The sequence below is a fragment of the Hansschlegelia quercus genome (assembly GCF_004310425.1).
GTDB lineage: Bacteria > Pseudomonadota > Alphaproteobacteria > Rhizobiales > Methylopilaceae > Methylopila > Methylopila quercus.
On the sequence record NZ_SIUB01000006.1, the window covers coordinates 171591 to 226027 of the forward strand.

The 54437-nt window shown below is 67.3% G+C and carries 53 protein-coding genes and 1 pseudogene (1 of these 54 only partly in view); 28 read left to right on the plus strand and 26 right to left on the minus strand.

Annotation, left to right across the window (positions count from 1 at the left end; genetic code table 11):
- Nucleotides 1-643, plus strand: partial view of a heat-inducible transcriptional repressor HrcA gene (hrcA, locus tag EYR15_RS13100; protein WP_131003997.1) — the 3' portion only. The gene continues 443 nt to the left of window position 1, outside the view; only the last 643 of its 1086 coding nucleotides appear in the window; its start codon lies beyond the left edge, outside the window; the stop codon is at nt 641-643.
- Nucleotides 644-665: 22 nt separating this feature from the next.
- On the opposite strand, the gene EYR15_RS13105 is transcribed toward hrcA, so the two are convergent.
- Together EYR15_RS13105 and argE are read right to left on the minus strand one after the other, a co-directional pair.
- The gene (locus EYR15_RS13105) at nt 666-2000 is read right to left on the minus strand and encodes a PQQ-dependent sugar dehydrogenase (protein ID WP_131003998.1); all 1335 of its coding nucleotides are present in this window, start codon (nt 1998-2000) and stop codon (nt 666-668) included.
- Nucleotides 2001-2118: 118 nt separating this feature from the next.
- The gene (gene argE, locus EYR15_RS13110) at nt 2119-3276 is read right to left on the minus strand and encodes an acetylornithine deacetylase (protein WP_131003999.1); all 1158 of its coding nucleotides are present in this window, start codon (nt 3274-3276) and stop codon (nt 2119-2121) included.
- 143 nt (nt 3277-3419) lie between these two features.
- Between argE and EYR15_RS13115 the strand changes: the two genes are divergently transcribed.
- The 6 genes from EYR15_RS13115 to ribB all read left to right on the plus strand — a co-directional run bounded on the left by EYR15_RS13115 (nt 3420) and on the right by ribB (nt 10198).
- Complete coding sequence (locus tag EYR15_RS13115; protein WP_131004000.1) at nt 3420-3638, plus strand: hypervirulence associated TUDOR domain-containing protein; 219 nt, start codon at nt 3420-3422, stop codon at nt 3636-3638.
- Nucleotides 3638-3961, plus strand: coding sequence for a hypothetical protein (locus tag EYR15_RS13120; protein ID WP_131004001.1), 324 nt, complete (start codon nt 3638-3640; stop codon nt 3959-3961). Before EYR15_RS13115 ends, EYR15_RS13120 begins: the two co-directional genes overlap by 1 nt.
- Nucleotides 3962-4052: 91 nt before the next feature.
- On the plus strand, nt 4053-6194 hold the full coding sequence (locus EYR15_RS13125) for a mechanosensitive ion channel domain-containing protein (protein WP_245498308.1): 2142 nt from the start codon (nt 4053-4055) through the stop codon (nt 6192-6194).
- Between the two features lie 7 nt (nt 6195-6201).
- Complete coding sequence (locus EYR15_RS17200) at nt 6202-6435, plus strand: hypothetical protein (RefSeq protein ID WP_245498309.1); 234 nt, start codon at nt 6202-6204, stop codon at nt 6433-6435.
- 109 nt (nt 6436-6544) lie between these two features.
- Nucleotides 6545-9007, plus strand: a complete 2463-nt coding sequence (locus EYR15_RS13130; protein WP_131004002.1) for a response regulator — start codon at nt 6545-6547, stop codon at nt 9005-9007.
- Nucleotides 9008-9085: 78 nt separating this feature from the next.
- A complete protein-coding gene (gene ribB / locus EYR15_RS13135; protein ID WP_131004003.1) occupies nt 9086-10198 on the plus strand; it encodes a 3,4-dihydroxy-2-butanone-4-phosphate synthase in 1113 nt (370 codons plus the stop codon).
- Nucleotides 10199-10238: 40 nt separating this feature from the next.
- Here ribB and EYR15_RS13140 read toward each other — a convergent pair whose 3' ends face one another.
- The 3 genes from EYR15_RS13140 to EYR15_RS13150 are packed head-to-tail and all read right to left on the minus strand — an operon-like array spanning nt 10239 to nt 11760.
- Nucleotides 10239-10844 carry a DsbE family thiol:disulfide interchange protein gene (locus EYR15_RS13140; protein WP_131004004.1) on the minus strand — a complete coding sequence of 202 codons (606 nt, stop codon included), beginning with the start codon at nt 10842-10844 and terminating at the stop codon, nt 10239-10241.
- Nucleotides 10841-10999, minus strand: coding sequence for a heme exporter protein CcmD (gene ccmD, locus EYR15_RS13145; RefSeq protein WP_131004005.1), 159 nt, complete (start codon nt 10997-10999; stop codon nt 10841-10843). The genes EYR15_RS13140 and ccmD overlap by 4 nt, the downstream gene beginning before the upstream one ends.
- Nucleotides 10996-11760 carry a heme ABC transporter permease gene (locus EYR15_RS13150; RefSeq protein ID WP_131004006.1) on the minus strand — a complete coding sequence of 255 codons (765 nt, stop codon included), beginning with the start codon at nt 11758-11760 and terminating at the stop codon, nt 10996-10998. Before EYR15_RS13150 ends, ccmD begins: the two co-directional genes overlap by 4 nt.
- A 293-nt stretch (nt 11761-12053) precedes the next feature.
- Between EYR15_RS13150 and EYR15_RS13155 the strand changes: the two genes are divergently transcribed.
- A complete protein-coding gene (locus tag EYR15_RS13155) occupies nt 12054-12362 on the plus strand; it encodes a hypothetical protein (RefSeq protein ID WP_131004007.1) in 309 nt (102 codons plus the stop codon).
- A 43-nt stretch (nt 12363-12405) separates the two neighbouring features.
- Here EYR15_RS13155 and ccmB read toward each other — a convergent pair whose 3' ends face one another.
- On the minus strand, nt 12406-13059 hold the full coding sequence (ccmB, locus tag EYR15_RS13160) for a heme exporter protein CcmB (protein ID WP_131004008.1): 654 nt from the start codon (nt 13057-13059) through the stop codon (nt 12406-12408).
- Between the two features lie 114 nt (nt 13060-13173).
- On the opposite strand from ccmB, the gene EYR15_RS13165 reads away from it, so the two are divergent.
- Complete coding sequence (locus tag EYR15_RS13165) at nt 13174-13584, plus strand: PepSY domain-containing protein (RefSeq protein ID WP_131004009.1); 411 nt, start codon at nt 13174-13176, stop codon at nt 13582-13584.
- On the opposite strand, the gene ccmA is transcribed toward EYR15_RS13165, so the two are convergent.
- Nucleotides 13581-14216 (minus strand): heme ABC exporter ATP-binding protein CcmA, encoded by a 636-nt coding sequence (ccmA, locus tag EYR15_RS13170; protein ID WP_131004010.1) that lies wholly within the window; start codon nt 14214-14216, stop codon nt 13581-13583. The genes EYR15_RS13165 and ccmA overlap by 4 nt on opposite strands.
- Nucleotides 14217-14401: 185 nt before the next feature.
- Here ccmA and acnA point away from each other — a divergent pair, with 185 nt between their 5' ends.
- From acnA to EYR15_RS13200, 6 genes are all read left to right on the plus strand, one after another.
- A complete protein-coding gene (gene acnA, locus EYR15_RS13175; RefSeq protein ID WP_131004011.1) occupies nt 14402-17083 on the plus strand; it encodes an aconitate hydratase AcnA in 2682 nt (893 codons plus the stop codon).
- A gap of 220 nt (nt 17084-17303) precedes the next feature.
- A complete protein-coding gene (locus EYR15_RS13180) occupies nt 17304-18092 on the plus strand; it encodes a DUF1223 domain-containing protein (protein WP_165455499.1) in 789 nt (262 codons plus the stop codon).
- A 2-nt stretch (nt 18093-18094) separates the two neighbouring features.
- Complete coding sequence (locus tag EYR15_RS13185) at nt 18095-19087, plus strand: alpha/beta fold hydrolase (RefSeq protein WP_205741651.1); 993 nt, start codon at nt 18095-18097, stop codon at nt 19085-19087.
- 62 nt (nt 19088-19149) lie between these two features.
- Nucleotides 19150-19521: a DUF2794 domain-containing protein gene (locus EYR15_RS13190; protein ID WP_131004012.1), complete on the plus strand. Its 372-nt coding sequence runs from the start codon at nt 19150-19152 to the stop codon at nt 19519-19521.
- 199 nt (nt 19522-19720) lie between these two features.
- Entirely contained in the window at nt 19721-20803 is a 1083-nt protein-coding gene (locus tag EYR15_RS13195; RefSeq protein WP_131004013.1) for a fatty acid desaturase family protein, read from the plus strand.
- A gap of 104 nt (nt 20804-20907) precedes the next feature.
- Nucleotides 20908-22359: an acetamidase/formamidase family protein gene (locus tag EYR15_RS13200; RefSeq protein ID WP_131004014.1), complete on the plus strand. Its 1452-nt coding sequence runs from the start codon at nt 20908-20910 to the stop codon at nt 22357-22359.
- A gap of 127 nt (nt 22360-22486) precedes the next feature.
- Here EYR15_RS13200 and EYR15_RS13205 read toward each other — a convergent pair whose 3' ends face one another.
- The 3 genes from EYR15_RS13205 to EYR15_RS13215 form a co-directional block, all read right to left on the minus strand.
- Complete coding sequence (locus EYR15_RS13205; RefSeq protein WP_131004015.1) at nt 22487-23236, minus strand: glucose 1-dehydrogenase; 750 nt, start codon at nt 23234-23236, stop codon at nt 22487-22489.
- A gap of 199 nt (nt 23237-23435) precedes the next feature.
- Nucleotides 23436-23729, minus strand: a complete 294-nt coding sequence (locus tag EYR15_RS13210) for an ArsR/SmtB family transcription factor (RefSeq protein WP_131004016.1) — start codon at nt 23727-23729, stop codon at nt 23436-23438.
- 159 nt (nt 23730-23888) lie between these two features.
- Nucleotides 23889-24926, minus strand: a complete 1038-nt coding sequence (locus EYR15_RS13215; protein WP_131004017.1) for a glutamine synthetase beta-grasp domain-containing protein — start codon at nt 24924-24926, stop codon at nt 23889-23891.
- A gap of 454 nt (nt 24927-25380) precedes the next feature.
- Between EYR15_RS13215 and EYR15_RS13220 the strand changes: the two genes are divergently transcribed.
- Nucleotides 25381-25578 (plus strand): DUF2735 domain-containing protein, encoded by a 198-nt coding sequence (locus EYR15_RS13220; RefSeq protein WP_131004018.1) that lies wholly within the window; start codon nt 25381-25383, stop codon nt 25576-25578.
- 93 nt (nt 25579-25671) lie between these two features.
- On the opposite strand, the gene EYR15_RS13225 is transcribed toward EYR15_RS13220, so the two are convergent.
- Nucleotides 25672-26601 (minus strand): glutaminase, encoded by a 930-nt coding sequence (locus tag EYR15_RS13225; protein WP_131004019.1) that lies wholly within the window; start codon nt 26599-26601, stop codon nt 25672-25674.
- A 181-nt stretch (nt 26602-26782) separates the two neighbouring features.
- Between EYR15_RS13225 and lepA the strand changes: the two genes are divergently transcribed.
- A complete protein-coding gene (gene lepA / locus EYR15_RS13230) occupies nt 26783-28588 on the plus strand; it encodes a translation elongation factor 4 (RefSeq protein WP_131004020.1) in 1806 nt (601 codons plus the stop codon).
- Between the two features lie 7 nt (nt 28589-28595).
- On the opposite strand, the gene EYR15_RS13235 is transcribed toward lepA, so the two are convergent.
- The 10 genes from EYR15_RS13235 to EYR15_RS13280 form a co-directional block, all read right to left on the minus strand.
- Nucleotides 28596-29822 carry a GGDEF domain-containing protein gene (locus EYR15_RS13235; protein ID WP_131004021.1) on the minus strand — a complete coding sequence of 409 codons (1227 nt, stop codon included), beginning with the start codon at nt 29820-29822 and terminating at the stop codon, nt 28596-28598.
- Nucleotides 29823-29938: 116 nt separating this feature from the next.
- Nucleotides 29939-30358, minus strand: a complete 420-nt coding sequence (locus tag EYR15_RS13240; RefSeq protein WP_131004022.1) for a very short patch repair endonuclease — start codon at nt 30356-30358, stop codon at nt 29939-29941.
- The gene (locus EYR15_RS13245) at nt 30355-31500 is read right to left on the minus strand and encodes a DNA cytosine methyltransferase (protein ID WP_280987319.1); all 1146 of its coding nucleotides are present in this window, start codon (nt 31498-31500) and stop codon (nt 30355-30357) included. The genes EYR15_RS13240 and EYR15_RS13245 overlap by 4 nt, the downstream gene beginning before the upstream one ends.
- A 43-nt stretch (nt 31501-31543) precedes the next feature.
- Nucleotides 31544-31732 (minus strand): YegP family protein, encoded by a 189-nt coding sequence (locus tag EYR15_RS13250; RefSeq protein WP_131004024.1) that lies wholly within the window; start codon nt 31730-31732, stop codon nt 31544-31546.
- Between the two features lie 104 nt (nt 31733-31836).
- Entirely contained in the window at nt 31837-35166 is a 3330-nt protein-coding gene (locus EYR15_RS13255) for an error-prone DNA polymerase (protein ID WP_131004025.1), read from the minus strand.
- The gene (locus EYR15_RS13260; protein WP_417448557.1) at nt 35163-36728 is read right to left on the minus strand and encodes a Y-family DNA polymerase; all 1566 of its coding nucleotides are present in this window, start codon (nt 36726-36728) and stop codon (nt 35163-35165) included. Before EYR15_RS13260 ends, EYR15_RS13255 begins: the two co-directional genes overlap by 4 nt.
- A complete protein-coding gene (locus EYR15_RS13265; RefSeq protein WP_131004026.1) occupies nt 36619-37482 on the minus strand; it encodes an ImuA family protein in 864 nt (287 codons plus the stop codon). Before EYR15_RS13265 ends, EYR15_RS13260 begins: the two co-directional genes overlap by 110 nt.
- 161 nt (nt 37483-37643) lie before the next feature.
- Nucleotides 37644-37883, minus strand: a complete 240-nt coding sequence (locus EYR15_RS13270; protein WP_131004027.1) for a hypothetical protein — start codon at nt 37881-37883, stop codon at nt 37644-37646.
- A 96-nt stretch (nt 37884-37979) separates the two neighbouring features.
- Entirely contained in the window at nt 37980-38243 is a 264-nt protein-coding gene (locus EYR15_RS13275; protein WP_131004028.1) for a hypothetical protein, read from the minus strand.
- Nucleotides 38244-38412: 169 nt separating this feature from the next.
- On the minus strand, nt 38413-38622 hold the full coding sequence (locus tag EYR15_RS13280) for a cold-shock protein (RefSeq protein WP_131004029.1): 210 nt from the start codon (nt 38620-38622) through the stop codon (nt 38413-38415).
- 410 nt (nt 38623-39032) lie between these two features.
- On the opposite strand from EYR15_RS13280, the gene ykgO reads away from it, so the two are divergent.
- From ykgO to EYR15_RS13295, 3 genes are all read left to right on the plus strand, one after another.
- Nucleotides 39033-39158, plus strand: a complete 126-nt coding sequence (ykgO, locus tag EYR15_RS13285; protein WP_020186918.1) for a type B 50S ribosomal protein L36 — start codon at nt 39033-39035, stop codon at nt 39156-39158.
- Between the two features lie 173 nt (nt 39159-39331).
- Nucleotides 39332-39865 (plus strand): tetratricopeptide repeat protein, encoded by a 534-nt coding sequence (locus EYR15_RS13290; protein ID WP_245498311.1) that lies wholly within the window; start codon nt 39332-39334, stop codon nt 39863-39865.
- Nucleotides 39865-40824, plus strand: coding sequence for an alpha/beta fold hydrolase (locus EYR15_RS13295; RefSeq protein WP_131004030.1), 960 nt, complete (start codon nt 39865-39867; stop codon nt 40822-40824). Before EYR15_RS13290 ends, EYR15_RS13295 begins: the two co-directional genes overlap by 1 nt.
- Before the next feature lie 209 nt (nt 40825-41033).
- On the opposite strand, the pseudogene EYR15_RS13300 reads toward EYR15_RS13295, so the two are convergent.
- A pseudogene (locus EYR15_RS13300) lies at nt 41034-41658 on the minus strand (YqgE/AlgH family protein).
- A 125-nt stretch (nt 41659-41783) separates the two neighbouring features.
- On the opposite strand from EYR15_RS13300, the gene EYR15_RS13305 reads away from it, so the two are divergent.
- From EYR15_RS13305 to EYR15_RS13320, 4 genes are all read left to right on the plus strand, one after another.
- Complete coding sequence (locus tag EYR15_RS13305) at nt 41784-42617, plus strand: protein-disulfide reductase DsbD domain-containing protein (RefSeq protein ID WP_131004031.1); 834 nt, start codon at nt 41784-41786, stop codon at nt 42615-42617.
- Nucleotides 42618-42668: 51 nt separating this feature from the next.
- Nucleotides 42669-43154, plus strand: coding sequence for a peroxiredoxin (locus tag EYR15_RS13310; protein WP_131004032.1), 486 nt, complete (start codon nt 42669-42671; stop codon nt 43152-43154).
- Between the two features lie 194 nt (nt 43155-43348).
- Nucleotides 43349-44572 carry a putative DNA modification/repair radical SAM protein gene (locus EYR15_RS13315; RefSeq protein WP_131004033.1) on the plus strand — a complete coding sequence of 408 codons (1224 nt, stop codon included), beginning with the start codon at nt 43349-43351 and terminating at the stop codon, nt 44570-44572.
- Nucleotides 44573-44574: 2 nt separating this feature from the next.
- Nucleotides 44575-46014: a UdgX family uracil-DNA binding protein gene (locus tag EYR15_RS13320; RefSeq protein ID WP_131004063.1), complete on the plus strand. Its 1440-nt coding sequence runs from the start codon at nt 44575-44577 to the stop codon at nt 46012-46014.
- Here EYR15_RS13320 and EYR15_RS13325 read toward each other — a convergent pair.
- The 3 genes from EYR15_RS13325 to EYR15_RS13335 are packed head-to-tail and all read right to left on the minus strand — an operon-like array spanning nt 46011 to nt 49626.
- Nucleotides 46011-47042: an ABC transporter ATP-binding protein gene (locus tag EYR15_RS13325; protein WP_131004034.1), complete on the minus strand. Its 1032-nt coding sequence runs from the start codon at nt 47040-47042 to the stop codon at nt 46011-46013. The two genes, EYR15_RS13320 and EYR15_RS13325, sit on opposite strands and share 4 nt — an antisense overlap.
- Nucleotides 47039-48607, minus strand: coding sequence for an ABC transporter permease (locus EYR15_RS13330; protein ID WP_131004035.1), 1569 nt, complete (start codon nt 48605-48607; stop codon nt 47039-47041). Before EYR15_RS13330 ends, EYR15_RS13325 begins: the two co-directional genes overlap by 4 nt.
- Nucleotides 48604-49626: an extracellular solute-binding protein gene (locus EYR15_RS13335; RefSeq protein ID WP_131004036.1), complete on the minus strand. Its 1023-nt coding sequence runs from the start codon at nt 49624-49626 to the stop codon at nt 48604-48606. Before EYR15_RS13335 ends, EYR15_RS13330 begins: the two co-directional genes overlap by 4 nt.
- 160 nt (nt 49627-49786) lie before the next feature.
- On the opposite strand from EYR15_RS13335, the gene EYR15_RS13340 reads away from it, so the two are divergent.
- The 4 genes from EYR15_RS13340 to EYR15_RS13355 are packed head-to-tail and all read left to right on the plus strand — an operon-like array spanning nt 49787 to nt 53332.
- Nucleotides 49787-50239 (plus strand): MarR family winged helix-turn-helix transcriptional regulator, encoded by a 453-nt coding sequence (locus EYR15_RS13340; protein ID WP_131004037.1) that lies wholly within the window; start codon nt 49787-49789, stop codon nt 50237-50239.
- Nucleotides 50236-52254, plus strand: coding sequence for an FUSC family protein (locus EYR15_RS13345; RefSeq protein ID WP_131004038.1), 2019 nt, complete (start codon nt 50236-50238; stop codon nt 52252-52254). The genes EYR15_RS13340 and EYR15_RS13345 overlap by 4 nt, the downstream gene beginning before the upstream one ends.
- Entirely contained in the window at nt 52251-52448 is a 198-nt protein-coding gene (locus EYR15_RS13350; RefSeq protein ID WP_131004039.1) for a DUF1656 domain-containing protein, read from the plus strand. The genes EYR15_RS13345 and EYR15_RS13350 overlap by 4 nt, the downstream gene beginning before the upstream one ends.
- An 8-nt stretch (nt 52449-52456) precedes the next feature.
- Nucleotides 52457-53332: an efflux RND transporter periplasmic adaptor subunit gene (locus EYR15_RS13355; RefSeq protein ID WP_131004040.1), complete on the plus strand. Its 876-nt coding sequence runs from the start codon at nt 52457-52459 to the stop codon at nt 53330-53332.
- Nucleotides 53333-53377: 45 nt separating this feature from the next.
- Here the strand turns inward: EYR15_RS13355 and EYR15_RS17005 are convergent, their stop codons facing one another.
- Nucleotides 53378-53533 (minus strand): hypothetical protein, encoded by a 156-nt coding sequence (locus EYR15_RS17005; RefSeq protein ID WP_165455500.1) that lies wholly within the window; start codon nt 53531-53533, stop codon nt 53378-53380.
- Nucleotides 53534-54437: the final 904 nt, after the last annotated feature.

The following is a 54437-nucleotide window of genomic DNA, read 5'->3' on the forward strand; positions in this document are numbered from 1 at the left end:
CGCGATCAAGCACATCGAATTCGTCCCGCTCGATCCCGACCGCGCGCTCGTCGTGCTGGTCGGTGAGGACGGCTCGGTCGAGAACCGCATTCTGGCGCTGCCGCGGGGCCTGCCGTCTTCGGCGCTTGTCGAGGCCGCAAACTTCCTGAACGCCCGGATGCGCGGCCGGACCCTCGGCGAAGCGCGTTCCGCCATCGAGGAGGCGCTCACCGGGGCGCAAAGCGAGCTGGACGCGCTCTCAACGCGGGTCGTCGAAGCGGGGCTTGCAAGTTGGGCGGGCCCAAACGCCGACCAGCCGCGCCAGCTCATCGTACGCGGTCAGGCGAACCTGCTCGACGACCTGAAGGCGCTCGACGACCTCGAGCGCATTCGCCTGCTGCTCGAAGACCTCGAAGGCAAGAAGGAGGTCATCGAACTGCTTGGCCGCGCCGAGATCGGCGACGGGGTGCGCATCTTCATCGGCTCGGAGAACAAGTTGTTCTCGCTCTCGGGTTCATCGATGGTCGCGGCGCCGTTCCGCGACGAGGAGCGCAAGATCGTCGGCGTGCTCGGCGTCATCGGCCCGACGCGGCTGAACTACGCCCGCATCGTGCCGATGGTGGATTACACCGCCAAGGTCGTGGGCAGCATGCTGCGCCGGTAAGCCTCCGCATGCCGCACGATCATCACCGCGACGCCTGCGCCTGCGCCGGCGTTACCCGCCACACCTTGTTGCCGACGTCATCGGCGACCAGCAGGCCGCCCGCCTTGTCGATCGCCACGCCCACGGGACGCCCTTGCGCTTCGCCATTGTCATTGAGGAAGCCGGTAAGGACGTCCTCGGGCTGACCGGCCGGCTTGCCGTCCTTGAATGGCACGAAGATCACCTTGTAGCCGCTCTGCGGCTTGCGGTTCCACGAGCCGTGCTGGCCGACGAAGGCGCCGTTCTTGTACTTGTCCTGGAACAGGCCGCCGGTGTTGAAGGTCAGGCCGAGCGACGCGGTGTGCGGCCCGAGCGCGTAATCCGGGACGATCGCCTTCTCGACGAGGTCTGGGCGCTGCGGCTTCACCCGGTCGTCGACGTGGCGGCCGTAATAGCTGTAGGGCCAGCCGTAGAATCCGCCGTCCTTCACCGAGGTCATGTAGTCCGGCACGAGGTCCGAGCCGATCTCGTCGCGCTCGTTGACCGTCACCCAGAGCTGCTTGCTGTCGGGCTGAAAAGACGGGCCATTCGGATTGCGGAGGCCTGACGCGTACAACCGCATCGTCTTCGCGGCGATGTCGATCTCTTGGACCGCCGCACGGTCCTTTTCGGCGTCGATGCCGTTTTCGGCGGCGTTCGAATTCGAGCCGACGGTCGCGTAGAGCTTGGTCCCGTCAGCCGAGGCGACGAGGTCCTTGGTCCAGTGGTGGTTGAGCGTGCCGCCCGGGAGGTCGACCAGCTTCTCGGCCGGGCCGGTAGCGGTCGTGTCGCCGTCCTTATAGGGCAGGCTGACCACGGCGTCGGTGTCGGCGACGTAGAGCCGGCCGCCGGCGAGCGCCATGCCGAAGGGCGAGTTGAGATCCTTCGCGAAAACCGTCTTCAACTCCGCCTTGCCGTCGCCGTCGGCGTCACGCAACAGCGTGATGCGGTTCGCGCTCTGCACCTTGGCGCCGGCGCGAGCCATGAAGAAAGACTGGACCCAGGCCTTGATCCCCTTGCCATCGTCGGGCTTCGGAGGCTCGGCCGTCTCGGCCACCAGGACGTCGCCGTTCGGCAGGGTGAAGACCCGCCGGGGATGGTCGAGCCCTTCGGCGAAGGCCATTACCGCCATGCCGTTCCCGGCCTTCGGCTTGCCGCCCTCCGGCCAGCCGACCGCTTTGGAGACCACGACGGTCGGAATCCAGCTCTTGACGGGGTCGGGAAGGGTCGGTTTTTCCCCGTAGCCTTCCGCGACTGGCTTGGTCGCCTCCTGTCCGCAGGCGGCAAGGCCGACGCCTACCGCCGCGACGGCGAGAACTTTGACTGGCAGACGATTCATGGGACGAATCCTCGTAACGTTTTCTCTCGAAATGGAGGAGACGGCCCACATCGCCACCCCCTTCGGCCCGCCGTTCACGCAAACGCGTCGAGCCGCTCGTGCAAGCCGAGCGCGCGCCTCAGGCCGAGCAGTGCGCGATGAGCCTCCGCACGAAGGCCTCGCACGCCGCGAGTTGATCCTCGCTCACGAACTCATCCGGCTTGTGTGCCTGTGCGATAGAACCCGGGCCGCAGACGATGGTCGGGATGTTCGCCATGTCGACGAACAGCCCCGCCTCAGTGCCGTAGGCGACCTTGGCGTGGTCGTTGCGCCCGGCGAGCCGCTTGGCGAGCGTCACGATTTCATCCTCGGGGGCGGTCGCGAGGCCGGGGATCTCCGATTTCAGCGCGACCTCGACCGAAGCGCCGTCGAAGCGCTCCCGCATCTCGCGCTCGATCTCGGCTGCCAATGCCTTGAGCTCCGCCACCGGCGCGTCGGAATCGTCTTCCGGGAGGACGCGGAATTCGAGCTCCATATGCGCCTCGTCGGGCACGATGTTGAGCGCCGTCCCTCCATGAAACAGCCCGACGTGAGCGGTCGAATGCGGCACGTCGAACAGCGCGTCGCGGGCGCCCTCCCGTTCCCAGCGGCGGCCGATCTCCGCGACCCCGGCGACAATCCGCGCGCCGTGCTCGACCGCGTTGACGGCTGACATGTTTCTCGCCGAATGACCGCCAAGCCCTCGCAGGGTCACGGTGAAGGCGCGCTTGGATTTGTGGGCGATCACGACCTGCATGTCGGTGGGCTCCCCCACGATGCAGCCGAGCGGCCTTACCGGGCGCGCCGTAAGCATGACGAGAAGCTCGCGCACGCCGAGGCAGCCCACCTCCTCGTCATAGGAAAGCGCGAGATGGATCGGGATCTTCAGCTCCGCCGCCTGCATCTCCGGGACAAGCGCGAGGCAGACCGCGACGAAGCCCTTCATATCCGTCGATCCGCGGCCGTAGAGCCTGCCCCCTCGTTTGACGAGCGTAAACGGGTCGCTCGACCAGTCCTGGCCATCAACCGGAACGACGTCGGTATGGCCGGAGAGCACGATTCCAGGCCTGTCGGCCGGCCCGATCGTCACGAACAGGTTCTTCTTGTCCGCGTGCCGCTCGCCGATCCGCTCGTAGGCGATGCCGAGGTCCTCGAAATAGGCCTCGACATGCTCGATCAGCGGAAGGTTCGCATGACGGCTCGTCGTATCGAAGCCGACGAGCCGCGCGAGCATATCGATGGTTCGGTCCGAAGCCATGGGCTCGCTTCAAGGCGGTGGGCGCGGGTTCGCGCGGGACCATAAGGGGCTTTGGGCCCCGCGATCCAGAGGCAGATCCCGATGCGGAACGACGCGCCCGAACGCGACGTTGCCGACCGAAGACGGCGACATGGGAGAAAGCAATGACGAAGGCTTACGCCACAGGCTCGAAAGTGTCCTGGTCCTGGGGAAAGGGCGAGGCGACCGGCACGGTCGCGCAGACCTTCACCAAACGCGTCCAGCGCACGATCAAGGGCGCGAAGATCACGCGGCGCGCGACCGAGGACAACCCGGCCTACCTCGTCGAGCAGGAGGACGGGGCCAAGGCGCTGAAGTCCCATTCCGAGCTGGAGAAGGCGTGATGGCCGAGATCGACCTGACGCCGACAAAGGCCGTGGTGGACGCTGCAAAGCGGGGGCTGAAGCTCCGTGAGGAATTCGGCCGCGGCGGGACCGAAGTCGGCCTCGCGCGCGGCCGGGAGCTCGCCGAGCGCCGCAAGCTGACCCCTGAGACCGTCAAGAAGATGCGCGCTTATTTCGCCCGCCACGAGGTGGACAAGAAGGCCGAGAACTTTGGCGACGACGAGAAGCCCTCGGCCGGCTACATCGCCTGGCTGCTCTGGGGCGGGGAGCCCGGCCGGACCTGGGCGGAGCGTCAGATGGAGAGGCTCGAGGCATCCGACTGAACGGCGGTCGGGCTGGCGGCGGGGCTTGAGCGGCCTAGTTCAGGCCGCCCCAAACCGGGAGTTCCAGCCTGTCCATGTTTGCCGCTGCTCGATGACTGCGTTGCGTCGCCTGTTCGTTCTGCTGCTGTTCATGACGCTCGCCCTCGGCGTCAGGCCAGCTTTAGCGCAGGAGGCGGCGCTGCACGCTGCCCAGGCCCAGCCGGCCGACGTCGACGCGCTGATCCGCATCCTGCAGGATGACAAGGCCCGCGCCGCATTGATCGAGCGGCTGAAGGGCGTGGCCGCGCCGACGCAGGCTCCCGAAGCCCACGGGCCGGATGAGGCGACGAAAGCCAAGGCCGGCGACGGTCCGGTGGCGGCGCCCGATCCGGACGCTGCGGCGCAGGCCGCGAAGAAAGCCGAAGGCGCGACCGAGCCGACTTTCGCGCGCCGCATCGCCGAATATACGCGGGGCGCGGCGGAGCGAACGGCCGCTCTCGCGGTCGCAACCGCCTCCTTCGCCGGGGATCTCGGCTCCATCGCTTCGAAGATTCTCAGCGGCGACGCCTTTGATGTCCCGCAACTGCTCGCGGTCGTCTTCACGATCGCGGTGACCTTCGGCGTGTTCTCCGGCCTCCGCGCCCTCGGCATCCCGTTCTATCGCTGGATCGGCCGCCGCGCCGGGACCGCAGGCTTCTTCGCCCGGTCCGGGCTGCTGGTCGCGAGCTTCCTCGTCGATGGGTTGATGGTCGCGCTCGCGTGGGCCAGCGGGTACGTCTTCGCGCTTCAGTTCGGCTCTTTCGGCGTGATGAACATCCACCAGACGCTTTATCTCAACGCGTTTTTCGCGGTGGAGATGGGGAGGGTGTTCTTGCGCGCCGCCACCTCTCCGAGACACGCGTCCCTCCGCGTCCTGCCGATCGAGGACGAGGCTGCGAACTACTGGTATTTCTGGGCGGGCCGGATCGTCTCGACGCTTGGCTACACCTTCCTGTTCGTGGCCCCAGTGCTCGCCGCGGCCGTCTCGCCAAGCGCCGCACAGGCCGTGCGGGTGGTCGTCGCCTTCGCGACGCTGATGATGGCCGTCGCGATCGTGCTTCAGAACCGCGAGCGGGTGCGCGAACGGCTGGCCGGCGACGCGGAGCACGCGAACAGCGACGTGCTTACGGCGTTTTACGCCTTCCTCGCGCGCTTCTGGCACTGGGTCGCACTCACCTGGCTCGCCGCTTTGTTCGTGACCTGGCTCGCGAACCCGCAGGAGGCGCTGCCCTTCATGGCGCGGGCGACCGTGCAGACGCTCGCCGCCATCGCGATCGGTGGGCTTGCGACCGCCCTCATCTCGCGCCTGATCGCCGGCGGCATGCGGCTGCCGGAGGACGTTCGACTGCGCCTGCCTGCGCTCGAAAAACGGCTCAACGCCTTCATCCCTGCGATCCTGAAGGTCGTGCGGGTGGTGGTGCTGATCTTCGTGCTGCTGGTCATCGCGCAAAGTTGGGCGTTGCTCGATCTCGTCGGCTGGCTGTCGAGCGAAGCCGGGGCGCGCGTAGCGACCTCGACACTGACCGCCGTGATCATCGTGCTCGTCGGCGCCGCGCTGTATCTCGCGACATCGTCATGGATCGAGTACCGGCTGAACCCGGAGTTCGGCCACGTGCCGAACGCGCGCGAGAAGACGCTGCTGACGCTCTTCCGCAACGCCTTCACGATCGCGCTCGTAGTGCTAGTCGCGATGCTGGCGCTCTCGGAGATCGGCGTCGACATCGCCCCGCTGTTGGCCGGCGCCGGCGTGCTCGGCCTCGCCATCGGCTTCGGCGCGCAGAAGCTCGTCCAGGACATCATCACCGGCGCGTTTATCCAGCTCGAGAACGCGATGAACACCGGCGACAACGTCAAGGTCGGCGGCGTCCAGGGCACGGTCGAGCACCTGACGATCCGCTCGGTCGGCATTCGCTCGATCGACGGCGTCTACCACCTGATCCCGTTCTCGTCGGTCGACGCCGTCTCGAACGCGACGAAGATCTTCAGCTATCACATGGCCGAGATCGGGGTCGCCTATCGCGAAAGCATCCCCGAGGTGAAGGAGGCGATGCAGGAGGCTTTTGATCGCCTGGCCGCCACAGAGGCGCATGGCCCCAGCATCATCGGGCCGTTTGAACTTCACGGCCTCACCAAATTCGGCGACAGCGCGATCACGGTTCGCGGGCGCAATCAAGACCGAGCCTGGAAAGCAATGGCCGCTCGGTCGGGCGTATAACGAGATCTTGAAGGAAATCTTCGACGAACGCGGCATCGAAATGCCGTACCCGCACCTCACGCTCTACATGGGCGAGGACCGCCAGGGCAAAGCGCCGCCGCTGCGGGTCGAGGGACGGATCGCGGCCGAGACCGGTGATCGCCGGCCCGCTCCGCCCCCGCCGCGTCAGCAGGCGGCCGCGAACATCGTCACCGGCCACGACGGCCCGGCGGATGAGGGCGGCTTCGCGCCGAATGGCTGAGAGCCCTTTTTTTCTGCCGGCTTGAGGCGGCCCGCCGCAACGGTCTATCCTAGGGGCGTTCGAGCAGCGCCGGGTCGCAGTCCGTGCGAGGGGAGCGCGAGCCCACGCGATGACCAGTCCGGCCAGACAAGCAGCGACGGCGACGGAGGCCGCGGTCAATGACCGCCAACGTCTGCTGGAAAGCGAGAGCTGGTTCGACGCCCTTGCGGAAAGCTCGCCGCAGATCGTGTGGTCGGCGACTCCGGACGGTCAGATCGATTATGTGAACCCGCGCTGGTTCGCCTATACGGGCGCCGAACCCGTGGCGCCAAGCCTCGAAGATTGGATGGAGCGGCTTCATCCCGACGATCGGAGCGAGGCGCTCGAGCGTTGGCGCGCGAGCCTGGCGGCCGGCGACGCCTACCAGACCGAATACCGCCTTCGTTCGCGCGACGGGACATGGCGCTGGTTCCTCGCGAAGGCTTGGCCTCGCCGCGACGCGGCCGGCGAGATCAAGCGCTGGTTCGGCGTCGCGACCGACATCCAGGATGTCGCGAAAGGCCGCGAAGAGGCCGCGGCGCAGGGCGTCGCACTCGAGCGGTTGGTCGCGCAGCAAACCGCCGATCTGGCGATGGCGAATCAGCGCGCCGCTTCGGAGGCCGCCGGCCGGCGGGTCGAGCGCAGCGAACGGCGCAACGTCGACGCGCTCTACGCCGCCTATATCGACAACACGCCGGACGGCGTCTTCGTGATGTCGGTCTCGAGCGGCGGCGAAATTCGCGCCGAGACCTTGAACCGGATGCTGGAGAAGGCCTTCGACGTCCGCCGCGAAGCGGTTCAGGGCCGCCCGCTCGCGGATTTCATGCCGGACGATATGGCCGCGCGCCTGGTCGCAAAGATCGGCGAAAGCGTACGGACCCGGGCGCCGGCGCGCTATGAGGAGATCGTCGAGATCCAGGGCGTGCAGCGGGTTTTTGAGGTTTCGCTCGCCCCGGTCTTCGGGACGGCCGGCGCGCCGTTCCACGTCGTAGGATCGGCGCGCGATCTGACCGAACGGCGCGAGGCCGAGCAGCAGCTCCGTCAAGCGCAGAAGATGGAGGCGGTCGGCCAGCTCACCGGCGGCATCGCCCACGATTTCAACAATCTGCTGCAGGTCGTGAAAGGCAATCTCGATCTGCTCGCCCACGAGCTTGAAGGCGCCGCCACGCCGGCGATGGAGAGGCGCCTGAAGGATGCGATGGCGGGCGCCGCCCGCGGCGCAAAACTCACGCGCCAGCTCCTCGCTTTTTCCCGTCGCCAGCCGCTGACGCCCCGCCCGACGGACGTCGGCGCCTTGGTGCAGTCGATGACCGAACTGCTCGACCGTTCGCTCGGCGAGACGATTGAGGTTTCGATGTCGGTCCCGTCCGAAAGCTGGACCGCGCTCGTCGACCCGGCCCAGCTCGAGAACGCCGTGCTGAACCTCGCCATCAACGCCCGCGACGCGATGGAGAACGGCGGCGCGCTCACCATCGCCGTCGCCAATCGGCCGGGCCTTACGACCGAGCAGGACGCGATCGAGATCGCGGTCTCCGACACCGGCTCCGGCATGCCGCCGTCGGTCCTGGCGCGCGTCTTCGAACCGTTCTTCTCGACCAAGCCCGAGGGACGCGGCACGGGGTTGGGTCTCCCGCAGGTACAGGGCTTTATCGAGCAATCCCATGGACGCATCGCAATCGACAGCGCGCCCGGCCAGGGCACGACCGTCAGGCTCAGCCTGCCGCGCAGCCAAATGGTGATCGCCGAGGAGGAGGAGGAGCTACCGCCGCTCGGCGAGACCCGCGGGCGCGGCGAGCGCATCCTCGTGCTGGAGGACGACGACGCGGTCCGCGCGGCGGTCGCCGATCTGCTCGTCATGATCGGCTACTCCGTGCGCCAGGCCGTGACGACGCGCGAGGCCGCGGCGCTGCTCGACGGCCAAGAGCCTTTCGACCTGCTGCTTTCCGACGTGGTGATGCCAGGCACGCCGACGCCCCCCGACCTCGCGCGGCTCGCCCGTCTCGCCCGGCCGTCGCTCAAGGTGCTGTTCATGTCGGGCTACGCCGAGGACGCCATCGTCCATCAGGGGCGGGTCGACCCTGACGTCCATCTCATCGAGAAGCCGTATCGCAAGGAAGCTTTGGCGCTGAGGCTGCGCCAGCTCCTCGACGCGAGGCCCCGGCCGCCGGCCGCAGCCTCCGACGGTCCGCCGCGCGTCCTGATGGTGGAGGACGAGCCGATGATCGCGCTCGCGATGGCCGATCTAGTCGGGAGCTTCGGCTATGAGGTGGTCGAAGCGCACAATGGGACGATGGCGAAGGCGGCTTTCGACAAATACGACCGGATCGACGTGATGCTCACCGATCTCGGCCTGCCCGACATCGACGGCCATGCGCTGGCGGAATGGGCGCGCGCGCGCCGGCCCGGACTGCCGATCGTGTTTTCGACCGGCCGCGACGAGTTCGAGGTCCCGCCCCTTCTCGCCGAAGGCGGACGCGTGCACGTGGTGCAGAAACCGTTCGACAGCGAGACCCTGCGCCGGACGCTGGAGTCCTGTGCGCCTCTGCCTGCTTGACCCGCCGCCGCCCACGGGTGCATTTCCGCGACCCACGGGGCCGCCGGCCTCGAGCGCAAGCGCCTGAGCGGACCTTCCATGGAACTCGACAGCATTGATGACGCGATCGCCGCGATCGCAGCCGGCGAACTCGTCGTCGTGGTCGACGACACCGACCGCGAGAACGAGGGCGACCTCATCATGGCGGCCTCAAAGGCGACGCAGGAAAAGCTCGCCTTCATGATCCGCCACACCAGCGGCATCATCTGCGCCCCGATGACGGCGGACCGCGCCGACGCGCTGAACCTCGCTCCAATGGTCGCGAACAACCGGGACCCGATGCGGACCGCGTTCACAGTTTCCGTCGACTATCGGAACGGGCTCACGACCGGCATTTCCGCCGAGGAGCGCGCCAACACCACCCGCGCGCTCGCTTCCGACAATGCGATCGCGAGCGACTTCCTGCGGCCCGGCCACGTCTTCCCGCTGATCTCCCGCGAGGGCGGCGTGCTGACCCGCTCCGGCCACACCGAGGCCGCGACCGACCTCGCCAACCTCGCGGGCCTGCCCGCCGTCGGCGTGCTGGCCGAGATCGTCAACGACGACGGCACGGTGAAGCGCATGGCGGAACTGCTGCCGTTTGCGCGCGAGCACGGGCTGAAGATCGTCTCGATCGAGGATCTGATCGACCACCGCTCGCGCCGCGAGACCTTCGTGCGCCGCATAGACCGTTTCGAGCGCCGCATCGGCGGGCTCGACGCAACCATCACGATCTACGAGACGCCCTTCGAGCAGACCCAGCATGTCGCGATCTCCGTCGGCGACATCGGCGCTCCGGGCGCCGTGCCCTGCCGCATCCATCGCGAGCACCTGCTGACCGACCTGCTCCGCGGCGCGGCGACTTCGAAGGGCTGGCTCGACAATGCGCTCGCCCGTTTCGGCGACCATGGCCGCGGCGTTTTCGTGCTGATCCGCGATCTGTCGGTGCTCCGCGACGCGGCCGACGCCCATGAGCAGGACGATCCCTCCGGCGAAAAGCACATGTCCGCCCGCCAACGCCGCGAGCGGTGGCGCGAGATCGGCGTCGGCGCGCAGATCCTGCGCGATCTCGGCGCCCGCAAGATCTCGCTGCTGGCTGGCCACGCCCGCCAGTTTGTCGGCCTCGCGGGGTTCGGTATCGCGATCGAAAGCACGGAGATCATGGAGGAGTAGGCTTCTTCATTCTCCTGTCCTGGGAGGGTGAAGCGCAGCGCTACTTCGCCGCCAGCGCCTTTGCCTTCTCGATCTGCGGCATGAGCTGGCTCTCCGCGGTGTCATCGCCCAGCGGTCCGACGAATTTGTACGCGACGCGCCCGTCGCCGGTGATCACGAAGGTCTCCGGGACGCCGTAGACCCCCCATTCGACGCCTGCCCGGCCGCTTGGGTCGGCGCCGACGCGCTCATAGGGCAAGCCAAGGCCGCCAAGGAAGCGGCGGGCGTTTTCCGCGTCGTCCTTGTAATTCAGCCCGATAATCCGGACGCCGCTCTCCTTGAGCTTCATCAGCGTTGGATGCTCGTCGCGACAAGGCGCGCACCAGGAGGCGAAGACGTTGACGACGGTCACGCCGCCGCCCGACAGGTCGGCGCGGGAAAAGCCCGGGATCGGCCCGGAATCGCCGCGAAGGCCCTCAAGGGCGGGCAGCGTCGTGTCCGGCGCCGGACGGCCGATCAGGGCGGAAGGCAGCGCCGCGGGATCGCGTCCTGAGAGCAGGCCGGTCGGGCCGCCCACGAAAAACACGACGCCGGCGAGCACGACCGCGAGCGGGACCAAGAAGATCGCGCGCCGCGCAAGGCTCGGGGCGTTGGTCGAGTCGGTCATCGGGCTGAGCGCCTGCGGCCGCTCTCGGCCTCGACGCGGGCGAGCGCGCGCTTCGTGAGGCGGTGGTCGATCGCCGTCCAGAGGACGAGCCCGCCGATGACGACGAAGCCGATGGCGTAGGACGCGACGATGAAGCCGACATGGGGGTCGTTCATTCCGCAGGCTCCGGCGCAAGGCGCGGCGCGCGCGCGGCAGTGAGCCGCATCGTGCGCAGGCGCCGGCGGGCGAGTTCGGTGCGCATCCCGGCGAGGTGCAGCGTCACGAACAGCAGCGTGAAGCCGATCGCGTTGACGAGCAGCGGAGTCAGGATCGAGGGGTCCATCGCCGGGCCGCCCATCTTCATGACCGACGCCGGCTGGTGGAGCGTGTTCCACCAGTCGACCGAGAACTTGATGATCGGGATGTTGATCGAGCCGACCAGCGTGAGGATCGCGCAAGCCTTGGCGGCGCGCGAAGGCTCGTCGATCGCCGAGCGCAGCGCCATCAGGCCGAGATACATTAGGAACAGGATGAGGAACGAGGTCAGCCGCGCGTCCCAGACCCAGTAGGTCCCCCACATCGGCTTGCCCCAGAGCGAGCCGGTGGCGAGCGCGAGGAAGGTGAAGGCGGCGCCGAGCGGGGTCGCCACCTTGGCGGCGACGTCGGCGAGGGGATGGCGCCAGATGAGCACGCCGAGGCTGGCGACGGCCATGATCGAATAGCCCATCATGGCGAGCCAGGCGGCCGGCACGTGCAGGAACATGATCCGCACCGTCTCGCCCTGCTGGTAATCCGCAGGCGCGACCGCGAGGCCGAGATAGAGCCCATAGCCGATGGCGAGCGCCGTCGCGCCGGCGAGCCACGGCAGGATCCGGACGGCGAATGCCGAGAACCGTGCGGGGTTCGCGAGCGCGGCGACTGGGGAGAGGATGCCCATGAGGTCCGTCTTTACGCAGAAACCGTCATCCCGGACGGCGGCAAACCTGCCGAGCAGGATCATCAGCTGAGAATTGCGCCCTTCCTGAGGGCGATCCCGGCTCTCCGCCTGTCAGCTCCGGACGGAACAGCGCTTTGTCTACTACGGCGCCTTCGACTCTTTCGAAACAGGCCATCGGTCGCAAGCGCGTCATCTGCGTTCTGCCGCCGCGATCATGGTCCGAATGGCCGGGGCGGCCTTCTCCCGCCAGCCATGTATGGTCCTTCGGGGCGAACAAGGAGCATCGAGACCACATGAAAGCCATCCCATTCCTCGCCATCTCGGCGTTGGCGCTCGGCCTCGCGGCCTGCGAGCACGATCGTCCGCATGGCTATGGCGGCGGCTACGGCTACAACGACCGCGTGTTCATCGACAGCGACCGCGGCTATCGCGATCATCGCCGCGACGGCCGCTACGAACGCAGCCGCTACGACGATCGGCGTCGCGACGACGACCGGCGCCGCGACACGCGTCGGGGCGACGGCGACCGGGGCCATGATCGTGACGGCGATCGGCGCGCGGACGGCGACCGCCGAGGGAACGGACCCCGCTACGACAGATAAGGAAACCAGACAGGGAGCCGTCGGCAGACGGCTTCCTGGCCTCCTATTCCCGGAGCAGCCTGAGGGTCGCGCCCGCAGCGATAGGCCCGAGCACGCCATAGACGAGCGCGAGCCCGACTAGCGCGCTCATCGGGCCTGTCACGTCGCGGCCGGGATCGCAGGCTGCGACGCCGAAGATCAGGACCGGCACGGAGAGCGGGAGGATCAGCACAGGCGCGAGCAGCCCGCCTCGCCTCAAACCGACGGTGAGCGCCGCGCCGACCGTGCCGAGGCAGGCGAGCGCCGGCGTGCCGACGAGCAGCGCCAGAGCGACGCGGAGCGTCGTCTCCGGCCCGACGTCCAGCATCATCCCGAACAGCGGCGCCGCGATCACCAGCGGCAGGCAGGTCGTCGTCCAGTGCGCCAGGATCTTGGCGCCGATCATCAGCTCGAAGGGCGCGGGCGCTAGGAAGATCAGGTCGAGCCCGCCATCCTCATGGTCGGCCTGCAGCAGCCGGTCGAGGCCGAGCAGCGTCGCGAGCAGCGCCCCAAGCCACAGGATCGCCGGACCGATTCGGCCGAGCAGCGCGAGGTCCGGACCGACAGCAAACGGCGTCAGCGTCACGACCAGCAGGAAGAACACGACGCCGAGCCCGGCGCCGCCGCTGCGGGCGAGCGCGAGGTCGCGCAGGAAGAGAGCGGCTGGGGGACATGTCACTTGGCTGTGATCACGAACGCGGCGCCGGCGGGGAGAACCTGAAACATACCACCTGCATACGCGTTGGGCTCGGGTAAGCGGCCGCACTATCGGCCGAACACGGAGGATACAAGAATGACCCGCTTTTCCGCCATCGCCGCCTCGCTCGCCCTGGGCGCCGCCACCCTCGCGCTGCCGACGGCTGGCTACGCCGCCGACGAAACCGAGATGGCGATGAACGCCAAGGTCACGATCTCGCAGGCCGTCGAAGCCGCAGAAGCGAAGGGCGGCAAGGCGACCGAAGTCGAATTCGACGACGATTACGGCGGGCGCTGGGAGGTGAAGGTGCTCGCCGATGGCGGCAACAAGCTCACCACCTATTTCGTTGATCCGAGTTCAGGTCAGGTCACCGGCGAAGAGCCGCAGACATTCGAGAAGTATTTCACCATGCTGAAGCCTGAGGCCTTCCAGAAGGCCCCGACGCAGCTGAAGGCCGCCATCGCCTCAGCTGAAGCTGCGGGCTCCGGCAAGGCGATCATCGACTAAGCGTCGATATCGACCTCAGCAGGAACCGAGCGCGACGCGAGGCCGAGGTCGAGCGTCGCGCCTCTCCCGAAAGCGAGGTCGGCATGGGTGGCCGCGATCACCATCCCGCCGGCCTTGCGGTGCTCTTCGACAAGCTCAGAAAGCAACGCTTGTCCGCGTATGTCGAGCGCCGCCGTCGGTTCATCCAGTAGCCAGATCGGCCGCGGCGCGCAGAGCAGCCGCGCCAGAGCGAGCCTGCGCTTCTGCCCGGCCGAAAGCGCCGAGCCCGGCAGTTCCTCAAGAGACCCGAGCCCGACCCGGTCGAGCGCGCTGGACACGCCGCCTTCGCCCCCGAGCGCGTCGCGGGCGAAGATCAGGTTCCGCCGCACCGACAGACCGCTTTTCACCGCGTCGAGATGCCCCAGCAAGTGCATGGACTCGCGCGGGGGCGCATCGTTGTCCGCGCCTTCGAGCCGCACCTCGCCCGAAAGCGGCGGCAGCAGGCCGGCGATCGACCGCAATAGCGTCGACTTGCCGGCCCCGTTCGGCCCGATGACGGACAGCGCTCCGCCGCTTTCGACGGCGAAAACGACGTTCTCGAGGATCACGGTTCCGCCGCGCGCGACGGTGAGCGCCTCCGCGACGAGCCTCATCGCAGCCGTTCCGGAGATGCTGGAACGGTTTCAAGCATGCGTGTTTTCGTCAGGAGCCGGTGGGCGGAAGCGGCTTCAATGGACGCTTGATTTCCCATATAAGACCCGAGCAATCTTGTGCGGCGCACATCTGGCCTCAAGCGAACCCGCGGGGCGGCGCGCCTTCGAAAAGGAGCGACCAGTCCGTGTCCCATCCCGACAGCTTCCGCTCGGCGAAAACCCTGTCGGCGGGGGCTAAGTCCTACCGCTACTACAGCATCCCCGACGCCGAGGCGAACGGTCTGGAGGGCGTGTCCCGCCTCCCCTTCTCCATGAAGGTGCTGCTCGAGAACCTGCTCAGGTTCGAGGACGGGCGGACGGTCAAGAAGGAGGACATCGCGGCGATCCAGGACTGGCTCGATAACCGCGGCAAGGGCGAATACGAAATCGCCTACCGCCCGAGCCGCGTGCTGATGCAGGACTTTACGGGCGTTCCGGCGGTGGTCGATCTGGCGGCGATGCGCGACGCGATGGTGCATCTCGGCGGCGATCCGAAGCGGATCAACCCGCTGGTGCCGGTCGATCTCGTCATCGACCATTCCGTCATCGTCAATTTCTTCGGCGACAACGCCGCCTTCGGCAAGAACGTCGATGAAGAGTACCGCCAGAACCAGGAGCGCTACCGCTTCCTGAAGTGGGGCCAAACGGCCTTCGACAATTTCCGCGTCGTGCCGCCCGGCACCGGCATCTGTCACCAGGTGAACCTGGAATATCTCGCCCAGACCGTCTGGACGAAGGACGAGAACGGCGAGACCGTCGCCTTTCCCGACACCTGCGTCGGCACCGACAGCCACACGACGATGGTAAACGGCCTCGGCGTGCTCGGCTGGGGCGTGGGCGGCATCGAGGCGGAGGCCGCCATGCTCGGGCAGCCGGTCTCCATGCTGATCCCCGAAGTCATCGGGTTCAAACTGACCGGCAGGCTGCAGGAAGGCATCACCGCGACCGATCTGGTGCTGACCGTCACGCAGATGCTGCGCAAGAAGGGCGTGGTGGGCAAGTTCGTCGAATTCTTCGGCGACGGCCTCGACCACCTCTCGCTCGCCGACCGGGCGACGATCGGCAACATGGCGCCGGAATACGGCGCGACCTGCGGCTTCTTCCCCGTCGATTCCGAGACGCTCGCTTATCTCGAGGAGACCGGCCGCGATCCCGACCGCCTCGCCCTCGTCGAGGCTTACGCCAAGGCGCAAGGCATGTGGCGCGAGGCCGGCACGCCGGACCCGGTGTTCACCGACGTTCTCGAGCTCGACATCGGCTCGGTCGAGCCCTCGCTTGCGGGCCCGAAGCGCCCGCAGGACCGCGTGCTGCTGAAGGACACCAAGGCCGGCTTCCTCGCGGCGCTCGAAGGCGAGTTCAAGAAGCCGGGCGAGGCTTCGAGGCGCGTGCCCGTGGCCGGAACGGACTACGACCTCGGCCATGGCGACGTGACGATCGCCGCCATCACGTCCTGCACCAACACCTCGAACCCGAGCGTGCTGATCGCGGCGGGCCTGCTCGCCCGCAACGCGGTTGCGAAGGGCCTCAAGACCAAGCCGTGGGTGAAGACATCGCTCGCGCCGGGGTCCCAGGTGGTCGAGGGCTATCTCGCCTCCGCCGATCTCCAGAAGGACCTCGACGCCTTAGGGTTCAACCTCGTCGGCTTCGGCTGCACGACCTGCATCGGCAATTCCGGGCCGCTACCGGAGCCAATCTCAGAGGCGATCAACTCCGCGGATCTCGTGGCCGGCGCCGTGATCTCCGGCAACCGCAATTTCGAGGGCCGCGTGAACCCGGACGTGAAGGCGAACTACCTCGCCTCCCCGCCGCTCGTCGTCGCCTACGCGCTCGCCGGCTCGCTCCAGATCGACCTCGCGACCGAGCCACTGGGCGAAGGGACGGACGGCCCGGTCTACCTCAGGGACATCTGGCCTTCGAACGCGGAGGTGCAGACCTTCATTCGCGAGAACGTCACCCGCGCGATGTTTCGCGAAAAATACGCCGACGTCTTCAAGGGCGACGAGAACTGGCAGAAGATCGCGGCGCCCGAAGGCGAGACCTACGCGTGGGAAGGCGGCTCCACCTACGTGCAGAACCCGCCTTACTTCGAGGGCATGCGGCACGAGCCCGAGCCGATCACCGACATCGAGGACGCCCGCATCCTCGGCCTGTTTCTGGATTCGATCACGACCGACCACATCTCGCCGGCCGGCTCCATCAAGCAGGCTTCGCCCGCCGGCGAATACTTACGCGACCATCAGGTCCGCCCGGCGGACTTCAATCAGTACGGCACGCGGCGCGGCAACCATCAGGTCATGATGCGCGGCACCTTCGCCAACATCCGCATCAAGAACCAGATGCTGGAGGGCGTGGAAGGCGGCATGACCAAGCACTTCCCTGACGGGGAGCAGATGCCGATCTACGACGCCGCGATGAAGTACAAGTCGGAAGGCGTGCCGCTGATCGTGTTCGCCGGCAAGGAATACGGCACCGGCTCGTCGCGCGACTGGGCGGCCAAGGGCACCAATCTGCTCGGCGTCCGCGCGGTGGTCGCGCAGTCCTTCGAGCGCATCCACCGCTCCAACCTCGTCGGCATGGGCGTGGTCCCGCTCACCTTCCAGGAAGGCGACAGCTGGCAGACGCTCGGTCTCAAAGGCGACGAGACCGTCACGCTAAACGGCCTCGCAGAAGGCCTGCGGCCTCGCGTGAGGCTTGAGGCGGAGATCACGTCGCCGGACGGCTCGGTCCGCAAGGTTCCGCTCCTTTGCCGCATCGATACGCTCGACGAGCTCGACTACTTCAAGAACGGCGGCATCCTGCACTACGTGCTGCGCAGCCTCGCGGCCTGAAAAGACCGACTGTTGCGCTGATTGCAAGCGTCATCCCGGACGGCGGCTCCAAGCCGCTGATCCGGGATATCCTCCGAACTGGGCTCGATCCTTCGCACGATCCGGCTCTCGCTCCGCTCGGCGGGATGACGCTTCGGTGGCGTCACCCCGTTGTGAGTGGCGCCGGCGGTCCCCGCTACCCACAATGAGGGTCCAGCGCCCTCGCGGACTCCAAAAGCCGATGCGCCTCGCTTGTCTCCTGTCAGCCGTTTTCGCTCTCGCCGCCAGCGGCTTCGCCAGCGCCCAACAGGCCGAAGCGCCGCGCGCGGTGATGGAGCTGTTCACGAGCCAGGGCTCCTCGGCCTGCCCTCCGGCCGACAGGATCGCGACGGAGCTCGCCCGCGGCGACCGCACCCTCGTGCTTACGCTGCCCGTGGATTACTGGGACTATCTCGGCTGGAAGGACACGCTTGCGACTCCCGCGAACGCCGCACGCCAGAAGGCCTATGCCCGTGCCCGCGGCGACCGTAAGGTCTTCACGCCGCAGGTGGTCGTGAACGGGCGAGAGGCGATCGTCGGCGGCGCCGGCCCGGCTGTGATCGGCGCGCTCGGCCGCGCGGGAGACGTCGGGCTGCCGCTGCCGGTGGCGGTCTCCGCCGCCGATGGGATCATCGAAGTCTCGGTCTCCACCGCGCGCGCGCCGATCGCTAAGAGCCGCGCGGAGGTGTGGCTGTTCGCCGTCGAGCGCTCGCGCTCCGTGCATATCGATGGCGGAGAGAACGCAGGCGCGACGGTCGATTACGTTAACGTCGTGCGGCATATGACGAGGCTCGGCGCCTGGGACGGCGCGCCGGCTCGCTTCGACATCGCGGCCGACGAGGCGATGCGCCCCGGCGCAGACGGCGTCGCCGTGCTCGTTCAGGCCGGCACGGGCGGCCAGCCTGGGCCGATCCTCGGCGCGGCGCAGACCGACGTCATCCGCCCCGGCGCGGCGACCACGGCCTCACGCATGGTTCGGGAGCAGTTTTGAGAATTTTGTTCGCCATTGCGGCCCTGCTGCTGACCACGCTTTCGCCGGCCGCCGCGCAGGAGCGCCCCTCCTATGGGCCTGAGCTCGAGGGCTTCGACTACCCCTATCCCGTCGAGCGCCGCGACTTCGTCTCGCAAGGCGAGAAGCTGTCGATGGCCTATCTCGACGTCGCACCCGAAAAGCCGAACGGCCGGACTGTCGTCCTGCTCCACGGCAAGAATTTCTGCGCCGCGACCTTCGAGGACCAGATCCACGTTCTGACCGCCGCGGGTTTCCGCGTCGTCGCGGTGGATCAGATCGGATTCTGCAAATCGTCCAAGCCCGCGGGCTACCAGTTCAGCTTTCTTCAGCTCGCCGCGAACACGCATGCGCTGCTGGAGAGCCTCGGGATCGAGAAGGCCACGATCCTCGGCCATTCCATGGGCGGCATGCTGGCCGCGCGCTACGCGCTGACCTATCCGGAAGCGACCGAGCGGCTGATCATGGTCAACCCGCTCGGCCTCGAGGACTGGAAGGCCAAGGGCGTGCCCTACGCGACCGTCGACAAACTGCATGAGGAAGAGCTGAAGACCACCTTCGACACGGTGAAGGCCTACCAGCTCAAGTTCTATTACGACGGCAAGTGGAAGCCGGAATACGACCGCTGGGCCGCGATGAACGCCGGGCTCTATGCAGGCGCGGGCCGCGAGGACGTGGCGTGGACCGGCGCGCGCACGCACGAGATGATCTACGCGCAGCCTGTGCTCTACGAGTTCCCGCAAATCAAGGTTCCGACCACGCTGATCATCGGCCAGACCGACCGAACCGCGCCGGGCGCCAACCGCGCCGCCCCGGAAATCGCGAAGACGCTCGGCGACTATCCCGCGCTCGGGCGCAAGGCCGCGGCGGCGATCCCCAGCGCGACGCTCGTGGAGCTTCCGGGCCTCGGCCATGCGCCGCAGGTCGAGGATCCCGCGACCTTCGACGCAGCCATGCTGAAGGCGCTGGACCGCTAGCGCGGCTTGCGCGCATCCGCCTGCGGCGCGATCATGCCCGGGCGACCCATTCGGAAGACGCGATGATCGACGAAGAGCCCATACGTCTCTTCCCTCCGGCTGCGACCTCTCCCGCCGCCCCTGCCCCACCGGCCGAGGTCTCCTTCGACCGCCGCGAGCTGAACGCCATCCTCACCGTCTACGGCCGGATGGTCGCGGCCGGCGAATGGCGCGACTACGCCATCGACTTCCTCAAGGAGAAGGCGGTGTTTTCGGTGTTCCGCCGCGCAAGCGAGGCGCCGCTCTACCGGATCGAGAAGACGCCGAAGCTCGCCCGCAAGCAGGGGGCCTATGCGGTCGTCACGACCACCGGCCTGATCCTGAAGCGTGGCCACGATCTGGCGCGTGTGCTGGCGGTGGTGGACAAGGCGACGCTCCGCGTGGTGAGCGGCTGAGAACGCTTCGATCCGATCGATCTTGCGACATCGCGGGAATGGATCCCGGCAGTCCGCTGCGCTGCAGCCGGGAATGACAGGTCGACCCGTCACCCTCCGCAATGCTCCGTTGCGCATCGTGAAGACGGTCCGCGCTGTCATTGAGCCCGCAAAAATGCTATGTAGGGGCCGATTTTCGCGACATTTTAGAAGCGATCCCATGCCCGCCGACACGATCCGCCCCGAGGCCCTGACCGAGCGCAATCTTGTCAGCGTCGCCCACAAGCTGACCGCCGATCTCGCCAAGGCGAGGCCCGCAGTCTACTGGACCGACCTGATCGTCACGGCGGTCGTCGCCTATGCGGCGCTCGCCGGCGCCGTGCTGCTGCCGGGCCTCGTGCTCAAGAGCGCGGCCTTCGTAATCTCGGCGCTGGCCTTCTACCGCGGCGTCAGCTTCATCCACGAGGTCAGCCACCTCCGCGCTCAGGACGTGCCGGGCTTCAAGGCCGGCTACAACGCGCTGATCGGCGTGCCGTTCTTCGTGCCGTCGTTGATGTATGAGGGCGTGCACAATCAGCACCACGCCAAGTCGCGCTACGGCACGGCGCTCGATCCCGAATACATGCCGCTCGCGCGCCAGACCTTCTGGCATGTCGCGGCCTTCATCGCGATCTCGGCGCTCGCGCCGGTCGGCCTGCTGATCCGCTTCGGCCTGCTGACGCCGCTCGCGGCGATCATTCCGCCCTTCCGCAAGACGGTGGTCGAGCGCTTCTCCGCGCTCGCGATCAATCCCGCATTCCTGCGCGACCATCCGACAGACGCGCAGCGCCCGCTGTGGATCCTGCTCGAAACGCTGTGCTCGATCTGGGCGAATGCGTTCGTCTGGCTCACCGTTACGGGCGTCATTTCCTGGCGGGTGTTCTTCACCGCGCTTGCCCTCGGTTCCGCGGTCGCTGTGGTGAACCAGTTCCGTACTCTCGTCGCCCACCATTGGGACAACGAGGGCGACGAGATGAGCGTGACCGAGCAGTTTCTCGACTCGGTCAACGTGCCGCCGCCGGCTACCCTGCCGATGCTCTGGGCGCCGGTCGGACTGCGCTATCACGGCCTTCACCATCTGCTGCCGCGACTGCCCTATCATGCGCTCGGCGCGGCGCACGCCCGCCTCTGCGAGGCGCTGCCGCCGGAAAGCCCGTACCACAAAGGCAGCCATCGCGGCTTCTGGCACGTCACCGGCCGTCTTCTCGGCGCGATCCGCGACCGGCGCGCCGCCCCGCAGCCCGGGATCGTGCCGGGCGAGTAAGCCGCACGTCACGGTTCGCCTCAGGCGCTATCGCGTGGCGCCGGGCTTGCTCTCTCCTCGGGGTCGGATCGTTCGTCCGACGGCTGTAATGGGAGAGAGCCTGCATGTGCCGCGGCGACGACGCGAACTGCCCTGAATTTGAGCTTCACTACCGCGCGTTCAAGGAAGATTTGAACGCGGAACGGCGCGGCTTCCTGAAGAGCGGCTTCGTCGCAGCCGGCGGCCTTGCGACGCTTGGCGCCGCGGGCGGCGCCTCACTGGTGACTCCTGCTCTGGCCGAGGCGAGCGCCGCGCGGTCCCCGACGGAACGCAAGAGCCATTACCTGCCCGCGAACGCCGATACCGTGCACTGGGGCTATTTCTCGAAATCCCTGAAGCCCAAGGTCGAGGTCGACAGCGGCGACATCGTCACCATCGAGGCGCTGACGCATCACGCCTGCGACGATCGCGAGCGGATGGTGGAGGGCGACGAGGGCGCCGAGAGCGTCTTCCTCTGGACCAAGGACAAGAAGGGCGTCGACCGCCGCGGCGCCGGGACCACCGATCCCAAGGTCTACAAGAAGGGCTCCGGCGAAGGTCAGGGCGTCCACGTCATGACCGGTCCGGTCTATGTCCGCGGCGCCGAGCCCGGCGACATCCTTGAGGTCCGCATTCTGGACTGCGCGCCGCGCCCCTGCGCGAACCCGAAATTTAAGGGCAAGTCTTTCGGCTCGAACGCCGCCGCCTGGTGGGGCTACCACTACAACGACATGATCGGCGGCGCGAAGCGCGAGGTCGTGACCATCTACGAGGTCGACGCCACCGGCGCAAAGAGCTGGGCGCAGGCGGCGTACAACTTCAAATGGGTTCCGCAGACCGATCCGTTCGGCGTGGTCCACCCCACGATCGACTATCCCGGCGTGCCGGTCGACCACACCAAGACCGAGCGCAATTTCGACGTGCTGAAGGGCGTGCGCGTGCCAATCCGTCCGCATTTCGGGACGCTCGGCCTTGCGCCCGCCGAAGCCGAGTTCGTCGACACCATTCCGCCGAGCTACACCGGCGGCAACATCGACAACTGGCGCATCGGTAAGGGCGCCACGATGTACTACCCCGTGGCGGTGGACGGCGCGCTGCTCTCCGTCGGGGATCCACATGCGAGCCAGGGCGACAGCGAGCTCTGCGGCACCGCTATCGAGTGCTCGCTGACCGGCGTGTTCCAGCTCATCCTGCATAAGAAGGCAGATCTCGGCGGCACCCCGCTCGAGGGGCTCGACTACCCGATGCTTGAAACCAAGGACGAGTGGCTCGTCCATGGCTTCTCCTTCGCAAACTATCTGAAGGAGCTCGGCCCTGAGGCGCAGTCCGCGATCTACGGCAAGTCCTCAGTCGACCTCGCGATGCGCGACGCCTTCCGCAAGATGCGCCAGTTCCTGATGGCGACGCAGAAACTGACTGAAGACGAGGCGGTCTCGCTGATGTCGATCGGCGTCGACTTCGGCGTCACTCAGGTCGTCGACGGCAACTGGGGCGTCCATGCGGTCGTGAAGAAGGACATCTTCGCGGGCCGGGCCTGAGAACGGCCGTCATCCCGGGCGGCCTTTCGGCCGATCCGGGATCGCGCGCAGAAAGAGGCGCTTCCTCCGGCGCACGATCCCGGCTCTCGCTCGCGCGAGGCCGGGATGACGTTTACGTCGACTTTGCTCAGCGCTGACCGCCGGAGGCCGCGAGCGTCTCGCCCGTCACCCAGCGCGCGGCGTCGGACACGAGGAACACCGAAACGTCGGCGATGTCGTCGGGTTGGCCGAGACGGCCGAGAGGCGTCGAGGCGATCATCTGCTTCTCGAAATCGCTGCCCATGACGCCGGCGGCGTGGGTTCCCTCCGTCTCGACGCCGCCCGGATTGACCGCGTTCACGCGGATCTTCTTCGGGCCGAGCTCGGCCGCGAGGATGCGGGTGACGTGATCGACCGCGGCCTTCGTGGCGCTGTAGACCGACGTGGTCGGATAGACGCCGCGGCCGGCGACCGACGAAACGTTGAGGATCGCCCCGCCTTCCGGGCCAAAGCGCTTCGCCGCTTCGCGGATCGCGAGCAGCGTACCCAGAACGTTGATGTCGAAGTGGCGGCGGTAATGCTCGACCGTCAGTTCCTCGATCGGCGCAAACTGATAGACGCCGGCGTTGTTCACCAGCACGTTCGGCCGGCCAAAGGCGGCCTCAGTCTCGTCGAAGAGGCGCAGGACGTCCGCCTCCTTGGAGACGTCGCCCTGAACCGCGAGCGCCTTGCCACCGGCTCCCGTAATATCGGCGACCACCTTATCGGCGCCCGCTTTGTCGGAGGCATAGTTCACCGCAACCGCGGCGCCTGCGTGGCCATAAGCGCGCGCGATCGCCGCGCCGATGCCTTTGGAGGCGCCGGTTACGATCGCGGTTTTTCCGTTGAGTTCGCTCATCGATATCCCCTGTGAGCTGACTAGTTCGACAGTTAGATAAATATCGAACTGATAGCTGCAAGGGGGCTGGACGTCCTGAGCTCAAGACTGTCCCCGGCGAAGCGAGAGCCGGGATCGCGCGTAGAAAGACGCTTCGTAAGACGCGCGATCCCGGATCGGCCCTTCGGCCGCCCGGGACGACGTCATGGAAGGCGTCGCCTCAGATCGCCGCGAGCCGTTCGAGATAAGCCGCCAGGCGCTTTCGGTTGAGGGTCAGCTTCGCGCAGCGCCCCTCGCGCAGGATCGAGATCAGGCCGGCGGTCTCGAGCTCCTTCATGTGATGGGACAGCGTTGCCGCGCTGATCTCCTGCGCCTCATGCAGCGCCGCGCAGGGCGTCGGATCTTCGGCCGAGCCGATCTGCTTGAGGATCTGCACGCGTCGCGGCTCGGCGAGCGCGCGTCCGATGCGTTCGAAGTCTCTGTCTGTGAGCTGTTCCGCGGGCTTGTCGGTCATGCAGGCAAAATGGTCATCCGCAAGCCCCGCGTCGAGAGCGGGACGTCACGAGACGACGGACCCCATCCCCTCTGCGAGGACGGATCGCTGAGCCAGAAAAAATCGCGGCGCCGGAGGGGTGCCCCGACGCCGCGAGATCAGCCGTTCAGGTCAAACCGATCAGGCCGCAGCGGCGGCCTTCGCGGTCGGGACCTCGGAGATCGTCTTCAGGATCTGCGAAGCGATCTGGTAGGGGTCGCCCTGCGAGTTCGGGCGGCGATCCTCGAGATAGCCCTTGTAGTCGTTCTTGATGAAGGAGTGCGGGACGCGGATCGACGCGCCGCGGTCAGCCACGCCGTAGCTGAACTTGTTCCACGGCGCGGTCTCGTGCTTGCCGGTCAGACGCTTGTCGTTGTCCGGGCCGTAGACGGCGATGTGGTCCATCAGGTTCTTGTCGAAGGCGCCCATCAGCGCCTCGAAGTACTCCTTGCCGCCGACGGTGCGGAGGTGCTCGGTCGAGAAGTTGGCGTGCATGCCCGAGCCATTCCAGTCGGTGTCGCCAAGCGGCTTGCAATGGTACTCGATGTCGATCTCGTACTTCTCGGTAAGGCGCTGCAGCAGGTAGCGCGCCATCCACATCTCATCGGCGGCCTTCTTGGAGCCCTTGCCGAAGATCTGGAACTCCCACTGACCCTTCGCGACTTCCGCGTTGATGCCTTCGTGGTTGATGCCAGCGGCGAGGCACTGGTCGAGGTGCTCCTCGACGATCTGGCGCGCGACCGCGCCGACGTTCGAGTAGCCGACGCCGGTATAATAGGTGCCCTGCGGCGCCGGGTAGCCTTCGGTCGGGAAGCCGAGCGGGCGGCCGTTCTTGTAGAAGAAGTACTCCTGCTCGAAGCCGAACCAGGCGCCCTCGTCGTCAAGGATGGTGGCGCGCTTGTTGGTCGAGTGCGGGGTGACACCGTCCGGCATCATGACTTCGCAGAGCACCAGCACGCCGTTGGTGCGGGCCGGGTCCGGAAAGTGGCGGATCGGCTTCAGCACGCAGTCGGAGCTGTGACCCTCGGCCTGCATCGTGGACGAACCGTCGAAGCCCCAGAGCGGAAGCTGCTCGAGCGTCGGGAACGCCTCGAATTCCTTGATTTGGGTCTTGCCGCGAAGGTTCGGGACCGGCGTGTAACCGTCGAGCCAGATGTACTCCAGCTTGTACTTCGTCATTGATCGTCTCTCATTGAGTTGATGACGTGAGCTGCGCGGCCAAGCCGCAAATGGTCTGGCGCGCGCAGGCCGGGCCCGCACGCGTGCGATCAAGCTCAAAGCATGATGCGTGCCACCGCGCCAGTCCATTCATCTGTTCGAGTTGGGCTGCGTATCGCGACTTCCGAGCTGAACGAACGCTTCTCACGGGGCGTTGCGACTCCAACGGAACCTCGGGCTGAGGACGAGCCCGAAGCCGCGGCCGATGAAAGATTGGGCGCCAAAACGAGGGCGCCCTGGAAAAGGCGGAGCTTCTTGCCGCCCTCCTTAGATTAATCACAAGAATAGTTTGCACATAAAGTAGACAGATGTCGCTTTTTAATTAGGCAGCACTGGAACAGACGAACGTTTCAGACGATATTGCTGTCAACGAAGCGCGTCCCACGCGGCCGCTTTTGAAAGATCAGGAAGGAAGATGACTATGCAGATGACTCAAAGAACAGCAAAGATCTATCAGTTTCCGGTGCGCGGACGGACGAATTCCGGAAACGCCCGCAGCGATGTGCGCGTACAGGCTAACCGCACGGTCGCCGATGCGCCCGTTATCGTCTATGGCGGCGGCTGGTATCACGACGCCGCCATCGAGGATTCCCGCCGCCCGGGCAAGCATTGATGCCGGACGGTTCGACAGCGCCGCGATCGGCGGCGCGACGCAAAGTCTGAAGGGGCCGACGTTTCGACGTACGGCCCTTTTTCTTTTGATTTTTCAGGCGCCGAAGATCGACCAGCCCATGCGGCGCGTCAGGATCTCAAGCGCGATCCGGCCAAGATGCGAATTCCCCGCGGCGTCGAGCCCCGGCGCCCAGACCGCGATGGACGCCTTGTCCGGCACGATCGCGAGAATGCCTCCGCCGACGCCACTCTTTCCGGGTAGGCCAACGCGATAGGCGAACTCGCCCGAGCCGTCATAATGTCCGCAGGTCAGCATCAGCGCGTTGATGCGCCGCGCGCGGTCGAGCGACACGACGCTGTGCCCCGTCGTCGGGTTGCGCCCGCCATGCGCAAGAAAACGGCCGGCGGTCGCGAGCTGGATGCAGCTCATGGCGATCGCGCAGTGGTGAAAATAGACGCCAAGCGTGAAGTCGACCGGATTTTCCAGATTGCCGAACGAGCGCATGTAATTCGCAAGCGCCGCGTTGCGAAAACCCCAGCGCTGCTCGGAGCCGGCGATGCCGTGGTCGATCGAGATCGACACGTCATCGGCCAGGAACTGCATGAAGCGTAGAATCTCGCCCAGCGCCTCGCGCGGCTGGTGGCCAGACAGGATCACGTCGGTCACCGCGAGCGCGCCGGCGTTGATGAAAGGGTTGCGCGGCACGCCCTGCTCGCGCTCGAGCTGGACGATCGAGTTGAACGGGCTGCCCGAAGGCTCCTTGCCGACGCGCCGCCACAGCCTGTCGCCGACCTTGCCGAGCGCGAGCGTCAGGGTGAAGACCTTAGATACGCTCTGGATTGAGAACGGCGTGTCGGCGTCGCCGCCAGTGAACACCTTGCCCTCGGCGTCGATGACCGCGATGCCAAAGGCGTTCGGGTCCACGCGCGCGAGTTCGGGAATGTATTTCGCGACCTCGCCACGGTCGGGCCGCTCCTTCATTTCGGCGGCGATCTCGGCCACGACGGTCTTCAGATCGGGCATCGGCAAGACTCGGGCGCTGGAGTTCGCAGGCTGATCCGTTTGGGCCCGACATGGCCTCCGGGGTCAAGCCGGCGAAAGGAAGCGGGGCGGAAGGTGTGACAGGAGCCACGGCCCGCCATTGAGCAAGCTGTTCCGCCCGCATCTCCTTGCCGATCCCCCAAACCCCTGATATCGCGCGGCCATGACCGCGGCGCCCCAGACCAACATTCGCAACTTCTCGATCGTCGCGCATATCGACCACGGGAAATCGACCCTCGCCGACCGGCTGATCCAGCAGACCGGCGGCCTGCAGGCCCGCGAGATGACGGAGCAGGTGCTCGACTCGATGGACATCGAGAAGGAGCGCGGCATCACCATCAAGGCGCAGACCGTGCGCCTGACCTACAAGGCCGAGGATGGCGAGACCTACATCCTCAACCTGATGGACACGCCGGGCCATGTCGACTTCGCCTACGAGGTCTCGCGCAGCCTCGCCGCCTGCGAGGGCTCGCTGCTGGTCGTCGACGCGTCGCAGGGCGTCGAGGCGCAGACCCTCGCCAACGTCTACCAGGCGCTCGACAATGGCCACGAGATCGTGCCGGTCCTCAACAAGATCGACCTGCCCGCCGCCGAGCCAGAGCGCGTGAAGGAGCAGATCGAGGAGGTGATCGGCCTCGACGCCTCCAACGCGGTGCCGATCTCCGCCAAATCCGGCCTCGGCATCGACCTCGTGCTGGAGGCGATCGTCAAGCGCCTGCCGCCGCCGAAGGGCGACCGCGCCGCGCCGCTCAAGGCCATGCTCGTCGACAGCTGGTACGACACCTATCTCGGCGTCGTCGTGCTGGTGCGCATCGTCGACGGCGTGCTGAAGAAGGGCATGAAGATCCGCCTGATGGGCACGGGCGCGGTCTACGACGTCGACAAGGTCGGCGTGTTCACGCCGAAGATGACGGATCTAGGCGAACTCGGCGTCGGCGAGATCGGCTTCCTCACCGGCTCGATCAAGGAGGTGGCGGACACCCGCGTCGGCGACACGATTACCGAGGACAAGCGCCAGACCAAGGAGATGCTGCCGGGCTTCCGCCCCGCGCAGCCCGTGGTGTTCTGCGGCCTGTTTCCCGTCGACGCCGCCGATTTCGACGATCTGCGCGCTGCGATGGGCAAGCTGCGCCTCAACGACGCCAGCTTCTCCTTCGAAATGGAGAGCTCGGCGGCGCTCGGCTTCGGCTTCCGCTGCGGCTTCCTCGGCCTGCTGCACCTCGAGATCATCCAGGAGCGGCTGGAGCGCGAGTTCAACCTCGACCTGATCGCGACCGCGCCTTCGGTCGTCTACAAGATCAAGCTGACGGACGGCTCCGAGATCGAGTTGCACAATCCGGCCGATCTGCCGGACGTCATGAAGATCGTGGAGATCGAGGAGCCCTGGATCCGGGCGACGATCCTCACGCCCGACGATTATCTCGGCTCGGTTCTGAAGCTCTGCCAGGACCGCCGTGGCCTGCAGATCGACCTCTCCTACGTCGGCAAGCGCGCCATGGTGGTCTACGACCTGCCGCTGAACGAGGTGGTGTTCGACTTCTACGACCGGCTGAAGTCGATTTCGAAGGGCTACGCCTCGTTCGACTACGCCATCACCGACTACCGCGTCGGCGACCTCGTGAAGATGTCGATCCTCGTCAACGCCGAACCGGTCGACGCGCTCTCCATGCTCGTCCACCGCACCCGAGCCGAGGCCCGCGGCCGGGTGATGTGCGAAAAGCTCAAGGAGCTGATCCCGCCGCATCTGTTCGTCATTCCGGTGCAGGCGGCGATCGGCGGCAAGATTATCGCCCGCGAGACCATCCGGGCGCTGCGCAAGGACGTGACCGCCAAGTGCTATGGCGGCGACGCCAGCCGCAAGCGCAAGCTGCTCGACAAGCAGAAGGCCGGCAAGAAGAAGCTCCGCCAGTTCGGCCGCGTTGAGATCCCTCAGGAAGCCTTCATCGCCGCCCTGAAGATGGACGAATAGGCTCGACTTACCCGAAGGCGACCTCGAGGCGCCGTCCGGCGCGCGACAATACCCGGCAGGATCTCGTCGGGCCGTCCGCGTCGAGCGCAAGAACGAACGACGCGGGCAGTCCTTCCGCGCTGAGCACTTCGAGATTCGCGCCGTTATTCGACAGCCCGCGAACGGTGCAGTCGATCGCCGGGACGCCTTCGACGACGATGCGGCCGCGCTTCGCGACCGAGCGTTGGGTCTGGCCGGGCAGACAGTCCGGCGCCGTCTCGCAACGGTCGCGGCCTTTCGCCTTGGCGCGGTAAAGCGCCTCGTCGGCCCGACGAAGCAGGTTGTCCAGGTCGCTTGCGCCTGCGCGCGTCGAGGCGACGCCGAAGCTGGCCGAGATATGGAAACGCCCTCGCCCGCTTCCGAAGCTCTGCGCGCCGAGCGCCCGCCTGAGACGCTCCGCCACGTCGCGGGCGGCGGCCGCTCCGGTATGCGGCAACAGCACCGCGAACTCCTCACCGCCGAGCCGCGCGATGCTGTCGGAGTTCCTCAGCTCGGCCTTGCAGGCGTCGACGCTCCTCACCAGCACGTCGTCGCCCGCGGCGTGGCCGTGCGTGTCGTTGATCGACTTGAAGTAGTCGAGATCAAACGTCAGTAAAGCGAGCTCCCGTCTGTAGCGGCGGGACAGGCTGAGTTCGCGCGCCGCCAGATCCCGGAAGGCCCTGCGCGATAGCGCACCCGTCAGCGGATCCGTGTCTGCGAGCTGGCGAAGCTGCAGCTGGCCGACGACGATGTCCGAGAGATCCACGAGCATGTCGATCTCCTCCGCGCTCAGAGAACGCGGCTCTCGGTCCATCACGCAGAGCGCGCCGAGAATGTAGCCTTCAGGCGTGCGCAACGGCGCTCCCGCGTAGAACCGGATGAAGGGTTCGCCCGTCACCAGCGGAAGGGAGGCGTAAGCGGGGTCGGCGCGCGCGTCGGGAACGACGAGCGGCGTGGCCTGGCGGATGGTGACGTCGCAGAAGGCCTCGCTGCGCGGCGTCTCCGAGAACGACAACCCCTGCTTCGACTTGAACCACTGCCGATGCCCGTCGAGCAAAGAGACGGTGACGAAGGACGCCCGGAACATCTTCTGCGCGAGCCGCGTGATACGATCGAAGGACTGCTCGGCCGGCGTATCCATGACGTCGTAGCGCAGCAGCGCGCCGAGCCGCGCGTCCTCGCTCGCAGCTGAAGGCGCCGGGCATACAACGCTCATCGGCCTCTTCTCCCAGGGCCGCTTTATGACTGGCCGCGTCTCCCCCGAAGTCCTGTATGAGGTCGGATGTCCTTACAGAAAGTTTCTGGGAAAGGCTGCGGCCGCCTTCGCACCGGTCATCGAAGGGGCTGCGACGGCTCGAGGAATTCGCGAAGCCGCGCGTCGATCCCGCCCGCCTTCAATTCGCACTCCCAGATCGTGAGCGTCTCCCAGCCTAGGGACGCGAGTTCGCTCCTGACGCGGGCGTCCCGGGCGATGTTTCGCCCGATCTTCGCCGTCCAATATTCCGCATTCGCCTTCGGCATGCGCGCGCCGCGGGCGCAATCGTGGCCGTGCCAGAAGCAGCCGTGAACGAAGATCGCCTTCTTCCGGGAAGGGAAGACGAGGTCGGGACTGCCGGGCAGGTCCTTGCGGTGCAGACGGAAGCGATAGCCCAGAGCGTGAGCCGCCCGACGCACGATCATTTCAGGCTTGGTGTCGCGACTCTTGACGGCGCGCATCACGGCCGAGCGCGCCTCCTGCGTCTCCGCCCTCATCCGGCCTTCAGCGCCAGCGCATCCCGCCCCAGCAGCGGCTCTATCAGGTGTTCGGCGAGGAATCGCACGACCGGCGCCGCGACGCCGTCGCCCGCGAGCCGGTAGCCGTCATTGTAGTTCGCGGGGAGCTGGTAATCGTCGGGCAGTCCCATCAGCCGGGCGGCCTCTCGCGCCGACATCAGCCGCGTGCGGACGGCGGCGCCGTCGATGACGATCAGCGTCTGCCGACTGGAGCCGCCGGCCGGCGTCCGCAAGCAGCCTGCGATCCCGTCGAAACGGGCTTCGGCGCGCTGGATCTTGCGGCCATCCGGCCCGATCCGCATCCGCTTGTAGACGGTCCCGACCCGGCGCTCCCCCGACAGGCAGGCCGCAGCGATCCGTGCGCGGTGAAGCGGCGCCATCATCGCGAGCAGCGCTTCGGTCTCTGGCGCGCTCCGCCAGCGGACGTCGGCGGGCTCGTCCTCCACGATATCCGCGAGCGTCGCGACGTTCCTCCGGGGCGCGGGCGCCGTGATCCAGACCCACGCTTTGCGCGCTTCCGCGCCGAGCCGCGCGTGGGCGGCGACGAGCGCCTTCGGATGCCAGAGAGCCGAAGGACTGTGACTCACGAAGCCTTCGGGCGGGACGACATCGCGAGCGAAGGCGAGGATGAACAGACGCGGGCGCGACTGCGGCACGAACAAAGCCGCGTCGACGACCATCGCGCCGAAGCGGTAGCCGGCCTCGGCGAGCGCCGAGCCGATCGCCGCAAAATCCTGTCCGCCATGCGAGGTCAGTGTTCCGCAGACGTTTTCGAGCACCAGCGTTTTTGGCGCACGCTCTTCCCGCCTGAGAGCGAGGATCGCAGCCCAAAAACCCCAGAAGGCGCCGGAGCGGGCGCCCGACAGGCCCGCGCCGCGCCCCGCCAGCGACAGGTCCTGACACGGAAACGAGCCCCAGGCGAGATCGGCCCGCCCGGGCAACATCGCGGACGTCACGTCGTGCACGTCGCCGAGGAACAGCTCCTCGCCGCCCCAGTTGGCGCGGTAGGCCGCAGCCTTCTTCGGGCTGAGATCGTTGGCGAAAGCGCAGGTCCAGCCCGCTCCCAAGCCCGCTCGCGCCATGCCGCCGCCGGCGAAGAACTCATAGAAGGTGAGGGTCACCGGCTTGATCGCTGTTTCGCGGGAGGCGTTCAGCCGAACCGGCTCAGGCCACCGCGGTCGTGGTGTCGACGACCGGCGCTTCCGGCGCATTCTTCTTGATCGACTCGATGGCCTTCAGCGCGGACGCCTTGGCCTCGTAGCCTTCGGACGCGAACATCGGCTCGCCGTTCGAGGCGACAAAGCGGAACCGGAACTCGCCCTTCTTGTCCTTGTAGACTTCGAACTTGTGCATCGAATGACCTCCCAAGACGACACAGTCCACGATCACAGAAGGCTAGCCCGATTCGGCGTCTCTCCAAGAGATCCTGCAGCCGAAGCGGGGGACAGATCTCCGCTTCAATGGAAGTCGCGCGAGCGCGGCAGGATGCGCACGTCGCGCGGGTGGATGCGCGGGGCCTGCGCGCGATCCTGCGGATGCAGGATCTCGTCGGCGCGCGAAAGCTGGGGCTTCAACTCCCGCTCCGATAGGCGCTGGAGCTCGGGCGTGCGATCCACCAGCCGCTCGGCCACGAGATGCACGACGCCTTCCGGGCTCCGCTGAGCGCGCCCCTGCACCTCGAGGAGCCGCGCGCCCATCACCTCCCTTCGGAAGCGCGCCAGGACTGCTGGCCAGACGACCGCGTTCGTAACGCCGGTCTCGTCGGCGATGGTGATGAACACCACGCCCTTGGCGCTCCCCGGCTTCTGACGCACCAGGACGACGCCAGCGGCCTTCAGCCTTCGTCCGTCGGACGCGTTGCGCACCGCCTCGCAGGAGACGGCGCCCTCGCCCGAAAGCAGCCCGCGGAGGAACTGCACGGGATGGCCCTTCAGCGACAGCCGCGTGGTCTGATAATCGGCCACCACATGCTCTGAGAGGCTCATCGCCGGCAGAGCCGTGGCCCGCTCGGCCGCGAGGTCGGCGGCGTCCGCCGCCTCGAACAGCGGCAGCGCTATGTCGTCCGGCAACCGACGCACATCCCAGAGCGCCGCGCGCCGGTCGAGCTCCATCGAGCGGAAGGCGTCGGCGTCCGCGAGCTTGACGAGCGCCGCCTTGGGCAGGCCCGTGCGTCGGCGCAGTTCTTCGACCGATCCAAAAGCCGATGCGCTCAACAAGACGGACCGCGGTTCTTCCCCGTCCCCCCTGGCGGGCGCGGAGGGTTTCACCTCTACCTGCTCACGGGCTTCGACCAGCGCTTCCGCCCATTCCTGCTTGAACCCGTCGATCTGACGGAAGCCGAGCCTCAACCGCAGCGCCCCGTCCGGCCGCTTCTCCAGCGTGTTGTCCCAGAAGCTGACCGCGACGTCAGGCCCGCGCACCTCGATCCCATGCTCGCGGGCGTCCCGCACGATCTCGGCCGGGGCATAAAACCCCATGGGCTGCGAATTCAGCAGCGCGCAGGCGAAGGCCGCGGGATGTCGGCATTTGAGATAGGACGAGACGTAGACGAGTTTTGCGAAGCTCGCGGCGTGGCTCTCAGGAAAGCCGTATGAGCCGAACCCCTCGATCTGCTTAAAGCAGCGCTTGGCGAATTCCGGATCGTAACCGCGCTCGATCATGCGGCCGACCATCTTGTCGAAAAACTTGTCGACCCCGCCGACATGCCGGAACGTCGCCATCGAGCGGCGCAGCCCGTTGGCCTCCTCCCCCGAGAACTTCGCCGCCACCATGGCGATGCGCATAGCCTGCTCCTGGAACAGCGGCACGCCGAGCGTCTTCTCGAGGACGTTCTTCAGCTCGTCCGGGTCGTGCGGCGGTCCCGGGCTGGGATACCGGACCAGCCCAGGGTTCTGGCGGGCCTTGAGATAGGGATGCACCATGTCGCCCTGGATCGGGCCAGGCCGCACGATCGCCACCTCGACGACAAGATCATAGAAGGTCTTGGGCTTCAGCCGCGGCAGCATGTTCATCTGCGCGCGGCTCTCGACCTGGAACACGCCGAGAGAATCGCCGCGTGAGAGCATCGCGTAGACGTCCTGCTGCTCGGTCGCGACAGTCGCAAGCTCGAGGTTTTCGCCGTCGTGAAGGCGCAGAAGATCGAAGGCCTTGCGGATGCAGGTCAGCATGCCAAGCGCGAGCACGTCGACCTTGATCATCCTCACGGCGTCGATGTCGTCCTTGTCCCACTCGATGAAGGAGCGGTCTGGCATCGCCGCCGGGCCGACGGGCACGCTTTCGTCGAGCCGGTCGTCGGTCAGCACGAAGCCGCCGACATGCTGCGACAGGTGGCGGGGAAAGCCGACGAGCTCTGACGCGAGCGCGACCGCGCGGCCGAGATAAGGATTTGCGGGATCGAGCCCGGCCTGGCGCACATGGACCTCGTCGAGTCCCGCGCCCCAGCTGCCCCATACCGTGTTCGCCAGCGCAGCGGTGGTGTCCTCGCTCAGGCCGAACACCTTGCCGACCTCACGGATCGCGCTGCGCGGCTTGTAGTGGATCACGGTCGCCGCCAGCGCCGCCCGTTCGCGGCCATAGCGCTGGTAGATGTGCTGGATCACGTCTTCACGCCGCTCGTGCTCGAAGTCGATATCGATGTCGGGCGGCTCGGAACGCTCCTTGGACAGGAAGCGCTCGAACAGCACGTCGGCTTCCGCCGGATCGACCGCGGTGACGCCGAGCACGTAGCAGACCGCGGAATTCGCCGCCGAGCCGCGGCCCTGGCACAGAATGCCCCTGGACCGTGCGAACGCGACGATGTCGTGGACGGTCAGGAAGTAATGCGCGTAATTCTCGCGCTTGATGAAGGCCAATTCCTTGGCGATGAGCTTCTCGACCTTCCGCGGCGCGCCCTGCGGATAAAAGCGCGCCATTCCTTCGCGGACGAGCTCGCGCAGATGACCGTGCGCGGTCTTGCCCGGCGGCACAGGCTCGTGCGGGTAGTTATAGCGCAGGTCCTCAAGGCTGAAGACGATGCGCTCGGCGAAGCGTGCGGTCTCCGTCACAGCTTCTGGGGCGTCCTTGAACAGGCGCTCCATTTCCTGGCCGCCCATCAGGCGCCGCTCGGCGTTCGCCTCCAGCCTGCGGCCGGCTTGCTCCAGCGTAACGCCTTCGCGGATGCAGGTGAGGACGTCCTGCAGCGGGCGACGGTCGGGCGTGTGATAGAGCGGCTCGTTGGTCGCGAGTAGCGGTACGCCGATGCGGGCGGCGAGACGCTTCAGCCGGCCGAGGCGCCTGATGTCGTCGCCTCGCCGCGGCATGGAAGCGCCGAGCCAGACCGCGCCCGGTCGCGCCTGCGTCAGTTTTTCGAGCGCTTCCTGCGTCTCCGCGTCCGGCCCCGCCGGCGGCATGACGATGGCGCACAGGCCTTCGCTCCATTCGAGCAGATCTTCGAAGCGCAGCCGGCAGTCGCCCTTTTCCGCACGCCCCTTGCCGATGCTGAGCAGCCGGCAGAGCCGCCCCCAGGCGTCGCGATCGCGGGGGTGGACGACGATGTCCGGCGCGCCGTCCTCGAAGACGAGGCGTGCGCCTGAGATCAGCTTCACCGGGTTCGGCAAATCCGGGTTCTTCAGCGTCGAATAGGCTCGCACCACGCCGGCCACGCTGTTGCGGTCGGCGATCCCAAGCGCTGGCAAGCCGAGAAAGGAGGCCGCCGCGACATATTCCTCCGGCCGCGAGCCCGAGCGCAGAAAGGAGAAGGCGGTCGTCGCCGCAAGCTCGACAAAGCCGCTGGCCCCGTCCGCATTCACGCGAATAGCCCGTGCAGATACCAGCGAGGATGGCGGACCTCGCGGACGAACAGGCCGTCCCGGAACAGCCAGAAGCGCGCGCCCGCCTCGTCCTCGACGCGGAAATAGTCCCGCGTCAGCGGCGCCTCGTCCACCCGCCACCATTCGAGCGCGACGCGCTCTGGTCCCTCGGCGCGGGCGACGCGATGAACCGCGCGACGCCACACGAAGCGGATCGGCGGCCCGTCCGGAACCTCCGCCAGCACATCGACAGCTTCCGGCCGCGCGAACAGGCGCAAGGGCCGGCGCGGCGGCTCGCCTTCCGGCCGTAGCGGCGCCCAGACCACGGCGCGGGAACCTTGCGCGGACGAGAGCTCGGCTTCCGCCTCGGGCCGGTGCGCATCGCGCGCAAAGGCGCGCAGCACGCGGCCTCTTCCCTCACGGGCGGAAAGCCGGTCGACAAGTTCGTCGAGATCGCGCGCCGCAATCTCGCGCTCGTCGGCGCGGAAATCCCGCTCTTCGGGCAAAAGCGGCTCCGCCTCGGGCGCGGAGAGGCGGATCATGTCGAAGCCGAAGCCCGGATCGAGGGGGTCGGCCAGCGCGTCGATCCGTTCGCGGAACAGGCGGAGCAGCAGGTCGGGATCACGCGTCGGGGCGCCGAGGCCGATCGCGATCCGCGCAACGCCGCCGTCGGTGCGGAAGAAGGCGGCTTCGGCACGCCGGATTCCCTCACCCGAGAGCTCCAGCCTGCGGCCAAGCGAAAGCCCAAGCGCGCGCAACACGGCGAGCGCGGCTTCCGTCTGCGCAAGCGGTTCGGCGAAGCGGCGCTCGACCATGCGCGACGGCGCGGGCCGGCGCGGCGAGATCGGCGGGTCGATGGTCCCGAGCGTCTCGTCCAGCCGCGTCACGAGGCTCGCGCCGAAGCGGGCGGCGAGTTCGGTCCGGCCACGGGCCGCGACCGCCGCCACCGTCCGGAGACCGGCCCGCGTCAGCCCGAGCCTTGCGTCGTCGGGAATCCGCAACGCTCCGATCGGGAGTTCGCCGACGCGCGCAGCCTCCTCGCCCAATGCGGCGACCCCGCCTGGGGTGAACCAAGCGAGCGCGCGGGCGGTCCCCATCGTGCCCGCGACAGCCACGCGGGCGCAAAAACCCTGGGCGGCGAGCCGGGTCACGAGATCGTCCGCCAGCGCCTTCTCGCCGCCGAAGAAATGCGCGCAGCCCGTGACGTCGAGCGCCAGGCCCGCCGGCCCGTCGAGCCCGACGAGGGGGGTGTAGCGGTCGCACCAGTCGGCGATGGCGTCGAGCGCGCTCGCGTCCCCATGCTCGTCGGCGGGCTCGACGCGAAGTTCTGGACAGATCCCGCGCGCTTCGCCAAGCGCGGCACCCGCCTGGCAGCCCGCGGCGACCGCCCGCGCGTCGACGGCGGTCAGCCGCAGCAGCCCGCGGACATTGCTGACGACGCCGAGCGGGCGGTCATCCGGCGCGGCGGAGCGGGACCGTTCCCGCCGCCTGATCCTGTCGATCGCGAGGCTCGGCAGCGCGATCGCCAGGATTCGGCGACCAGGCGTCGCGGGAGCTGACACCTGCTCCATCACCTGCGAGGAGGCGAAAAGCCCGCTCATCGCCGGAAAAGCCGAGCGGCCAGCGCCCAAGCGCTCCGAGCCGGTTGCGCGCCAACTCTACGAGCGCCCGCGGCCCGCCCCAATCGACCTCGCGGGCTGCGGAAGCGAGCGGCGCGATGCGCCAGCGCGTTTCGGCCGCGACAAGCCCGGCAGGCATCTGCCCCCTCGCCTCGAAGCGCAGCATCAGCGCGAGTGCGCCGGAGCGGCCAGCAGCCAGCGCCAGCCGGCGCCCCGCAACCCTGTCGAAACGACCGAGCGCGCCATAGGGCTCGATCAGAACCGCCGCGAGGCCGCGGCAGGAGAGCGCCGTCTCCGCGGCCTTCAGGGCGGCCTCCGCATCCGTCGCGCGCACGAAGACGATCCGTCCGGGGTCGAGGCCGATCTCGCTCAATCCCGGCGCCCAGGGTTCGCCGTGTTCGACGCCCGCCATGTCCTGTCTGACCCACAGCACCGTCCTCCCCGTTCCCGCCGCAAGCCCCGCAAGCGCCGCCGCAAATCCGGTTGCGGCCCCGACACCGGCGGCCGAGGCGGCGGCCACGGCATGGAGCGCGCCGCGCCTCAGGCCCCCGCCCAACACCTCGTCCACCGCGCTGATGCCGAAGGCGACGCGCCCGGTTCGCCGCTTCTGGCCGGCCGCCTCCGCCTCGATGCGACTGACGGCCGCCCGAAGCCCGTCCAGCGTCTCCGCCGCAAGCGCCATCAGGTCTGCATCCACTTAAAAGTTCCTGTTTTGTTCTTATAGGAAACCGGCCCAAAGTGAGTCAAGGCGCCGCAGAGCGGAGGAGCCTCGTCGAATTTAGAATGCCGAATGGGCGGTCGCTAAAGCGCGAAATCTCGAAACTCGGCCGCCATTAACACGGCGACGGTTTCGGACTTTCAGAACCGGTCGGCGTCCGGCTCGGCTTTCAGCAGCGTACCAATCAGCCGCCACATCGCCTGATGCTCGGGACCGTTGCGACCGAGCGTCAGGAACACGCCTAGACCCATATCGGAGACGTGCCCTCCGGAAGCGACGTTCCCGGTATGCCGAACGAACACCTCATTATCCGCATTGCGGAGCAGATCCCAGCGGTCACCATTTTCGCTGATGTAGAGGTTTCTTCCGCTGCCCGTCATTCCGGCTCCCGTGCTTTACGACGCGAGCTACAGGAGCCCGCGGATCTTCGGCGGGGCCTCGCCCACGAGCGACACGCTTAGTCCGGCGTCGAGGCTTTACGCCTCTACCGTCTTCTTGGCGGCGGCGCGTTTGGTCGCGGGCTTGGCGGCCGCAGATTTTGCCGCCTTCGTAGCCTTCGGAACGATCGGTGGAGCGGCGGCGAGATCTTCCGCTTCCTTGGCAAGCCGGGCGGCGCGCAGACGCGCGGTCTTGGCGTCGCGCTGGGCGATCTCACCATCGATGATCGCGCGGGCGGCCCGGGTGGTCGCGTCGCCCTTAGCTTCGGGCTTGAACGCGGTTTCTTTGGTCAGCTTCTGCATAACACTGTCCCTCAAGCCTCCGGTCCGCTTAAGGCGCGCCGGGGCGGATGACGCTGGAACACGCGACCAAGAAAAAAGGCCGGGCCATAAGCCCGACCTCCTCCTTCCGCCTTTTCAGGCTCGCGCCAGTACATCCGTGGTCGCGAAGCCCTCTCAGGCGGCGCTCCAATTACGCGGCCTGGATGTTCTCAGCCGCGCTCTTGCCGGAGCGCTTGTCCTTGACGATCTCGAAGCTGAGCTTCTGGCCTTCCACGATGGTGTGGAGACCCGAACGCTCGACGGCCGAGATGTGGACGAACACATCGGTGGAGCCGTCCTCGGGGGCGATGAAGCCATAACCCTTCTGGACGTTGAAGAACTTGACGGTGCCAGTCGGCATGTCGGTTTCCTTAGCAAAACAAATATAGATAGTCGCCCCGGCAATACGCCAGGACGACGCGCTGATATCGAAGTTGCGAGGAAATTCGTTTATGCGCCTGGACGCGCAACAAAGTTCAACGACCAAAATCGACAGCGCTTATATACCTGATTACGTTCCTGTCCGCAAGCCGAGCGGCCAAGACCATTGAGAATTCAAGCCGGATCGCCGCCCCAACGCGCAGACGCTCGTCGCCTTTCGCGTCCGGGAGCGCCGTCCAGAGCGTCCTTCGGCCTTGCAAATCACGACCGCCCGGACTAGAAGGCGGCCGCAACGCGTGGGGTCCTCCGGTCTCCGCGCCGTCCGGTTTTGAACGACAATTTTGACGCGAGGCGCCGCTGGACACGGCCGGCGTCTTGGGGATTTGAGCCATGAAGATCCGCAACTCGCTGAAGTCGCTGCGCAATCGTCACCGCGACAACCGCATCGTGCGCCGCAAGGGCCGCGTCTACATCATCAACAAGACGCAGAAGCGCTACAAGGCCCGCCAGGGCTGAGGCGACTTCCCGCCGACGGCTCCTCGTCGGCGGTCGCGCTTTCATAAGGCCGCGCGTCGTTTGACGCGGGGCCTTTGGGCGCTACTCTCGGCCGCATGATCCGGAACGGACTGGCCGCTCTCCTTCTCGTCTTCGCCGCCGCCCCGGCGACGGCCCAGCAGCCGGCGCCGCCCATGGCGGCCGAACCCGCGCCGCCGGCAGCCGCCCCGAGCGAGCCCGACGCGCGCGCCAAGGCGGTCGGCGAACTGCTCGGCCAACTCTCCAAGGCGCAGGATCCTGCGCTCGCCAAGCGCCTCGCCGCCGCCGTTCAGGCGCTGTGGCGGCGGTCGGGCAGCGATACGGTTGATCTACTCACCGCCCGCTCCGTAGAAGCCCAGAGAGGGCAGAAGGTCGATGTCGCCATCAAGCTGATGGACGAGGTCGTCAGCCTCCAGCCGGACTATGCCGAAGGCTGGAACCGCCGCGCCACGCTGCACTACATGGCGAAGGACTATGACGAGGCGATGATCGACATCCGTGAAACGTTGGCGCTTGAGCCTCGCCACTTCGTCGCGTGGCTCGCGCTCGGCCGGATTCTAAAGGAATCCGACCTTGAGGCGAAAGCGCTGGCGGCGTTCCGCAAGGCTCTTGCGATCAACCCATGGATCGAGGGTCTCAAGCGCGAGGTCGATGAGCTGGCGCTGAAGGTCGAAGGTCAGCCGATCTGATGCGGCCTGTTCTTTGGAGCGTAGTCGCCGCGCTGGCGCTCGTCGGCGCGCTCGCCTTTGTGGGCGTCGTGCAGGCGGCGCGGAAGGCCCCGATCGAGGAGACCGGCCGCTACGTCGCCGTGAAGGGCGGCCGGCTCTACGTGGTCGAACTCGGCCCAGCCGATCGCGCGCCTTCAGGTCCGCCGCTGCTCCTGCTGCACGGCGCGAGCGGCAATCTCGGCGACCCGCGGGAAGCCATCGGCCGCCGCCTCGCGCTCCGCCATCGCGTTATCCTCGTCGACCGTCCGGGTCACGGCCGCAGCGACCGGCTCGGCGGCCGCGAGATGGCTTCGCCCGCCCGGCAAGGCGACGCCATCGCCGAGGCGCTCGATCAGATGAAGGTCGGGCGAACCGTCGTCGTCGGCCATTCGTGGTCAGGCGCGCTCGCGACCAACCTCGCGCTCGATCACCCCGACCACGTGGCCGGCCTTGTGCTGCTGTCGCCGGCGACCCATCCCTGGCCCGGCGGCGTCGCCTGGTACAACAGCGCTGCGGCGACGCCCGGGCTAGGCTTGCTCTTCGCCGCCACCGTCGCGGCCCCTATCGGACTGGTGACCTTCGACAAGGCCATCGAAGGCGTGTTCGCGCCGCAGAAGCCGCCGCCGAACTATGCCGAGCGCACCCAGTCCAAGCTTCTGCTGCGCCCGGCCGAGTTCCAGGCCAACGCACAGGACTTGGCTGACCTGAAGCCCTTCCTGCAGCGGCAGGCCCCGCGCTACGGCTCTATCCGCGTGCCGACGACGATCATCACCTCGGACAAGGACAACATCGTGTCTCCCGAGCTTCACTCCAAAGCGCTGCACCGCCAAGTCCGTGGGTCGCGATTGGTGGTGCTGAAGGACGCCGGCCACATGCCGCATTGGACGGAGACCAACCGCGTCATCGCTGAGATCGAGGCGGTCGAAGCCCGCGCGCACTGAAGGAGGAGTCGCCGTTGGCGGCTATAATCCTGCGCCGTCAATCCCGACTTATCCCGGAACCTATTGCCGCTGCGCGTCGGAAAACTTGTCGCGCCTCGCCTCTTTGATGGGCTCGGCGGAATGAAGCCCGGCATGCCACTTGGCTTCAGCTGGGATGACGGCCTGAGAATTACGTCCCGCAGGACATCGCGTCGCCCGGGGCTCCAGCTCTACGCGTGCCCCGCCTCAGGCGAGAGCTTCGCCAGATCGATGCCGATTTTCTGCAGCGCCCGCTCATATTTCAGGTCGGGATCGCCACCGAAGACCAGCCCGCGATCCGCCGGGCAGTTCAGCCAGCCATTGGCCTGGATTTCCGTCTCGAGCTGGCCCGGCGCCCAGCCGGCATAGCCGAGCGCGAGCAGCGCCTTTTCCGGGCCTTCGCCGCGCGCGATCGCCTTGAGGATGTCGAGCGTCGCGGTGAGGCAGATGCCGTCATTGATCGAGAGGGTGGAGTCCTCGATCATGAAATCGGCGGAATGCAGCACGAAGCCGCGCCCGGCCTCGACCGGGCCGCCGCGCAGGATCGGGATCGCGCCGGCGCGCTCCGGCAGCCGGATCTCCTCGCCTTCGCTGATCACGTCGAGCTGCACCAGCAGATCGGGAAAGCTGATATGCGGCGCCGGCTTGTTCACGACGATGCCCATCGCGCCTTTCCGAAGAGTGCGCGCAGACGTAGATCACCGTGCGGGCGAAGCGGTCGTCCGCCAGCGTCGGCATGGCGACCAGCACCTGGCCGTCGAGATAGCCCGCGGGGTCGTCCGAGTCGGTCTTGCGAGTTTTGAGCATCGCTGGCATCGCTGCTTAATCTAATCCGCGCCAAGGCTTTTGAAAGGCGGAGCCTACGCGACGAGGCGCCGCTTTGTCGCCGTCGCGCAATAGTGGGTTCAGGCGCGCGCAGCGAAGGCTTATGGTCCGCGCCGATGGTCCGTTTTTGCGCCCTTTCATGGCTGATGCTGGCGGCGGCTCTCGTCCCCGCTGCGGCTGAGCCGGTTTCTCCCTGGGTCGAGGAGACGAGCTCAAAGATCCGTCTGGTCGACGCAGGGCCCGGACCGGCCAAAGCCGAGCGCCTCGCTGGGATCGAGATTGCGCTGGGCGAGGGCTGGAAGACCTATTGGCGCCAGCCCGGCGCGACGGGCGTGCCGCCGCGCTTCGACTTTTCCGGATCGGAGAACGTTGCGGCCGCGGAGGTCGCCTTCCCGACGCCGGAACGGCAGGCGGACGAGGAGGGCGTCACCAACGTCTATCACCACGGCGTCGTCCTTCCCGTGATCGTCCGAGCGAAGGACCCTGCGGCGCCGGTGATCCTCAGGCTCGTCGCCGATTACGGCGTCTGCGAGAAGATCTGCGTACCCGTCCGCGCCGAGACCACGCTGACGTTGAAGGCAACAGGCGCCGCTGCAGGCTCCACCGCGGAAGCGGTTCGAGCGGCGCTCGCCGGGACGCCGAAGCAGGTCTCCTTGGGCGCAAGCGGACCGCTCGCGATCCGTTCGGTCGCCAAGGTGGGCCTGGAGGCGCTCGAGATCGTCGCGACGGCTCCGGCGGGAATGACGGCAGTGCTTTTCGCGGAAGCCGGCGACGGGTCCTACGCGCCTTCTCCCGATTTGCCACAGCGGCGCGGCGACGGCGCGCTGGTCTTCCGGATGGCGCTCGACGAAGCCCAGCCGCCGGCGAGCGGGCTACGCCTGACGCTCGCGGCGGCTGAGGATGCGATCGAATCGGCCGTCTCCCTCGACGAGATCGCCTCCCGGCCTTAAATCTCCGCACGCGGCCGAGATGCGCCGCGCCCCTCCCCCGGAGAGATGGCCATGACGATCAAGGTCGGCGACCGCCTGCCCAACACCACCTTCCGCCGCCTCGGCCCGACGGGGCCCGAGACCTTGATGACCGAGGATCTGTTCGCTGGGAAGAAGGCGGTGTTGTTCGCGGTGCCGGGCGCGTTCACGCCGACCTGCAGCAAAAACCATCTGCCGGGCTATCTCACGAATCTCGACAAACTGACCGATAAGGGCGTGGAGGTGGTGGCCGTCACCGCCGTCAACGACCCCTTCGTCATGGACGCCTGGGCGAACTCCACCGGCGCGAAGGACAAGATCGAGTTCCTCTCCGACGGCAATGCGGATTTCGCGAAGGCGATCGGCCTCGACCTCGACGCCTCGGGCGGCGGGCTCGGCACGCGCTCGAAGCGCTACGCCATGGTGCTGGACGACATGACGATCACCTATCTCGCGGTCGAGGATTCACCGGGGAAAGCGGACCTCTCAAGCGCCGAGAAACTGCTCGAGGCGATCTGATCTCCGGATCGCTTTGCCTGACGTCACATTCTCCCAGCTCCAGGCAATCTGCGCTCACCGACGCCGCGTAGACGGCGTCGGTGGCGCGTTCGCCTTGGCGCGTCACTGGCGCAACTCCAGTCGATCGCCGCGACTTGTCTTGCACCGAACAAATCAGGAACATAAATCAAGAGACCTAGCAGGAAGGCCGTTCTTTGGATATCGCCCGCAAGCTCGCGATTCTCGCCGACGCCGCGAAATACGATGCGTCCTGCGCGTCAAGCGGCACGGACAAGCGGCACTCCGCAGGTCCCAAAGGTCCGGCTGGAATCGGCTCGACCGAAGGCGCCGGGATCTGCCACTCCTATGCGCCGGACGGCCGCTGCATCTCGCTGCTCAAGATATTGCTCACCAACGCCTGCGCATTCGACTGCCTCTATTGTGTGAATCGCACGACAAGCAACGTTCCGCGGGCGCGGTTTACCGTTGAGGAGGTCGTCAAGCTCACGCTCGATTTCTACAAGCGCAACTATATCGAGGGATTGTTTCTGTCGTCGGGCGTTGTCCGCAGTCCGGACTACACGATGGAGCAGGTGGTTCGTGTGGCGAAGACGCTGCGGCTGGAGCATGGCTTTAAGGGCTACATCCACCTCAAGACGATCCCGGACGCTTCTCCGGAGCTGATCGCAGAGGCTGGCCTCTACGCCGACCGGCTGTCGATCAATGTCGAATTGCCCACCGACGCTGGCGTGAAGGCGCTCGCGCCCGAAAAGGACATGCGCGCTGTTCGCCGGACGATGGCCGGGCTTCGGACCCGGATCGAGGAGGCCAAGGCCGAGCGCAAGGCGCCGCGCTTCTCGCCGGCGGGGCAGAGCACCCAGATGATCATCGGCGCGGACGCCTCCGACGACGCGACGATCCTGCAGACCTCCGCCAACCTCTACGGCTCGTACAAGCTAAAGCGGGTCTACTATTCCGCGTTCAGCCCCATCCCCGATGCGAGTTCGCGGCTCCCGCTGAAGGCGCCTCCGTTGGTGAGGGAGCATCGCCTCTACCAAGCGGATTGGCTGATGCGGTTCTACGGCTTCTCGGTCGGCGAGATCGCGGAAGACGGCGGAATGCTGGACCTCGCGATCGATCCGAAGCTCGCCTGGGCGCTCCGGCACCGAGAACGCTTCCCGCTCGACGTCGCCACCGCCTCGCGCGAGGAGCTTTTGCGGGTTCCCGGGCTCGGCAAAACGACTGTCGAGCGCATTTTGTCTTCCCGCCGCTTCCGTGCGATCCGGGCCGAGGACCTCAAGCGGCTGCGGGTCCCGCTCGGCAAGGTTCTGCCGTTCCTGCAGGTCGCCGATCACCGCCCCTCGATCGCGTCGCTCGACAGTGAATTCCTGCGCGAGCGGCTTGCTCCGCAGCCGCGCCAGATGGCGTTCGCTCTGTGAGCCTGCGCCGCATTCGGCTCGACGGCCCAGCCGACGTCGCCGGCTGGCGCACGGCCGCGCGAAAGCTGCTGGCGGCGCGCACTCCGCCACTGTCGGTGGTCTGGTCGACCGCAATCGGTGAGGAGGATCTGTTCGCGGCGGACGACGAGGCCGGCTTGCCGGCCGCGCCGGAGAACGCCGCGCAGGTCTCGGTGCCGCGGGCGTTTCTTGACCTCGCCGAGCGCGGACTGCTGCACAGCGACCCCGGCCGGTTCGACCTGTTTTACCGCCTGCTCGCGCGCGTCGCCTTCGACCGCGGCTTGATGGAGGATGCGGCCGATCCAGACCTCGTGCGCGCCCGCGGCCTCGCCAAGGCGGTGCGACGCGACATGCACAAGATGACGGCCTTCGTCCGCTTCCGCGAAGTCACGAATGACGACGGCGCACATTTCATCGCCTGGTTCGAGCCGGAGCATCACATCGTCGAGGCGACGGCGCCGTTCTTCATGAGGCGTTTCGCTTCGATGCGCTGGACCATCCTGACGCCGGAGCGCTCCGCCTTCTGGGATGGCGAGACGCTCGCCTTCGGCCCCGGCGCAAGCCGCGCCGACGCGCCCGACGACGACGCCCTCGAGGCCGTTTGGCGAACATACTATTCCAGCATCTTCAATCCGGCCCGGTTGAAGATCTCCGCGATGCGCGCGGAGATGCCGAAGAAGTATTGGCGAAACCTTCCGGAGGCTTCGCTCATTCGTCCTCTGATCGCGGAGGCCGCGAAAGCGTCCGCTGAGATGGTGAGCGCCCCCGCGACGCCGCCGAAGAAGGGACATCGCCCAATGCCGCAACCGGACCTGCTCGCGCCCGCCGACCGCACGACGCTCGAAAGCTTGCGCGACGAGGTGGATTCCTGCCGGAACTGTCCGCTCTGGGCCGACGCTACGCAAGCCGTGTTCGGCGAGGGGCCCGATAATGCGCGCGTAATGATCGTCGGCGAACAGCCCGGCGACAAGGAGGACATCAAGGGCCGACCTTTCGTCGGGCCCGCCGGAGCCCTGTTCGACCGCGCCGCCGAAGAGGCCGGGCTCGTCCGAGAAAACCTCTATGTCACCAATGCGGTGAAGCACTTCAAATTCGAGCCGCGCGGCAAGTTCCGCCTGCACAAGACGCCGGGTCCCACGGAGATCGCGGCGTGCCGCCCTTGGCTCGAGCGCGAGACGGAGGTTCTTGCGCCGCGCCTCGTCGTCGCCATGGGAGCCACGGCTGCGCGTGCGGTGATCGGCCGTCTGGTGAAGATCGGCGAGACGCGCGGCACAATTCTGAAGCGGGAGGGACAGCCGGACGTACTGGTTACCGTGCACCCCTCCTTCCTGCTGCGCGTGCCGGACGGGGAGCGCAAGCAAGAGGAATATCGCCGCTTCGTCGAGGATCTGAAGCTCGCCGCTCCGTTCCTGAAGGCGGCCTAAAGCGCACCGGAAAACGCGACGCCCGGTCCCATCACCGCAACATGGACAGGCTCGTCCGGGCCGATCGCCATTGAGGCTGGCGCGCGCACCGGAAGCGCCAGATCGCCGAAGGCGACGGTGAGAACGCAATGATCGCCGCGGAAGCTGCGCACCGTCACCTTGCCGGCTCTGCCTTCGCCGGACGCGACTGTCACGATCTGCTCCGGACGCAGGCAAAGCCGCGCCGCGCCGTCTCGGCAGCCGGGATCGGGTCGAGTCGGCAGAACGCCCAGCGCGGTTTCGGCGCGCCCGTCCCGCATCGTGGCGTCCAGGAAGATCGTGGGGCCTGTAATGCGGGCGACGGCGGCCGAGGCAGGCGCGGCGTAGACCGTCTCAGGCGGCGCTGCCTGCGCAATGCACCCCTTATCCATCACCGCGACGATGTCGGCGCTCGCGAACGCCTCTTCGGGGTCGTGCGACACAAGGATCGCCGAAGCGCCGGTCTTACGAAGCGCCGCCATCACCTCTTCGGAGACCGCCCGGCGCAGGTCGAGATCGAGTCCGTTGAATGGCTCGTCGAGCAGCACGACGTCCGGCCGCGGAGCGAGCGCGCGGGCGAGCGCGACGCGCTGCTGCTGGCCGCCGGAGAGCTCGTGCGGGTAGCGGGCGGCGAGTTCGGAGACGCCGACCAGTGCAAGCGTTTCGGCGATACGCGGTCCGCGCCGTTCGGCGCGCGTCAGCCCGAAGCCGACATTGCCGGCGACGCTCAAATGGGGAAACAGCGCGCCTTCCTGCGGCACATAACCGATCCGGCGCTTCTCCGGCGGCAGATGCGCCGTCGGCCCAGAAACGACGCGACCGCCAAGCGCGATCTCGCCGGCGTCGAGCCGGTCGAAGCCGGCTATGAGACGGAGAAGCGTGGTCTTGCCGCAGCCGGAAGGTCCTAACAGGGCGGTGACCGCGCCGTCCGAGGCGGCGAGATCGACGCCGCTCAGCACCTCGCGGGCGCCGTGGGACTTGCGCGCGCCGACGATGTCGACCGTCGTCATGGATCGTCCTGCAGGTCGTCGGCGCGGCGCGTGAATACGTAGACCGGAACAGCCGAGATCGCGACGAGCAGCGCCGCAAAGGGCGCCGCCGCGGCGTAGCGGCCCTCGTTTGCGTGCGACCAGACCTCGGTCGCGAGCGTCCGCACGCCGATCGGCGCCAGCATCAGCGTGGCCGTCAATTCGCGCACGATTTCGAGCGTCAACAGCGCGAGCGCGCCGCCGACGCCCGGCAGGATGTTCGGCGCGACGATCCAGGCGAAGGCGCCGAGCCCCGAGCGGCCCAGGCTGCGTCCAACCTCCTCGAAGCGCGGCGGGACGAGCTCCAGCGAGCCGCGAAGCGCGGACTGCGCGAGCGGAAGGAAAAGCGCGGCGTAAGCAGCAAACAACAGACCGGCGGTCTGGTAGGCCTGCGGCGCGAAGCGGATGGCGAAGAAGACGAGCGCGAGCGCGACGACGAGGCCCGGCAGGCCGTGAACGACGTAAGGCAACTTGTCCGCAAAGGAGGCGAACGGCCCGCGGTGACGCGTCGCGAGCAGCGCGAGCGGAGCGCCGAGCGCGGTCACCACCAGAGCGCCGGGCAGCGCGAGACCGAGCGACCCGCCGAGCGCCGGCCAGAGATCCGCAATCGCTCGGCCGGCGGAGCTGCCGACCGCCAGCCAGTAGGTCAGCATCATCAGCGGCGCGCCGAGCGCGAGCGCCGCGAGTAGGGAGAAGCCCGCGAGCGCGGGCCATGTCGCCCGGCCGAGCGGAACCGGCGGCCGTCGACGCGCAGCGCCCTTCCCGCTCCGCGCGAAACGCAGGCCGCGCCTCAAACGCATCTCGAGCAGCGCCGCGGGGAGCGCCAGCGCCAAAAGCACCGCCGATTGCAGCGCCGCCGTCTCGCCGTCGAATTCCAGCTGGTAGCTGTCGAAGATCGCGGTGGTGAAGGTCTGCACCCGGAGCAGCGCAAGCGCGCCGAACTCGGCGAACATGTGGGTCAGAACCAGCAGCGCGCCTGCGCCGAGCGCTGGGGCCGCCTGCGGCAGCGTCGCCTCGAAGAACGCGCGCCACCCACCGCGGCCAAGCGAACGGGCCACGTCCTCGAAGGCGGGGTCCATGCCTCGCAGCGCCGCCGCGACCGGAAGGTGCACCAGCGGATAATGCGAGAGGGTAAGAATGAGGATCGCCCCGCCCATGGTCTGGAAAGCCGGCCCGAGCGACGCCCAGGCGAAGCTCGCGACGAAGGCCGGCACGGCGAGCGGCAGCACGCAGACAACCCGCCAGCCCCGCCGCCCCGGCAGCGCGGCGCGCTCGACGCACCAGGCGGTCGCGACGCCGATCAGGGTGGAGAGCGCGGTGACGGAGATCGCGAGCAGCAGCGTGTTCACGAGCAGTTCGCCGGTGCGCGGCCGGAAGATCTCTGCGACCGCGACCGCCGGCCCGGCCTGCGCGCCGCGCGTGGCGACATAGGCCAACGGCAGTGCGACAAGCAGCACGGGGGCGCCCGCCGTCAGCAGCAGCCAGAGCGGAGCGCCCGCGTCCCGCCGGGCGACGGCGACCGCCGGACTAAAGGCCTGCTGGCTCAAGCCAGGCCGGCCTCGCGCCTGAGATCGCGCGCGAGATCGGCGTCCGCGATGTCCTCCGGCGTCACGTCCGGCGGATCGAGCTCGTCGATCGGTTTCAGCGCATAAGGCGACTGGACGCCCGGCCGCACGGGGTATTCCGCGACGGCCTCGACCAGCGCCTGCTGGCCCTTCTCACTGACGAGGAATGCGAGGAATTTTTGCGCCGCTTCCGGCCGCTTGCTCGAGCGCATCGCCGCTGCGCCCGAAAGCGTGAGCAGCGCGCCGGCGTCCTTGTGGCCCATGTAATGCAGCTGGCAGCGCATGCGCTCCTCGCCAAGCTCTTCGGCCACCCGGAACCAGTAATAGTTGTTGACCAGCGCCGTCGCGATCTCGCCGCGCTGTACGCCCTGCACCGCCGCCACGTTCCCGTTGTAGACTCGTCCGTTGTCGCGCAGGCCCTTCAGCCAGTCGAGCGCCGCCTCGCGCCCCTTCAGCTTGACGATGGCGAGCGTCTGCGCCTGGAACTCGCCGCTTGTCGGCACGAAGCCAACCCGGCCGCTCCATTCGGGCTTCGCAAAATCCGTCACTGTCGTCGGCAGAGCGGAGACCTGGATCATGTCCTGATTGTACGCGACAACCCGGCAGCGCGCGCTGACGCCGATCCATGCGCCGTCGCCCGCGGCGTAGTTCGCCGGAATCTGCTTGAGCGTTTCAGCCGACGCCGCCGTGAGCAGACCGCGCTTGGCGAGCGTCGCAAGCGGCGCGCTTTCCTCGGAATAGAAGACGTCGGCGGGCGAGGCGGCGCCCTCCTCCACCATCTGGTTCGCGAGCTGCGCGCTGGAGCCGCGGCGAATCGCGACTTCGATCCCGGTCTCCCGCGAGAACGCCTCGACGATGGCGTTGGTCGTTTCGGGATGCTGGCCATTGTAAAGGGTCAGCGGACCGGAAGCGTCCGCGGCGCGCGCGGTTCTGCCAAAAAGGGCTGCTACCGCAAAACCAGCGCCGGCAAGAAGAAGTTCTCGGCGCCGCAAGGTCCTCATTAGAAAGGCTCCAAATTACGCAGGATGCCCTGCGACGGAGTAAGAACTGCCGAAGCGTTCCCAAGTCAACTGCTCCAAAGCAGCCAGCCGCTTTGAAACGCGGGAGCGCCATGCGCGCGAGCTATGGCTGCGAGATAGATAGCACACTATCTATTTTCTGATGCACAGCGGCGATCCAGAGACGGCCTCCGATTTCGGCTTCGAGCTTGGCCTTGTCGCGCGCCGCTGGCGGCGCGCGCTCGACGAGGCGCTGGCGTCTTCCGGGCTGACCGACGCCAGTTGGAGGCCGCTCGTTCATCTCGCTCGTCTCGGCGACGGCGCGCGCCAGCATGATCTGGCGCGTTCGCTCGGAATCGAAGGACCTACGCTCGTCCGCATGCTAGACCGTCTAGCCGACGCCGGCCTCGTCGAACGGCGCCAGGACCCGACCGATCGCCGCGCCAAGACGCTGCGGCTGACGGAGGCTGGCCGCACCGCCGCCGAGCGCGCCGGCTCCATCGTCGGTCGCGCCTGCGAAGAACTGATCGAAGGCGTGGAGAAGGCGGACATAGAAGCCTGCCTTCGCGTGTTCCAGGCCGTCCTCAGGCGCGCCGACGGCGAGGCGGCCCAATGAGCGACGCGACCCTCGACGGCCTGCTGTTCGCAGTGCGGACGACGGTGGCGGCCCTGCTCGCTGCCTATGTGGCGTTCCTCGTGAACCTGCCGCAGGCGTCGACCTCCATGATCACGGTGTTCATCGTCTCGCAGCCGCTCGCCGGCATGGCGCTGTCGAAGTCGGTCTACCGGATCCTCGGCACCGCCGTTGGCGCGGTCGTCGCCGTTGCGCTCACGGCGGCTCTGAACGACATCCCGGAATTCTTTGCGACCGCCGCCGCCCTATGGATCGGGATCTGCGTGGCGGCCTCCGTCTATCTCCGCGACGCCCCTGCCTCTTATGGCGCGCTGCTGTCGGGCTACACCGTCGCGATCATCGCGTTTCCGAACGTCGACGCGCCGGACGCGGTTTTCCTTTCGGCCCTCGATCGCGCCGCCGAGATCACTGTCGGCATCGTCTGCGCGACAACGCTCAGCCAGACGCTGTTCCCGAAGAGCGCCGCGCAGGCGCTGCGTCTCTCGACGCGAGGGGCGGTGAACTCCGCTGCGCTCTGGGCCGCTGATACGCTGACCGGGCGGAACGACGTCGCCGCCCAGCGCGACCGGCGCCTGCTGATCGCGCGCGTGACGAAGCTCGACGCCTTACGGATCCACGCCTCATTCGACAGCGCGGAGGTGCGCCTGCTCAACCGGCGCATCCGCCTGCTGCACGGGCGGCTGATCTCCTTCATCGCCATGCTGGTCTCGACCCATGACCGCCTCGAAGCGTTGCGCGCGGCGAATCCGAACCTGGCCGAGACCCTGAAGCCTCGCCTGGCGCAGGCCGGCGCCGCGATGGCCGACGGCGTGACGCCGGAAGAGCGACGCGCGACGGCCGAGGCCCTGCGCGCATCGGCCCCCGACGCCGCAGCCATACGCGCCGACCGGTCGAGGCTGATCGAAAGCACGATCCTGAGGCGAGTGGCTGACCTTGTGGAGCTCCGCAGCGAACTCGCGCCGCTGACGCCGGCGGACCGCGGAGCTCTCGTGACGATCCCCGGAGAGTCCATTGCGCGCTACCGTGACCTCTCGCTCGCGCTGGTCGCCGGCGGAACAGCCTTCGCCGCGCTTCTGGCGACATTCGCCTTCTGGATCGGGAGCGGCTGGAACGCGGGCGCGGGCGCCGCGGTCCAGGTGGCGGTGATGACGAGCCTGTTCGCCCAGCAGGACGACCCTGGAGCCTCCGCTCTCAAGTTTTTTGTAATGACCGCAGCAAGCACCGTGGTCGCCGTGGTCTACGCTTTCGCCGTCCTGCCGCGGTTCGAAGGCTTCGAGATGCTCGCCGTCGCTCTGGCGCCCTGCCTGTTCGCCGCCGCCTTCGCGATGAATTTCCCTCGGACGACGCTGCCAGGCCTGGCCTTCTCCCTCGGCGTGTTGACCCAGCTCGGCCTGACCGACGCGATAGCGACGGACTTCGCCAGCTTCGCCAACAATGCGCTCGCGACCTTGTTCGGAATCGGGGCCGGCGCGGTGATGCTCGCCGTGCTTCGTCCGATCGGCTCCGCGTGGCCCATCGCCCGGCTGACGGCGGGCCTCCATCGCGACCTCACCTCCGCCTTCGCCGGGCGGCGGGCGCCGGCCAGGTTGGTCTTCGAGAGCCGGATCTTCGACAGGATCGACGGCATGATGGCGCGGTTGGATCCCAACGATCCGCACGATTTGGAGCTCGAGCGGGGGGCGCTTGCGGGGGTGCGTGTCGGACTGAACGGTCTGGCGCTTCGCCGCGTGGTGCGCGATCTGCCGCCGGGGGCCGCGAAGCCGCTCGCGGAAAGTCTCGCCGATCTCGCGCGGCATTTCCGACGGCTTGCCCGCGGCGAACGCTCTTCACCGCCGATGGCGCGCCTCGAGGCCGCCCTCGACGCCGCGCTCGCGGCGGACCTTCCCAGGGGAGGCGGGCTGGACGAGACGCCGATCTGGCTCTCGGCGCTCATCGCAAGCCTCGCCCAACACCCGAGGATGTTCGGCGCGACTCTAGCGGTGGAGAGGTCGGCGTGATCAAGGAGGTCGACGTCTTCGGCGTCTATGCGCCGCCGCTGCTGCTCTACGCCGCCCTCGCTCTTATCGTCTGGCAAGTCCTGCGGATCGTGCTCGAGCGCCTCGGCGCCTACGATCTCGTCTGGCGCCCGGCAGTGTTCAATCTCTCGCTTTATGTCCTGCTGCTCGCAGCGACAGTCGCGATCCTGAAATGAGAAACCTCATGCCCTCCCCCAAGGCCGTCGCCCGCGTCGCCGCGACGCTCGTCGCCTTCCTCGCCGCAATTGCGGGCGGGATCTATGTCTGGCGCGCTTACGTCGAGACGCCTTGGACTCGTGACGGACGGGTCAGGGCCGACGTGGTGCAGCTCGCGCCCGACGTCGCGGGCCAGGTGTTCGACCTCAGGGTCAAGGACAACCAGCAGATCCGTAAGGGCGACGTCCTGTTCGTGATCGACGAGGAGCGATTCCGGTTGGCGCTCGACCTCGCCCGCGCGACCGAGGCCGGGCGCGCCAGCGATCTGGACCAGAAGCGACGGGAATCGGATCGCCGCTCGCGGCTGACCAGCGCAGCGCTCTCCGAGGAGGCGCGCGAGCAGGCGCTGGCCGCGGTGAGCGCCGCCGACGCTGCCCTGCGCGCAGCTGTCGCCGAGCGGCAGACGGCTGAACTCAATCTAGAGAGAGCGGAGGTGCGCTCGCCGGTGAATGGCTACGTCACGAACCTGCTGCTGAAGACCGGGGACTATGTGACGGCTGGCCGGGCGGTGATCGCCATTGTGGACAGCGACAGCTTCTACGTCGCAGGCTACTTCGAGGAGACCAAGTTGCCGCTGATCCGCGAGAGCGATCCGGCCACGGTCCGGCTTATGGGCGACAGTCGCGAGATTGAGGGCCGCGTCGACAGCGTAGCGCGCGCGATCGTGGATCGAGACAATGCCTTGGGCGCCGACCTTACGGCGAACGTTAACCCGAGCTTTTCATGGGTGCGGCTTGCGCAACGCATCCCCGTCCGGATTGGCATTGGGCAAGTACCGGACGGCGTGCGTCTCTCGGCAGGACTGACCGCAACGGTTATCATCCGTCCGCGCGACCGGCAGTAGCCGTCAGAAAATAAGGGATATGGGCGGCCGCGCGCCGCCACCGGCTCAGAACAGTTGTACGACGGCCCAGATGATGCCCGCCCACAGAGCGAGCGACAGCGGAACGGCCATGACGAAGCCCCTCGCGAACGAGCGCTTGGACTTGCGGAGCGCCCGCGCGGGAGCCGGATAGCTGATGGAATGCGCGGAGATGTCGACCATGAATCACCTTCCCGTTCGGCCATTATCAAATGACGACCCGGGCACAGGATTCAACCCTTAAAGTAACGGGCGCACTAAGACCTCCGTCGTAGCCGACGAAGATTTGCTGCGATGCATAATCATTGTTTACTGCAGCGCATCGAATTCTAGCGGCTTAAAAGTCAGCATGTCCCATATTGGGGCGCCCGCGCGAGCATGGCGCGCGTGGAGCCCGCTCTGGAGGCGGACAGGGAGCATCAAGCCAGACGCGTGGCTCGACCTCTGGGCTAGATTCGAACGCGCCCTGCGCTTTCAGGGTTCCCGTCGTCGTTTGCCCCTAGACCGCAGGATGAGCCGTACATCCAGGAAGCACCGCCGCTTAGATGCGACGCACGCCGAAACGAAACGGACCCGCTCGCTGTCTCGATCATGGTCGGCTCAGACTCGTTCAAAGCCGCCGAAAAAATGGGCGCGGATCGCCGCTCTAGCGGCTTCTGAACGAACGTTGGACGGGAAGATCAATCCAGCCGCGCATGGCGAGCGAGGGCCGCGATGCGCGGCTGCGTATCTCTATAGATTTTTGTTCAGAGGCGAGCGGGAAGAGCCCTGTCGGGCGTTTGTGAGAACAAATCGTGAACGAGAGGTGATCTTAACGCGAACGGCTACCCCGCCCGCCCGGCCTCCGTCTTCTCGATTGTCTTGTGGGGTTCTGAGATATCGCCTCAGCGCTGGTACCTGATCAACTCCGCTTTCGAATATTGCGGCGTCTCTGACCGAGGCCTGCGATTACGACGAGGATGGCGTGCATGTCGCCCCGTCATGCCAACGCCACTCATCCCCTCCCAGACGCAAAAACCCGCCGGCTTTTAGCTGGCGGGTTTTTGTTTATTTGGTTGCGGGGACAGGATTTGAACCTGTGACCTTC

Bases quoted from the DNA above. Each gene is read 5' to 3' on its own strand.
- EYR15_RS13105 (WP_131003998.1), bottom strand. From the start codon at position 2,000: ATGAATCGTCTGCCAGTCAAAGTTCTCGCCGTCGCGGCGGTAGGCGTC.
- argE (WP_131003999.1), bottom strand. From the start codon at position 3,276: ATGGCTTCGGACCGAACCATCGATATGCTCGCGCGGCTCGTCGGCTTC.
- EYR15_RS13115 (WP_131004000.1), top strand. From the start codon at position 3,420: ATGACGAAGGCTTACGCCACAGGCTCGAAAGTGTCCTGGTCCTGGGGA.
- EYR15_RS13120 (WP_131004001.1), top strand. From the start codon at position 3,638: ATGGCCGAGATCGACCTGACGCCGACAAAGGCCGTGGTGGACGCTGCA.
- EYR15_RS13125 (WP_245498308.1), top strand. From the start codon at position 4,053: ATGACTGCGTTGCGTCGCCTGTTCGTTCTGCTGCTGTTCATGACGCTC.
- EYR15_RS13130 (WP_131004002.1), top strand. From the start codon at position 6,545: ATGACCAGTCCGGCCAGACAAGCAGCGACGGCGACGGAGGCCGCGGTC.
- ribB (WP_131004003.1), top strand. From the start codon at position 9,086: ATGGAACTCGACAGCATTGATGACGCGATCGCCGCGATCGCAGCCGGC.
- EYR15_RS13140 (WP_131004004.1), bottom strand. From the start codon at position 10,844: ATGACCGACTCGACCAACGCCCCGAGCCTTGCGCGGCGCGCGATCTTC.
- ccmD (WP_131004005.1), bottom strand. From the start codon at position 10,999: ATGAACGACCCCCATGTCGGCTTCATCGTCGCGTCCTACGCCATCGGC.
- EYR15_RS13150 (WP_131004006.1), bottom strand. From the start codon at position 11,760: ATGGGCATCCTCTCCCCAGTCGCCGCGCTCGCGAACCCCGCACGGTTC.
- EYR15_RS13155 (WP_131004007.1), top strand. From the start codon at position 12,054: ATGAAAGCCATCCCATTCCTCGCCATCTCGGCGTTGGCGCTCGGCCTC.
- EYR15_RS13165 (WP_131004009.1), top strand. From the start codon at position 13,174: ATGACCCGCTTTTCCGCCATCGCCGCCTCGCTCGCCCTGGGCGCCGCC.
- ccmA (WP_131004010.1), bottom strand. From the start codon at position 14,216: ATGAGGCTCGTCGCGGAGGCGCTCACCGTCGCGCGCGGCGGAACCGTG.
- EYR15_RS13180 (WP_165455499.1), top strand. From the start codon at position 17,304: ATGCGCCTCGCTTGTCTCCTGTCAGCCGTTTTCGCTCTCGCCGCCAGC.
- EYR15_RS13190 (WP_131004012.1), top strand. From the start codon at position 19,150: ATGATCGACGAAGAGCCCATACGTCTCTTCCCTCCGGCTGCGACCTCT.
- EYR15_RS13195 (WP_131004013.1), top strand. From the start codon at position 19,721: ATGCCCGCCGACACGATCCGCCCCGAGGCCCTGACCGAGCGCAATCTT.
- EYR15_RS13200 (WP_131004014.1), top strand. From the start codon at position 20,908: ATGTGCCGCGGCGACGACGCGAACTGCCCTGAATTTGAGCTTCACTAC.
- EYR15_RS13205 (WP_131004015.1), bottom strand. From the start codon at position 23,236: ATGAGCGAACTCAACGGAAAAACCGCGATCGTAACCGGCGCCTCCAAA.
- EYR15_RS13210 (WP_131004016.1), bottom strand. From the start codon at position 23,729: ATGACCGACAAGCCCGCGGAACAGCTCACAGACAGAGACTTCGAACGC.
- EYR15_RS13215 (WP_131004017.1), bottom strand. From the start codon at position 24,926: ATGACGAAGTACAAGCTGGAGTACATCTGGCTCGACGGTTACACGCCG.
- EYR15_RS13220 (WP_131004018.1), top strand. From the start codon at position 25,381: ATGACTATGCAGATGACTCAAAGAACAGCAAAGATCTATCAGTTTCCG.
- EYR15_RS13225 (WP_131004019.1), bottom strand. From the start codon at position 26,601: ATGCCCGATCTGAAGACCGTCGTGGCCGAGATCGCCGCCGAAATGAAG.
- lepA (WP_131004020.1), top strand. From the start codon at position 26,783: ATGACCGCGGCGCCCCAGACCAACATTCGCAACTTCTCGATCGTCGCG.
- EYR15_RS13235 (WP_131004021.1), bottom strand. From the start codon at position 29,822: ATGAGCGTTGTATGCCCGGCGCCTTCAGCTGCGAGCGAGGACGCGCGG.
- EYR15_RS13240 (WP_131004022.1), bottom strand. From the start codon at position 30,358: ATGAGGGCGGAGACGCAGGAGGCGCGCTCGGCCGTGATGCGCGCCGTC.
- EYR15_RS13250 (WP_131004024.1), bottom strand. From the start codon at position 31,732: ATGCACAAGTTCGAAGTCTACAAGGACAAGAAGGGCGAGTTCCGGTTC.
- EYR15_RS13270 (WP_131004027.1), bottom strand. From the start codon at position 37,883: ATGACGGGCAGCGGAAGAAACCTCTACATCAGCGAAAATGGTGACCGC.
- EYR15_RS13275 (WP_131004028.1), bottom strand. From the start codon at position 38,243: ATGCAGAAGCTGACCAAAGAAACCGCGTTCAAGCCCGAAGCTAAGGGC.
- EYR15_RS13280 (WP_131004029.1), bottom strand. From the start codon at position 38,622: ATGCCGACTGGCACCGTCAAGTTCTTCAACGTCCAGAAGGGTTATGGC.
- ykgO (WP_020186918.1), top strand. From the start codon at position 39,033: ATGAAGATCCGCAACTCGCTGAAGTCGCTGCGCAATCGTCACCGCGAC.
- EYR15_RS13290 (WP_245498311.1), top strand. From the start codon at position 39,332: ATGGCGGCCGAACCCGCGCCGCCGGCAGCCGCCCCGAGCGAGCCCGAC.
- EYR15_RS13295 (WP_131004030.1), top strand. From the start codon at position 39,865: ATGCGGCCTGTTCTTTGGAGCGTAGTCGCCGCGCTGGCGCTCGTCGGC.
- EYR15_RS13305 (WP_131004031.1), top strand. From the start codon at position 41,784: ATGGTCCGTTTTTGCGCCCTTTCATGGCTGATGCTGGCGGCGGCTCTC.
- EYR15_RS13310 (WP_131004032.1), top strand. From the start codon at position 42,669: ATGACGATCAAGGTCGGCGACCGCCTGCCCAACACCACCTTCCGCCGC.
- EYR15_RS13325 (WP_131004034.1), bottom strand. From the start codon at position 47,042: ATGACGACGGTCGACATCGTCGGCGCGCGCAAGTCCCACGGCGCCCGC.
- EYR15_RS13335 (WP_131004036.1), bottom strand. From the start codon at position 49,626: ATGAGGACCTTGCGGCGCCGAGAACTTCTTCTTGCCGGCGCTGGTTTT.
- EYR15_RS13340 (WP_131004037.1), top strand. From the start codon at position 49,787: ATGCACAGCGGCGATCCAGAGACGGCCTCCGATTTCGGCTTCGAGCTT.
- EYR15_RS13345 (WP_131004038.1), top strand. From the start codon at position 50,236: ATGAGCGACGCGACCCTCGACGGCCTGCTGTTCGCAGTGCGGACGACG.
- EYR15_RS13355 (WP_131004040.1), top strand. From the start codon at position 52,457: ATGCCCTCCCCCAAGGCCGTCGCCCGCGTCGCCGCGACGCTCGTCGCC.
- EYR15_RS17005 (WP_165455500.1), bottom strand. From the start codon at position 53,533: ATGGTCGACATCTCCGCGCATTCCATCAGCTATCCGGCTCCCGCGCGG.